The 56,911-nt window shown below is 72.9% G+C and carries 48 protein-coding genes, 3 pseudogenes and 4 riboswitches (2 of these 55 running past the window's edge); of the genes and pseudogenes, 18 read left to right on the plus strand and 33 right to left on the minus strand.

Annotated features, from left to right (window positions below; genetic code table 11):
* The 4 genes from ACFY04_RS12495 to recQ all read right to left on the minus strand — a co-directional run.
* Nucleotides 1-729, minus strand: partial view of an NHLP family bacteriocin export ABC transporter peptidase/permease/ATPase subunit gene (locus ACFY04_RS12495; protein ID WP_389116117.1) — the 5' end (the start) only. 1,548 nt of this gene lie to the left of the window's left edge; the window shows 729 of its 2,277 coding nt (coding positions 1-729); the start codon lies at nt 727-729; the stop codon falls past the left edge of the window.
* Entirely contained in the window at nt 726-1,532 is an 807-nt protein-coding gene (locus tag ACFY04_RS12500; RefSeq protein ID WP_389116120.1) for a hypothetical protein, read from the minus strand. The genes ACFY04_RS12495 and ACFY04_RS12500 overlap by 4 nt, the downstream gene beginning before the upstream one ends.
* A 114-nt stretch (nt 1,533-1,646) precedes the next feature.
* Nucleotides 1,647-1,886 carry a hypothetical protein gene (locus ACFY04_RS12505; protein ID WP_389116121.1) on the minus strand — a complete coding sequence of 80 codons (240 nt, stop codon included), beginning with the start codon at nt 1,884-1,886 and terminating at the stop codon, nt 1,647-1,649.
* A 471-nt stretch (nt 1,887-2,357) separates the two neighbouring features.
* Nucleotides 2,358-4,388: a DNA helicase RecQ gene (recQ, locus tag ACFY04_RS12510; protein ID WP_389116122.1), complete on the minus strand. Its 2,031-nt coding sequence runs from the start codon at nt 4,386-4,388 to the stop codon at nt 2,358-2,360.
* 109 nt (nt 4,389-4,497) lie between these two features.
* Between recQ and ACFY04_RS12515 the strand changes: the two genes are divergently transcribed.
* From ACFY04_RS12515 to ACFY04_RS12530, 4 genes are all read left to right on the plus strand, one after another.
* Nucleotides 4,498-5,712, plus strand: a complete 1,215-nt coding sequence (locus ACFY04_RS12515; RefSeq protein WP_389116123.1) for a hypothetical protein — start codon at nt 4,498-4,500, stop codon at nt 5,710-5,712.
* A 72-nt stretch (nt 5,713-5,784) separates the two neighbouring features.
* Nucleotides 5,785-7,848 (plus strand): UvrD-helicase domain-containing protein, encoded by a 2,064-nt coding sequence (locus tag ACFY04_RS12520; protein WP_389116125.1) that lies wholly within the window; start codon nt 5,785-5,787, stop codon nt 7,846-7,848.
* Between the two features lie 85 nt (nt 7,849-7,933).
* Nucleotides 7,934-8,338, plus strand: coding sequence for a hypothetical protein (locus ACFY04_RS12525; protein WP_389116127.1), 405 nt, complete (start codon nt 7,934-7,936; stop codon nt 8,336-8,338).
* Between the two features lie 301 nt (nt 8,339-8,639).
* Nucleotides 8,640-8,930, plus strand: coding sequence for a hypothetical protein (locus tag ACFY04_RS12530; RefSeq protein WP_389116128.1), 291 nt, complete (start codon nt 8,640-8,642; stop codon nt 8,928-8,930).
* Between the two features lie 27 nt (nt 8,931-8,957).
* Here ACFY04_RS12530 and ACFY04_RS12535 read toward each other — a convergent pair.
* Nucleotides 8,958-9,408: pseudogene (locus ACFY04_RS12535) on the minus strand (transposase); the annotation flags it as partial.
* A gap of 128 nt (nt 9,409-9,536) precedes the next feature.
* Between ACFY04_RS12535 and ACFY04_RS12540 the strand changes: the two are divergent.
* Nucleotides 9,537-10,271 (plus strand): SDR family oxidoreductase, encoded by a 735-nt coding sequence (locus ACFY04_RS12540; protein ID WP_389116131.1) that lies wholly within the window; start codon nt 9,537-9,539, stop codon nt 10,269-10,271.
* A gap of 235 nt (nt 10,272-10,506) precedes the next feature.
* Nucleotides 10,507-11,301, plus strand: a complete 795-nt coding sequence (locus ACFY04_RS12545) for a peptidoglycan recognition family protein (RefSeq protein ID WP_389116132.1) — start codon at nt 10,507-10,509, stop codon at nt 11,299-11,301.
* A 29-nt stretch (nt 11,302-11,330) separates the two neighbouring features.
* On the opposite strand, the gene ACFY04_RS12550 is transcribed toward ACFY04_RS12545, so the two are convergent.
* The 8 genes and pseudogenes from ACFY04_RS12550 to ACFY04_RS12585 form a co-directional block, all read right to left on the minus strand.
* Nucleotides 11,331-11,780, minus strand: coding sequence for a hypothetical protein (locus ACFY04_RS12550; protein ID WP_389116134.1), 450 nt, complete (start codon nt 11,778-11,780; stop codon nt 11,331-11,333).
* On the minus strand, nt 11,767-12,237 hold the full coding sequence (locus tag ACFY04_RS12555) for an Ohr family peroxiredoxin (protein WP_389116137.1): 471 nt from the start codon (nt 12,235-12,237) through the stop codon (nt 11,767-11,769). Before ACFY04_RS12555 ends, ACFY04_RS12550 begins: the two co-directional genes overlap by 14 nt.
* 75 nt (nt 12,238-12,312) lie before the next feature.
* Nucleotides 12,313-12,375: riboswitch (guanidine-III (ykkC-III) riboswitch) on the minus strand.
* A 151-nt stretch (nt 12,376-12,526) separates the two neighbouring features.
* Nucleotides 12,527-12,718, minus strand: a complete 192-nt coding sequence (locus ACFY04_RS12560) for a hypothetical protein (protein WP_314245093.1) — start codon at nt 12,716-12,718, stop codon at nt 12,527-12,529.
* Nucleotides 12,719-13,042: 324 nt separating this feature from the next.
* Nucleotides 13,043-14,227, minus strand: a complete 1,185-nt coding sequence (locus ACFY04_RS12565) for a VWA-like domain-containing protein (RefSeq protein WP_389116140.1) — start codon at nt 14,225-14,227, stop codon at nt 13,043-13,045.
* Between the two features lie 12 nt (nt 14,228-14,239).
* Nucleotides 14,240-15,439 (minus strand): AAA family ATPase, encoded by a 1,200-nt coding sequence (locus ACFY04_RS12570; protein ID WP_373037649.1) that lies wholly within the window; start codon nt 15,437-15,439, stop codon nt 14,240-14,242.
* Entirely contained in the window at nt 15,436-17,121 is a 1,686-nt protein-coding gene (locus tag ACFY04_RS12575; protein ID WP_389116143.1) for an ankyrin repeat domain-containing protein, read from the minus strand. Before ACFY04_RS12575 ends, ACFY04_RS12570 begins: the two co-directional genes overlap by 4 nt.
* A complete protein-coding gene (locus ACFY04_RS12580; RefSeq protein ID WP_389116144.1) occupies nt 17,118-18,254 on the minus strand; it encodes a gala protein in 1,137 nt (378 codons plus the stop codon). Before ACFY04_RS12580 ends, ACFY04_RS12575 begins: the two co-directional genes overlap by 4 nt.
* A 74-nt stretch (nt 18,255-18,328) precedes the next feature.
* A pseudogene (locus tag ACFY04_RS12585) lies at nt 18,329-18,401 on the minus strand.
* A gap of 387 nt (nt 18,402-18,788) precedes the next feature.
* Here ACFY04_RS12585 and ACFY04_RS12590 point away from each other — a divergent pair.
* Genes ACFY04_RS12590 through ACFY04_RS12615 form a run of 6 tightly spaced genes read left to right on the plus strand, consistent with a single transcriptional unit; the run spans nt 18,789 to nt 27,967 of the window.
* Nucleotides 18,789-19,847: a 3-oxoacyl-ACP synthase III family protein gene (locus ACFY04_RS12590; protein ID WP_389116147.1), complete on the plus strand. Its 1,059-nt coding sequence runs from the start codon at nt 18,789-18,791 to the stop codon at nt 19,845-19,847.
* Between the two features lie 9 nt (nt 19,848-19,856).
* Nucleotides 19,857-20,708, plus strand: a complete 852-nt coding sequence (locus ACFY04_RS12595; protein ID WP_389116148.1) for a hypothetical protein — start codon at nt 19,857-19,859, stop codon at nt 20,706-20,708.
* A gap of 5 nt (nt 20,709-20,713) precedes the next feature.
* Nucleotides 20,714-22,765, plus strand: a complete 2,052-nt coding sequence (locus ACFY04_RS12600) for a fatty acid CoA ligase family protein (RefSeq protein ID WP_389116149.1) — start codon at nt 20,714-20,716, stop codon at nt 22,763-22,765.
* On the plus strand, nt 22,750-23,895 hold the full coding sequence (locus ACFY04_RS12605; protein ID WP_389116150.1) for an NAD-dependent epimerase/dehydratase family protein: 1,146 nt from the start codon (nt 22,750-22,752) through the stop codon (nt 23,893-23,895). Before ACFY04_RS12600 ends, ACFY04_RS12605 begins: the two co-directional genes overlap by 16 nt.
* Nucleotides 23,892-27,251, plus strand: coding sequence for an amino acid adenylation domain-containing protein (locus ACFY04_RS12610; RefSeq protein ID WP_389116151.1), 3,360 nt, complete (start codon nt 23,892-23,894; stop codon nt 27,249-27,251). Before ACFY04_RS12605 ends, ACFY04_RS12610 begins: the two co-directional genes overlap by 4 nt.
* Nucleotides 27,248-27,967, plus strand: a complete 720-nt coding sequence (locus ACFY04_RS12615) for a formyltransferase family protein (RefSeq protein ID WP_389116153.1) — start codon at nt 27,248-27,250, stop codon at nt 27,965-27,967. Before ACFY04_RS12610 ends, ACFY04_RS12615 begins: the two co-directional genes overlap by 4 nt.
* Here ACFY04_RS12615 and ACFY04_RS12620 read toward each other — a convergent pair.
* From ACFY04_RS12620 to ACFY04_RS12630, 3 genes are all read right to left on the minus strand, one after another.
* On the minus strand, nt 27,936-28,127 hold the full coding sequence (locus ACFY04_RS12620; RefSeq protein ID WP_389116154.1) for a hypothetical protein: 192 nt from the start codon (nt 28,125-28,127) through the stop codon (nt 27,936-27,938). The two genes, ACFY04_RS12615 and ACFY04_RS12620, sit on opposite strands and share 32 nt — an antisense overlap.
* A 10-nt stretch (nt 28,128-28,137) precedes the next feature.
* Entirely contained in the window at nt 28,138-28,548 is a 411-nt protein-coding gene (locus tag ACFY04_RS12625; RefSeq protein WP_389116156.1) for a ferrous iron transport protein A, read from the minus strand.
* A 162-nt stretch (nt 28,549-28,710) separates the two neighbouring features.
* Entirely contained in the window at nt 28,711-29,490 is a 780-nt protein-coding gene (locus ACFY04_RS12630; RefSeq protein WP_389116158.1) for an NAD(P)H-dependent oxidoreductase, read from the minus strand.
* A 139-nt stretch (nt 29,491-29,629) separates the two neighbouring features.
* Here ACFY04_RS12630 and ACFY04_RS12635 point away from each other — a divergent pair, with 139 nt between their 5' ends.
* Complete coding sequence (locus tag ACFY04_RS12635; protein WP_389116160.1) at nt 29,630-30,514, plus strand: helix-turn-helix transcriptional regulator; 885 nt, start codon at nt 29,630-29,632, stop codon at nt 30,512-30,514.
* Nucleotides 30,515-30,550: 36 nt separating this feature from the next.
* On the opposite strand, the gene ACFY04_RS12640 is transcribed toward ACFY04_RS12635, so the two are convergent.
* The 3 genes from ACFY04_RS12640 to ACFY04_RS12650 all read right to left on the minus strand — a co-directional run bounded on the left by ACFY04_RS12640 (nt 30,551) and on the right by ACFY04_RS12650 (nt 33,907).
* Complete coding sequence (locus ACFY04_RS12640) at nt 30,551-31,303, minus strand: ferritin-like domain-containing protein (protein WP_389116161.1); 753 nt, start codon at nt 31,301-31,303, stop codon at nt 30,551-30,553.
* Nucleotides 31,304-31,430: 127 nt separating this feature from the next.
* The gene (locus ACFY04_RS12645) at nt 31,431-32,234 is read right to left on the minus strand and encodes a hypothetical protein (protein WP_389116163.1); all 804 of its coding nucleotides are present in this window, start codon (nt 32,232-32,234) and stop codon (nt 31,431-31,433) included.
* A 242-nt stretch (nt 32,235-32,476) separates the two neighbouring features.
* Nucleotides 32,477-33,907, minus strand: coding sequence for an amidase (locus ACFY04_RS12650; protein WP_389116165.1), 1,431 nt, complete (start codon nt 33,905-33,907; stop codon nt 32,477-32,479).
* A gap of 130 nt (nt 33,908-34,037) precedes the next feature.
* Between ACFY04_RS12650 and ACFY04_RS12655 the strand changes: the two genes are divergently transcribed.
* A complete protein-coding gene (locus ACFY04_RS12655; protein WP_389116166.1) occupies nt 34,038-34,631 on the plus strand; it encodes a TetR/AcrR family transcriptional regulator in 594 nt (197 codons plus the stop codon).
* 19 nt (nt 34,632-34,650) lie between these two features.
* Here ACFY04_RS12655 and ACFY04_RS12660 read toward each other — a convergent pair whose 3' ends face one another.
* On the minus strand, nt 34,651-35,595 hold the full coding sequence (locus ACFY04_RS12660; protein ID WP_389116167.1) for a 5'-nucleotidase: 945 nt from the start codon (nt 35,593-35,595) through the stop codon (nt 34,651-34,653).
* A 172-nt stretch (nt 35,596-35,767) separates the two neighbouring features.
* Here ACFY04_RS12660 and ACFY04_RS12665 point away from each other — a divergent pair, with 172 nt between their 5' ends.
* Nucleotides 35,768-36,460 carry a hypothetical protein gene (locus tag ACFY04_RS12665; RefSeq protein ID WP_389116169.1) on the plus strand — a complete coding sequence of 231 codons (693 nt, stop codon included), beginning with the start codon at nt 35,768-35,770 and terminating at the stop codon, nt 36,458-36,460.
* 115 nt (nt 36,461-36,575) lie between these two features.
* Here ACFY04_RS12665 and ACFY04_RS12670 read toward each other — a convergent pair whose 3' ends face one another.
* Entirely contained in the window at nt 36,576-37,913 is a 1,338-nt protein-coding gene (locus tag ACFY04_RS12670) for a YhgE/Pip domain-containing protein (protein ID WP_389116170.1), read from the minus strand.
* Between the two features lie 140 nt (nt 37,914-38,053).
* Here ACFY04_RS12670 and ACFY04_RS12675 point away from each other — a divergent pair, with 140 nt between their 5' ends.
* Nucleotides 38,054-38,752 carry a MerR family transcriptional regulator gene (locus ACFY04_RS12675; protein WP_389116171.1) on the plus strand — a complete coding sequence of 233 codons (699 nt, stop codon included), beginning with the start codon at nt 38,054-38,056 and terminating at the stop codon, nt 38,750-38,752.
* Between the two features lie 332 nt (nt 38,753-39,084).
* Here ACFY04_RS12675 and ACFY04_RS12680 read toward each other — a convergent pair whose 3' ends face one another.
* The 9 genes from ACFY04_RS12680 to ACFY04_RS12720 form a co-directional block, all read right to left on the minus strand.
* Entirely contained in the window at nt 39,085-39,918 is an 834-nt protein-coding gene (locus ACFY04_RS12680; protein WP_389116173.1) for an ABC transporter ATP-binding protein, read from the minus strand.
* Nucleotides 39,915-41,000 (minus strand): FecCD family ABC transporter permease, encoded by a 1,086-nt coding sequence (locus ACFY04_RS12685; RefSeq protein ID WP_389116174.1) that lies wholly within the window; start codon nt 40,998-41,000, stop codon nt 39,915-39,917. The genes ACFY04_RS12680 and ACFY04_RS12685 overlap by 4 nt, the downstream gene beginning before the upstream one ends.
* Nucleotides 41,001-41,005: 5 nt before the next feature.
* The gene (locus tag ACFY04_RS12690) at nt 41,006-41,992 is read right to left on the minus strand and encodes an ABC transporter substrate-binding protein (RefSeq protein ID WP_389116175.1); all 987 of its coding nucleotides are present in this window, start codon (nt 41,990-41,992) and stop codon (nt 41,006-41,008) included.
* Between the two features lie 118 nt (nt 41,993-42,110).
* A complete protein-coding gene (gene tsaD, locus ACFY04_RS12695) occupies nt 42,111-43,178 on the minus strand; it encodes a tRNA (adenosine(37)-N6)-threonylcarbamoyltransferase complex transferase subunit TsaD (protein ID WP_389116177.1) in 1,068 nt (355 codons plus the stop codon).
* 71 nt (nt 43,179-43,249) lie between these two features.
* Nucleotides 43,250-44,062 (minus strand): ECF transporter S component, encoded by an 813-nt coding sequence (locus tag ACFY04_RS12700; protein ID WP_389116179.1) that lies wholly within the window; start codon nt 44,060-44,062, stop codon nt 43,250-43,252.
* Nucleotides 44,062-45,714, minus strand: coding sequence for an ABC transporter ATP-binding protein (locus ACFY04_RS12705; protein WP_389116181.1), 1,653 nt, complete (start codon nt 45,712-45,714; stop codon nt 44,062-44,064). Before ACFY04_RS12705 ends, ACFY04_RS12700 begins: the two co-directional genes overlap by 1 nt.
* Nucleotides 45,711-46,928 carry an energy-coupling factor transporter transmembrane component T gene (locus ACFY04_RS12710; protein WP_389116182.1) on the minus strand — a complete coding sequence of 406 codons (1,218 nt, stop codon included), beginning with the start codon at nt 46,926-46,928 and terminating at the stop codon, nt 45,711-45,713. The genes ACFY04_RS12705 and ACFY04_RS12710 overlap by 4 nt, the downstream gene beginning before the upstream one ends.
* Nucleotides 46,929-46,932: 4 nt before the next feature.
* Nucleotides 46,933-47,871 carry a hypothetical protein gene (locus ACFY04_RS12715; protein ID WP_389116183.1) on the minus strand — a complete coding sequence of 313 codons (939 nt, stop codon included), beginning with the start codon at nt 47,869-47,871 and terminating at the stop codon, nt 46,933-46,935.
* A complete protein-coding gene (locus tag ACFY04_RS12720; RefSeq protein WP_389116184.1) occupies nt 47,868-50,642 on the minus strand; it encodes a prenyltransferase/squalene oxidase repeat-containing protein in 2,775 nt (924 codons plus the stop codon). Before ACFY04_RS12720 ends, ACFY04_RS12715 begins: the two co-directional genes overlap by 4 nt.
* 178 nt (nt 50,643-50,820) lie before the next feature.
* A riboswitch (cobalamin riboswitch) is annotated at nt 50,821-50,890 on the minus strand.
* A gap of 162 nt (nt 50,891-51,052) precedes the next feature.
* A riboswitch (cobalamin riboswitch) is annotated at nt 51,053-51,128 on the plus strand.
* Between the two features lie 130 nt (nt 51,129-51,258).
* On the opposite strand from ACFY04_RS12720, the gene ACFY04_RS12725 reads away from it, so the two are divergent.
* On the plus strand, nt 51,259-52,671 hold the full coding sequence (locus ACFY04_RS12725; protein WP_389116185.1) for a hypothetical protein: 1,413 nt from the start codon (nt 51,259-51,261) through the stop codon (nt 52,669-52,671).
* Nucleotides 52,672-52,734: 63 nt separating this feature from the next.
* Here ACFY04_RS12725 and ACFY04_RS12730 read toward each other — a convergent pair whose 3' ends face one another.
* Nucleotides 52,735-53,223 (minus strand): DUF4430 domain-containing protein, encoded by a 489-nt coding sequence (locus tag ACFY04_RS12730; protein WP_389116187.1) that lies wholly within the window; start codon nt 53,221-53,223, stop codon nt 52,735-52,737.
* A gap of 168 nt (nt 53,224-53,391) precedes the next feature.
* A riboswitch (cobalamin riboswitch) is annotated at nt 53,392-53,465 on the minus strand.
* Between the two features lie 182 nt (nt 53,466-53,647).
* On the opposite strand from ACFY04_RS12730, the pseudogene ACFY04_RS12735 reads away from it, so the two are divergent.
* Nucleotides 53,648-53,947, plus strand: a pseudogene (locus ACFY04_RS12735) (citrate/2-methylcitrate synthase); the annotation flags it as partial.
* A 29-nt stretch (nt 53,948-53,976) separates the two neighbouring features.
* Here ACFY04_RS12735 and ACFY04_RS12740 read toward each other — a convergent pair.
* Nucleotides 53,977-56,457, minus strand: coding sequence for a SpoIIE family protein phosphatase (locus tag ACFY04_RS12740; protein ID WP_389116189.1), 2,481 nt, complete (start codon nt 56,455-56,457; stop codon nt 53,977-53,979).
* Nucleotides 56,458-56,496: 39 nt separating this feature from the next.
* On the minus strand, nt 56,497-56,911 hold the end of the coding sequence (locus ACFY04_RS12745; protein ID WP_389116191.1) for a PP2C family protein-serine/threonine phosphatase. The gene runs 746 nt beyond the window's last position; only the last 415 of its 1,161 coding nucleotides appear in the window; the start codon falls outside the window, past its right edge — the gene reads right to left on this strand; it ends in the stop codon at nt 56,497-56,499.

Genomic DNA, 56,911 nt, shown 5'->3' on the forward strand with positions numbered 1-56,911 from the left:
GAGCAGGGACGTCTGCTCGCCGATGAGGAACATGTCGATGTACGTACGGCTCAAGGCCGGCACCGCCGCGCCGACGGCGACCAGGAGGAGGCTGGCGGCCACGGCGGCGGCCATGGTGCCCGAGGTGCCCCGCAGGCGGGCGGGCACGGCCCCCAGGACGCCCCGTCCGCGGCCACCGCGGCGGAACCCGTCGCCCGGCTCGAAGGTGAGGACGACCCCGGTGAAGCTGGTGTCGAACTCGTCCATGGGGACGAACCGGCGGCCCTTGGCGGGGTCGTTGACGTACACGCCCGTGCGTCCGAGCCGCCGGGCCGTGCCCTCGTAGACGACGTAGTGGTTGAACTCCCAGAAGAGGACGGCCGGGGCGCTCACTTCGGCGAGCGCGGCCAGGTCCATCTGCATGCCCTTGGCCGTCAGCCCGTACCCACGGGCGGCCTTGAGGAGGCTGCTGGCGCGGGAGCCGTCGCGGGAGACACCGCACGCGATGCGCAGTTCTTCGAGCGGGACGAAGCGGCCGTGGTGGCCGAGCACCATGGCCAGGGCGGCGGCGCCGCACTCCACCGCCTCCATCTGCAGGACGGTGGGGGTGCGTACGGGGCGGGGCGTCCTGCCCCTCGGTACGGACGCGGGTGCGGGTGCGGGTCGGCGCACGGGCCTGCGGCGGGAGCGGCCCTTCGGCTCGGGGCGGTGGCGCCGGCGCCCGGCGGGAGGAAGGTGCGGCGCGGTCACGGCAGCAGCCAGTCGACCGGGCGCTGCGCGGCGAGGTGGACGGCTCCGGTGACGGGCGTCCTCGAATCGACGGCGTACGGGGGCCCGTCCGCGGAGGACCACCCGTAGCCGGACGGGGTGGAGGAGGAGCGTTCGAGCCGGACGACGACGGCCACCGGGCTGCCGTGCCGGGAGAACTGTTCGGCGAGCCCGCTGTCGCCGAGGAAGCCGCCGATCTGCGCCCGCGTCTGGGGCGCGCGGCCGACCGCCGTGACGCGCCCGCGCAGCATGCCGAACCGCTGCTGCGGGACGGACTGGACGCTCAGGTCGACCGGGGCGCCCACGGCGATCGCCGAACCGCTGCCGCCCGGTACGTACAGCACGGCCACCAGCGGGTCCTCCGGATCCTTCGCACGTTCCAGGGTGGCCACGTCCGCACCCGTGGCGACGACCGAACCCACCTTGGCCACCAGTGTCGTCAACCGGCCGCCGGTCACCACGCGCACGGGCCGTTCCCCCTGCTCCGTACGGACGTTGAGCAGGGGCGCACCGGCGGCCAGCAACTGGCCCTCCTCGGCGAGGACTCCGGTCACCTGGCCCGCGACCGGCGTCTGCAGCACGTAACTGCCCTCGGCCCGGGTGAGGATGCCCGGTGCGCTCAGCTTGGACGACACGGTGCCGGTGAAGGCCCAGTAGGCCGCGACCGCCATGACGGCGACCGTGACGGCCAGGACGAGCCGCCCCTGCGGGCGGGCAAAGCGAACCGGCAGGTCCAATTCCTCGGGCGATTGCAGCTTGGAAAGTGCCTTTTGGCGAAACTGCACGGACTGTTCCTTCGACTGCATTCGTATCGTCGAGCGGACATACGGGCGGACATACGGGCGGCCGTGAACCCCGGAGCCGTGGGGGATGATCCGGGGTTCACGGGGTATTTCCGATCAGAGACCGGCGCGACCGGAGTTCACCGAAACACCGGTGATGTCCGTGACGAGACCGGGGACGTGGGACACGATGCCCGTCGCGGCCTGGACGGTGTGGAGGGAGCCCACGACGCCGACGACATTGCTGACATCGCTGGTCACGGCGCCGGCCAGGCCGCCGGACACGCTGATGATGCCGCCGGACACGGCGTCCAGCTCGGTGTCGTCGATCTCGCGGGTCTCCAGGTCGTTACGCATGGCGCGCACCTTTCATTGGGGGGAGGAATTCATCGCCGCGCGGTCGGCGGAAATACTCGGCCGCCGTTCCTGACTGCTGCGATGCGCACGATGAAAGCACGCGAACGCGCCCTCCACCCAATCCCGCTGACTTCCCGTCAAGAGCGAACGGCCGCCTCTGCCGACGGACGTGCAGCTTGATTCACCGAATGGTGGCGACTTCTTCACAGGATCGAGTAACAGATAGGGGAGGTGTGCTGCCGGCACGGAACCGAACGGGATGAATCGTCACTGAAGGGACGGGACATAGCCTGACAAATTGCCCTGCGGGGGAGGTCTGCTGTCGAGTTCGCGGACGCCCTGTGCAGGTTTCCTGAGGGTGCACGGGGTGACGGGCCCCTCACACCCGGTCGCCGGGCGCCCATGGGCCGGACTGCCCATGGGCGCAGGGTGCCGCGGCCCGGCCCCGCCCCCCCCGTGCGGCTGGAACGGCTACTGCCAGTCGTCCCAGGGCGGCGGAGCCATCTCGTCCAGGTCGAAGGGCGGCTCGTCGTCGTCCGGCGCCGACGCCGCGGGCCGTGCCGCGGGCGGTGCCGCCGGGTGAGCCGGAGCGGCGGACCCGGCCGGCGGTGCGGTGGCGGGAGCCGAGACCGAGGCCGTGGCCCCGCACTCCGCCAGGGTGTCGAGGACACCCTCGGCGTACTTGGCGAGCTTGGCCTCGCCGATGCCGCCGATGGTGCCCAGCTCCTCCGCCGACGCGGGCAGCCGCGTCGCGATCTCCCGCAGCGTCGCGTCGTGGAAGACGACGTACGCCGGTACGCCCTGCTCCTTGGCCGTCTCGGCCCGCCAGGCGCGCAGGGCCAGGAAGACCGGCTCGGCCGCGGCCGGCAGGTCGACCGGTACGCGGGCGCCCTTGCCCGAGCGCGATCCGGACTCCTTGCGGGCGGGGCCGGTGGGCGCCTTCTCCTTCCGCATCGGGACGCTGCGGCGTCCGCCCAGCACCTCGCCGCTGTCCTCGGTCAGCACCAGCGTCCCGTACTCGCCCTCCACCGCCAGCAGCCGCTGCGCCAGCAGCTGGCGTACGACCCCCCGCCACTCCGCGGTGCCCAGGTCCGCCCCGACGCCGAACACCGAGAGCGCGTCGTGGTCGAACTGGATGACCTTGGCCGTCTTCTTGCCCTGGAGGATGTCGATGATCTGGCCGGCGCCGAACTTCTGCCGCCGTTCGTTCGCCAGCCGCCACACGGTCGACAGCAGCTTCTGCGAGGCGACCGTCGCGTCCCAGGACTCGGCCGGCGCCAGACACGTGTCGCAGTTGCCGCACGGTGTGCCCGGCTGACCGAAGTACGCCAGCAGCCGCACCCGGCGGCAGTCGACCGTTTCGCACAGCGCCAGCATGGCGTCCAGGTGCATCCCCAGGGAGCGGCGGTGCGTCTCGTCGCCGTCGGACCCGTCGATGAGCTTGCGCTGCTGCACCACGTCCTGCAGGCCGTACGCCAGCCACGCCGTGGCCGGCTCGCCGTCGCGCCCCGCCCTGCCGGTCTCCTGGTAGTAGCCCTCGACCGACTTCGGGAGGTCGAGGTGGGCCACGAAGCGCACGTCCGGCTTGTCGATGCCCATGCCGAAGGCGATCGTGGCCACCACCACGACCCCGTCCTCCCGCAGGAAGCGCGCCTGGTTCGCCGCGCGCGTCCGGGCGTCCATGCCCGCGTGGTACGCCACGGCGTCGATGCCCTGCTCCACCAGGAAGGCCGCGGTCTTCTCCACGGAGGCCCGGGAGAGGCAGTAGACGACTCCGGCGTCACCGGTGTGCTCGCTGCGGATCAGCTCCAGCACCTGCTTGAGCGGGTTGTTCTTCGGGGCGATCCGGTACTGGATGTTCGGGCGGTCGAAGCTGGCGACGAAGTGCCGGGCCTCCTCCAGGCCGAGCCGCGCCACGATCTCGGCGTGGGTGGCCGCGGTGGCCGTCGCGGTCAGCGCGATCCGCGGCACCTTCGGCCAGCGCTCGTGCAGCATCGACAGCGCGAGGTAGTCGGGCCGGAAGTCGTGACCCCACTGGGCGACGCAGTGCGCCTCGTCGATCGCGAAGAGCGAGACCGTCCCCCGGTCGAGCAGCCGCTGGGTGCTCTCGGTGCGCAGGCGCTCGGGAGCCAGGTAGAGCAGGTCCAGCTCGCCGCCGAGGAACGCCTGCTCCACGGCCTGCCGCTCGTACGGGTCCTGCGTCGAGTTGAGGAATCCGGCCCGCACCCCGAGGGCGGTCAGCGCGTTCACCTGGTCCTGCATCAGCGCGATGAGCGGCGAGATGACGATGCCCGTGCCTTCTCTGACCAGCGCCGGGATCTGGTAGCAGAGCGACTTGCCGCCGCCGGTCGGCATCAGCACGAGGGCGTCGCCGCCGCCGACGACCTGCCCGATGATCTCCTGCTGCTCACCGCGGAAGGAGCTGTAGCCGAACACGCGGTGCAGTACCTGCAGAGCGTCGGAGGTCTCGGAGGTCTCGGGGGAAGCGTCGGGGAGTGCCATCCATGAAGCCTATCGACACTCACCGACACCGGATCCCGTCCGCCCGGACCCGGACCCGGACCCGGAAATAGGCAGGGCCCCGCCCGGCGACGCCGAGTAACATCCCGGGATGGCGAAGACGATCAAGATGCTGAGCCCGGAACCCGGGCGGACCGACACCGCGGGCCTGCGCGTGTTCGACGCGGACGCCCTCGCGAGGTGCACGGCCGACACGGCCCAGCCGTGGTGGCGCCGCCGGGCCTGCGCGGAGGCGTTGGCCGGACGGGTTCCGGAGCGGCGCGTGCCCGAGTTGATCGCCTGTGTCCAGGACACCGGTGACGTGAGCGAAGTGCGCATCGCGCTGCTGACCCTGCTCGCGGACCGCCCCGAGCTGCTGCCCTGGCTGCGGCACGAGGACCGGGACCAGGACAGTGCGTACGGCATGGCCGGGGCGGTCCTGGGGGCCCGCGGCGCGCTCGGCGACCTCACGGCGGCGGGCGCCCTGGCGACCCTCGCCTTCAGTCCGTGGCGCCACCACCGGGAGGCCGGTGAGGCGGGGCTGGACGCACTGGCCGCGCGGTACGGGTTCGAGGCGGTGCCGGCCGAACTCGGCGAGGCCCGGCCCGAGGACCGCTCCACCGCCATCCGCATGCGGGAGCGTGCCGGCGAGGACGTCACCGATGCGCTCGCGGACCCCGACCGGGCGGTCGCGTACCGCGCGCAGGCGCTCCTGACCGACCCCGGGCGGCTGCGCGGCTATCTCGCCGGGGCGCCGACCGAGGAGGCGAAGCTGTGGGCCGCGTACGCGCTGCACCGGCTGACCGATGACACCGCCGAGACCCGGCGGCTGTACGAGGAGCTGGGGCGGCCCCGCGTCGAGGTGGCCGGCCTGGACGAGGAACTGCGCACGGCGATCGTCCACGAGTACGGGCAGTGGGCCGAGGAGCGGAGCGATCCGCGGTGGCGGATCGAGGCCGTGTGCACGCAGCCGCCGCCCGCTTCCGACCCGGCCGAGCGGCTGCAGCGGGCCATGGCCGCCCTCACCGCCGCGGGCCTCGCGCCGAAGCCGCCGGTCTCCTGCGGAGAGGACAACCATCAGGGGGACGGTACGTACCACGTGATCGGCTACGGCGAGAGCGACGGCAGGGTGTCCATCAGCACGCTCGGCCGGTTCGCCACCGATGACGACGACGACCCGGACGTGCGCCGTGCCCTCGAATCCGCCGGCTTCCGCTGGATCGACCAGGCCGTCGGCTCCATCCAGGTCACCGACCTCGGGGTGTACTACTTCGGCAGCCGCGACCCGTTGAACGTCGGCACCCTGCTCTTCTACTGGCAGGACTAGCCCGTTACGCGCCCTGCCGTCGCGGTTGCGTTCCGCCCTATGATCGTCACTCCGCGTACGAGGGGGCTGGGTATGGGGGCAGGCGGGGCGGCATCGCAGCGGGCGCAGGACGCGCGGCGGCAGGAGCGGTTACTCCGGGAGCAGTGGCAGGCCGCCCGCCGGCAGGCCCTGCGGTGGGGCGCGGTCGGCGAGGGCGAACAGCGGGTACTCGCCCAGCTGTTGGTACTGACCGCGCGCGGGTGGCGGTTGCTCGTCGACCGGCAATGGTCCGGGACACGGACCGCCGACGCGGACATGCTGCTGGTGGGGCCCGGCGGAGTCTTCGTCCTCCAGGTCACGGCCGGCGGCGAGCCGGACGACGGACGCGCGGCCGGGCTGCTCGCCGCCACGAAGGCCGCCGAGAGCGCGGTGGCGTCCCTCGGCATGTCACCAGTGGCGGTCCAGCCGCTCATGGTGTTCGCCGGGCAGCGTGTCGACACGAGCCGCGGCCGGATACGGCTCCTGGGCGAACACGAGATCGGCCCCGTGCTGCTGTCGCAGCCGCACCGGCTGCGCGCGGAGTCGGTCCGGGCGATCGCCGATCATATGGAGCGGGTGTTCCCGGGCTACGCGGGGTCGGCGGTCGACCAGCAGACACCGCAGGCGCCCGAGCACCACCGACCCACCTCGGACGGGCTGTTCGACCTGGAAGGGCTGCGCGACGCGGCCTTGAAGGGAGCGATGCAGGCGCCGATCGAGCAGTGGATGACCTTCCTCCACCCCGATCAGGTGGCACTGGTGCGCCGCAACTGGGCGGGTCCGGCCCGCATCAGCGGACCGGCCGGTACCGGCAAGACGGTCGTCGCCCTGCACCGTGCGGCCTACCTGGCCCGGCGGACCACCGGCCGCATCCTGTACGTCACCTTCGCCAACAACCTGCCCCGGGTGCAGAGCACCTTCCTCAGGACCATGGCCCCGGCCGTCGCCGACCGGGTGGACTTCCGCAGCCTCCACTCCTGGGCCCAGGAGTTCCTGCAGGAGCGGGGCATACCGGTACGGCTGCACGGGGACAAGGCCGAGACCGCCTTCAGCCTCGCCTGGAAGAACGTCGGCCGCGAGAGCCGCCTGGCCGAGCTCGACCCGGCCCCCGCCTACTGGCACGAAGAGATCGACTACGTCATCAAGGGGCGAGGCCTCACCCGCTTCGAGGAGTACGTGACCCTCCCCAGGCGGCGGCGGAAGGCGCGCCTCCACCGTACGCACCGGCAGTCGGTGTGGGAGCTGTACGAGGCGTACGAATCCCTGCGCGGCGAGCGCGGCGTCCACGATTTCAACGACGTCCTCTCCCTGGCCCTGGCCGAAGCGGCACGCCGGCGCGAGCGGCCCCCGTACGCGGCCGTCATCGTGGACGAGGTCCAGGACCTCACGCTCGTCGGCGTGCGCCTCCTGCACGCGCTCGTCGGTGACGTGCCGAACGGTCTGCTGCTCGTCGGCGACGGCCAGCAGACCGTGTACCCGGGCGGCTTCCGCCTCACCGACGCGGGCATCGACATCCGCGGCGACCGCGGACAGGTGCTGCGCACCAACTACCGCAACAGCAAGCAGATCCTGGACGCGGCCCTCACCGTCGTGGCCGACGACGCCTTCGAGGACATCGACGGCGTGCGCACCCCGGGCCGCCGCGATGTCGACCTCACCTACCACGACGGGGACGTCGTACGCGTCACCAGGCCCACGGTCGACGCCCACGACAGGGAACTCCTGGACGCCCTGCGTTCCCTGTCCGATGGCGCGCGGGCCGACACCGCCCTGCTGTGCCCCTCCATGCGCGCCATCGGCCACTACCAGCGGTTGCTCAACCAGGCGGGCATCCCGGTGTGCCAGTTGGAGCACTACGACGGCCGCGCGGTCGACGCGGTGAAGCTGGGCACCTACCGCAGGGCCAAGGGCCTGGAGTTCAAGAACGTCTTCCTGCCCCGGCACGATGCGGTGTTCGCCAACGGGACGCCGGCCGGCACGGCGGGCGGTCCCGCGGGCGGTACGGAGACCTCGGAGACGGCCCGGGAGCGCGAGGAACTGCTCCGCAGCCAGCTCTTCGTGGCGATGACCCGGGCTCGTGACCTGCTGTGGCTCGGCAGCGTCACCGGGGTCGCCTGACGGGACGTGCCCTAGCCGAGCCGCTCCGGCAGTCCCGCCCTAAGTCGAGAGGACGAGGTCAACCGTTTCGGTTAGATTCACCCGTATGGACGTCACCCCTATGAACTCATCGGCCCAGGTGTACGACACGGAGTTCCGGGTGCGGGGGCTGCGCGAACGGGGCTGGGGCCGTGGCCTGATGGCCGTGGCCGTACTCATCTGGCTGTGGCTGGGGTACTTGCTCGTGTTCCCCTTCAGCGTCGACGGCCAGCGCGGTGCTGTCGAGTGCAAGTCCCGGGCCTTCCACGAGACCGGATACCTCCGCGAGTCCTACCTCGTGGACGAGGGCGACACCTGCGACGGCGCGCGTGACTGGGGCCCGATCACCGCCGGCCTGCTGCTCTCCCTCCCCTTCGCCATCGGAGGTGCCGGCCTGTTCGTGTCGGGTACCACGGCGCTCCGCACCGCCGCGTACGCCGCGGACATCGCCCGCCTGAACATCGACGAGTAGTCCTGGGCCCCGTCCGGCCAGGCCGGGGTGCCTGCCGAGGAGTTCAGGGGTCCGGTCACCGTTTCCTACCGGGCCTCACCGACCCGGTAGAGGCGGTCGCCCGTGCCGTCCGGGCGCGCGGCCGCTGCCTCTCCACTGGCAGGCGGGGAACATGAGTCGGGCAGGTAGCCGCCGCGCCAGCTCCGGCGCGAGCCGGCCGGCAACCCGGGTGGCGCCGGCCTGACGCCCGCGAGACGATGAGAGCGGGGTTCAACGTACTCGCCTGGGGGACTCGGGGCAGTCACCGCTGTGGAGCGTTGCCATGACCACCAAGCTGGCCTGCGGGCCGCAAAGCGACCCCGAGTTCTTCGACGCACTCAACAAGCTGTTCGACCAGTACCCCGAAGCAGCCGACAAGTACGCGATCAAGTGCATGAGGATGGAACTCGACGGCCTGAAGATCGACTTCGGGAAGCAAGTAGGCGTCTCCCGCATCGAAGACGGCCGCGTCATCACCGAATACGTCGACCGAGACCCCACCCGCGGCCACGACTGCTGCGGATGGTGGCACGGCGAATGCATCCTGGCCTGCGACCCCTGGCCCCAGATGTGAACCCGCCTAGGAGTTCTCGTCAAAGTGTCAGGCCCACATCAGGAGCGATGCGAGGGTGACGGCTGCTTGGTAGGACTGCGCGGTCTTGTCGTACCTGGTGGCGATGGCGCGGCGCCTGAGCCAGGTGCGGATGACCTTCGAGCTGTAGCCCTTGTCGCCGATGACGTGGTCGGGCCTGATACGAGGTCGGCCCGGCTCGATTCGGGGACCCGTATTGCGTCCATCAAGGCCGTGAACTGGGTGCAGTCGTTCGTGTTCCCGCCGGTCAGCACGAACGCGAGCGGGCGGCCGGCCCCGTCGCAGGCGAGGTGGATCTTGCTGGTCAGTCCGCCTCTGGACCGGCCCAGGGCCGGGCTTCGGCGCCCCCTTCTCGGGCACCGTCCGCGTGCTGGCGGGCGCGGGCGATGGTGGAGTCGACCGACACCAGCCACTCGATGTCTCCTGCAGCATCGGCCTTCGCCTGTGCGGCCTGGAGCATCGAAAAGACATCCCCTAAAGGATGGGGAGGCGTGCTGCCAGGGTGCGGTGCGTCCTGGTCGGTCGGCCGCGGCTTGTCCAGACTCGGTCGGGCGGAGTCATCCGCTTCGAGCGAGGAGTAGGGCAGGTATGAGGAACGAAGCCAAGGTCGTGGCCATTACGGGAGCCAGCAGCGGGATCGGGGAGGCGACGGCTCGGCGGCTCGCTGCCGATGGCCACCAGTTGCTTCTGGGCGCGCGCCGCAGCGATCGGCTCGATGCGCTCAGCCGGGAGATCAACGAGGCAGGTGGTACGGCGGCCTTCCGGCGGCTGGATGTCACCGACGCTGCCGATGTACAGGCCTTCGTGGCCGCCGCCCGGGAGCACTACGGCCGAATGGACGTCATGGTCAACAACGCCGGGGTGATGCCGCTCTCGCCGCTGGACGCGCTGAAGGTGGCCGAGTGGGACCGGATGATCGACGTGAACGTGCGGGGTGTGCTGCACGGGATCGCCGCCGCCCTGCCGGTGATGCGCGCCCAGGGCGGCGGGCACTTCGTGAACGTCGCCTCCGTCGGCGCTTACGAGGTGTCGCCCACCGCAGCTGTCTACTGCGCCACCAAGTTCGCCGTCCGTGCCCTGTCCGAAGGGCTGCGCCAGGAGTCGGACGGCTCCGTCCGGGTCACTCTGGTCTCCCCGGGCGTGACCGAGTCGGAGCTGGCCGAAGGGATTTCCGATCCCGCCGCGCGCGAGGCCATGAAGGCCTATCGCGCCGTGGCGCTGCCGGCGTCCGCCATCGCCGAAGCCATTGCCTACGCCGTTGCCCAGCCGGCCGAGGTCGACGTCAACGAGATCGTCGTACGCCCTGCTGCGAGTGCGCAGTGACCACACGGACCGAGTGGAAAGGCGAGGACCTGCCGCGTGCGGGGGGCCTGTGGTTCGTTGCCATGCGGTGCGGGACTCCGTAGGCGCCCGTACTGGCTCCGGGTGACCGCCGTCCTCGCCCGGGATCCGGCGCCGGCGAAGGCTCCCGGCAGGGTCACCGGCGGTGGTACGTCCGGGGGGTTGCGCGGTGTGTCTGCGCGACCGGTGGAGGTGGAGTCCCCTTCAATGGCGCCGCATGACCTTCTCCGCACTGCATCAGCCCCCCGCGCGCGCCGCGGCCCCGTACACCCGCCGGTCGGTCCTCACCGGAGCCTTCGCCCTGGCGGCCGCCACGGCACTGCCGCTCGCCGCGGCGGGGCGGGCGTACGCCGCCGCCACCCCGGACATCATCGGCTGTGCCGCCTGGGGTGCGCGGGCGGCGTCCGAAGACGTCGTCGTCCTGGACAACCGCCCGGAGCGGATCATCGTCCACCACACGGCGACGGCGAACGTGACGGACTACACGAAGCAGCGCGCCTTCGCCCTCGCCCGCGCGATCCAGACGTACCACATGGACGCGCAGGGCTGGATCGACACGGGTCAGCACTTCACCGTCAGCCGCGGGGCCTTCGTGCTGGAGGGACGCCACAAAAGCCTCGCGGAGCTGCGCACCGGCACCCGCCAGGTGCGGGCGGCACACTGCGTCGGCCAGAACACCGTGTCGATCGGCATCGAGAACGAGGGGACGTACACCTCGCAGGACCCGCCGGCGGCCCAGTTCGCGGCCCTGGCCGACCTGTGCGCCCACATCTGCGACCAGTACGGACTGCCCGCGTCGGAAATCTACGGCCACCGCGACTTCAACGCGACCGCCTGCCCCGGCGACCACCTCTACGCCCTGCTCCCGACCCTCCGCAAGGACGTCGCCGACCGCCTCGGCACGCCCGCGCCGGAGGAGGCGTCCGACCCCATCGAGGACCTGGTCCGCCAGGCCACCGGCCGGCCGGCCTCGGAGTACGCGGAATACCTCCCGGCGGGTCTCCTGCCCTGACGGCGCGCCGTCGCCCCGGGCTGCCCGGGCTACAGCCGCCAGTACGCACCGGCACGGGAATCGACATGCACCACGTGGCGGCCGACGCGCACCACGTGGTGGTCCGGGCCGGACCACGAGCCGCAGGCGCCGTCGGCGGCGGGCAGCGGCGTCCAGACCTCCAGGAAGGTGCTGCCGTCCGGATTGGTGCCCCGCTCGACGAGGTTCGCACCGTCCCACCGGAGGGTGCCGGCGTCTTCGCCGGGCTCGCCCGTGAGGTGGTGGAAGTGCACCTGGGAGCCGTCGAAGGACGTCGTACCGGCGAAGCCCCGGCTGTCGGCGTAGTACGAACCGGCCTGCAGCCACACCACTTCGCGGTCCTCGACGAGGGGTCCGCCGTTGCGGCTGATGCCGCGCCGCAGCCAGGCACCGCGCTCGGGCACCGGGACTCCGGGGCCGTCCGGGACGTGGCCGGCCGGCCCCGGCTCAGGCGCGGTCATCGGCGGCGGCCTCGGCGGCCTCGGCCGGCTCGTCCACGGCCAGGAGCGTCAGCGGTACGTTGCCGCGTACGGCCTGCGAGTACGGGCAGACCGCGTCCGCCCGGTGCAGCAGGGGCTGGAGGTCCGCCGCCCGCCACCCGGGCAGGCTGACGGTGAGCGCCACCGCGAGGCCGTAGCCGGCGGGCGTGTCCGTGGTGCCGAGCTGGACCTCGCAGGCCACGCGCGCGGTGGAGGCATCCGCCCCGAACCCGGCGGCGACCTCCGCGAGCGCGGAGGTGAAGCAGGCGGCGAAACCGGCCGCGAACAGCTGCTCGGGGTTGGTGGTGCCGGGCACCTTCTTGCGCGGCGGGGCGAGGCGGACGTCCAGGCGTCCGTCGTCCGTGCGGACGGATCCGGTACGTCCCCCCGCGGCGTGCGCGGTCGTCCGGTACAGGCTGCGGGTGAGTGGCACGGTCATGACGTACGGCCCATCTTGCTCGACGAGGACGCTGCCCGGGTGCGGACAGCGGACGGCGCCGCTCGTGCGGCACCTCGCGCGTCGTCGTGCGTAACCGGGTACGGCGCATCTCGTCCGGGGCCGTGGACCGGCCGCCGGACAATCTAGCAAACGCGCTCCGCGATCCGGGGGCACCACCCCGCGGTGAAGTACCTCACCCCCCACCGACCCGGCCGCCGGACGCCGGCCTGAGGACGGGGGTGTGCGGCCGCGGTCCGCGCCGGGCGGCCGGGGCGGGCACGGGCCCGGGTCAGGGCGCGTGGTGCTGGATGCCCCGCTGACCGGGTACCCGGGTCGACCGGGGCGCACCCGAGCGGCGGTGGTCGGCTCGCTGCCGGCGGCCCGGGAACGGGTTGCGCCGCACGGTGGCGCTGGGGGCCGCGATCAGAAGGCCGACAAGTGCGAGGACCGCGACGAGGATGAGCACGTTGACGAGGTTCATGGTCCTGCCTTTCGTCGAGTATTGACTGCCTGTCACTACATTTTGTTACCGATTAGCGGGCTGTTAAACACAGAGGGTGACAAGAGGTGTCGTCGAGGGCCGCGCCGGCCATGCCGATCCGGCAACATCAGGCGTGCGTACGGGCATTGGCGCGGCACGAGCGGCACCCGCCTGCCACCGACAGGGGACCGGGGCTTTCCCCGCCGGTGCCGCACCGGCAAAGCCCGCCGGAGACACGCCACTTGGTGGCGGCGAACTTTCCGCTGCCGTTCCCGATCGTCCGATCTGCCCTGGTGCGTGTGTTCCTGACGCGCGCGGCCGCGATCACGTGGTCAGGTCGACGCGTACCGTCTCCACCCAGGACGGGGGTGCGGGCGGGGTGTTGCCGATCAGTGCGGCGATCAGCCGGCAGGACGGTGTCTCGTCCGGCCACGGCGTGTACCCGTCGGTCAGCACGATCACGACGTTCGGCCGGTCGGGCAGGGCCAGGGCCGCGCCGATGCCGACCCGCATGTCCGTGCCCCCGCCACCGGCCAGGGTCACCTCGCCGGCACTGCGCACCCGGGTCACGGCATGCACGTCTGCGTCGCATGCGAGGACGGCGACCCGGTTCCCGCCGACGCCGACCTCCCGCAGGACGCCGGTGACTTCGGCTAGGGCGGCCGCGAGCTCGTCCGGGCCCATCGATCCCGAGGTGTCGATGACGACGGCCACCCGCGGCAGCGGCCTGCGCAGACTGGGCAGCACCACCCGGCCGCCGAGCGCGGGCGTCCGGCGCGAGGGGCGGCGGTACGTGTAGTCCACCGCGCCGGCCGCCCACGCGGCGGCCTCGCGGACCGCTCCCGCCAGAGCCTGGCGCCAGTCGACGGAGGGCTCCAGAAGCTCCTCGGCCCACCGGGCCCAGCCCTCGGGGACCCGGCCCCGGGTGCGCCGGTGGGCCCGTACGGCCTCGGCGGTCTGCCGGCGCAGGGCCTCGGCCTCCACCGGGCCGACCCGGGCGGGGCCGCCGTCCTCGCCCAGCTCCCAGGGCCCGGGCGTGCCGTGCGCGCCGGAACCGCAGTCCGGCCCGTGGGGCGTCGGGGGAATCGCCGGCAGGTAGGTCTCGAACAGGCCGCCCGCGGGCAGGCCGTAGAGCCTGGGCTCCATCCGGCCCTCGGGCAGCACCAGCCCGTCGGCCAGCAGGTCGTCGTTGATCTCGCAGTCCTGGGCGATGTTGACCCGGACCGGGTCGCCCTGGTCGGCGGCGGGCAGGCGCTCGGCCCGGCCGTGGTGGTCGCGCAGCAGGTGCGCCACCTCGTGGACCCACACGCCGGCCAGCTCGGCGACCGGGGTCGCCTCGACGAAGGCGGGTGAGACGTAGCAGCGCCAGTGCCGGTCGACGCCCATGGTGCGCACCCCGGCCGAGGGGACGACGGTCAGGGCGTACAGCGCGGAAGCGAGGTACGGACGGGTCTCGGCGGCCTTGTAACGGGCTGCCAGCAGCTTCGCGCGGTCCAGCTCCGGACGCACGGCGGACCGGGCTCAGTTGCCGCCCGGCAGCGAGCCGGACAGCTGGAGCAGTTCCACGAAGGCGTCGATGCCGGCGGGCACCGGCCAGTCGAGGTCGCGCATCGCGGCGAGGTCGGCGGCGGCGCGGGCGGCGACGTCGGGCACGCCCGCGTCCACAGCCTTGGCGAGGACCGCCCAGCCCGCCTCCCACCGGGGTCGGGTGAGCTCGCTCTGCACGGCCGCGACCACGGCGATGAGGAAGGCCAGCTGCCGGTCGCCGCGCTCCGGCAGGGCGAAGGCGTCAGGGTCGGCCAGCACCCGGTCCGGGTCGGGCAGGTCGAGGTGTTCGAGGTAGGAGAGCAGCTCGATCCCGGCGGCTTCGCCCACGGCGCCGGTGAGCGCGGTGGCCAGGGCCTCCCGGCCCGTCGAGGCCGCGTACCCCGTGGCCAGCAGCCGCAGGGCCATCTCCCAGGTCCGCGGGGAGGGCCAGCCGCGGCCCCGTCCGGCGGCCTCGGCCGGCATGTGGTGGACCAGGCCCGGCCGGGCGGTGAGGAAGCCGGAGACGGCGCCGCGGGCCCGGGCGACCGAACCGGAGGCCTTGGCGGGATCGACGGCCGGGATGGCCACCTCGGGCCAGGTGCCGGCCATGCCGCGGGCCACGGTGCGCGGGTTGTGCGTCCAGTCGAGGTGGACGAAGCGGTTCGCGAGCGGCGGGCTGAGGTGCCAGCCGTCCGCGGCGCTGGCGGGCGGATTGGCCGCGGCGACGATCCGTACCGCCGGCGGCAGTTCGAGGCTTCCGACCCGGCGTTCCAGGACCACGCGCAGCAGGGCCGCCTGCACGGCCGGCGGGGCGGAGGACAGCTCGTCGAAGAACAGCAGCCCGTGGCCGGTGCGGGCGAGGCGTACCGCCCAGTCCGGCGGGGCCATCGGGACACCCGTGGTGGCCGGGTCCTCGCCGACGATGGGCAGCCCCGCGAAGTCGGAGGGCTCGTGGACGCTGGCGATGACGGTCTCCAGCCGCACGCCGAGCGCGGTGGCGAGCTGCTCCATGCCGGCGGACTTGCCGATGCCCGGCTCGCCCCACAGGAGGACGGGCTGGTTGGCCGTCACGGCCAGTGCCAGTGCCTCCAGTTGGGGGTTGGTGGCGGGCTCGGTGCGGGTGGCGCTCAGCCGGGCACCCAGGGCGTCGGCGGCGGCCAGGGCTCGGGCGGGCCGGGGCTGGGTCGCACTCATGCGTCGTCGTCCTCTTCCTCGTCCTCGTCGTCCTGGTCTTCCTCGCGGTACTCCATGTGTTCGTCGAACCAGTCGGCGCCGTTCCCGGGGAACTCCTCGTCGACGCGGTCCCGCAGGAAGGTGAGGTCGGTGCGCCGGTAGCGGCGGATCTCCTGGGACAGCGACAGTTCCATCTCGTCGATGACGTCGACCCGGGAGCCCGCCGCCAGCAGGGCCCGGACCAGGTCCGCCGAACCGCCCCAGTGCACGGCGGACAGCAGCGGGGTGCGTTCCGTCTTGTCCCGTGCCTCCAGGTCGAGTCCGGCCGCCAGCAGCCGGGGCAGCAGCACGTCGTAGTCGAGCAGGTGGAGTGCGTGCAGCAGCCCGCGGCCGCGGGCGTCGCGGATCCGCGGGTCCACACCGGCGTCCAGCAGCGCCACCACGCCCGGGGTGTCCCCGTGCTGGACGCGCAGGAAGAGCTCGTGCCGCTGGGCCTGGAGGGCGCGCGGCAGCCGTCCCTCGCCCGTGGTCCAGGTCTGCTGCACGGCGAAGCACCCCGAGACCGCGCCGCCGAACGCCCGCATCGCACGCTCCCGTCGCTGCTCCTCGGGGGTGTGCGGCACGTCGAGTACGCCGCCTCGCGAGCGCACCTCGTGCCACCCGCCGCGGCAGCGCACCCGCACCGGCCTGCCCGTGTCGGGGCCGGGCGGACCCACGGCCGGTCCGGCGCCGGGGAACAGCGCGGCGGCCACCATGGGGTGCAGCTGGCGCGGGGAGACCAGGCCGGTCCGGACCAGTTCGAGATCGGGGAGCCGCTGCCAGGCGTACCGGGGCAGGGCAGGGACGGCGAGTGCCTCGGCCTGTTCGATGACGCGGGCCCGGAGCCCGTCGGATCCGGTGTGTTCGAGCAGGAGGGAGGAGCGCCAGTTGGCAGCGATCCGGTAGCGGCCTCCTGCTCCGGCCGCCACGAGCCGCGCCACTTCCGGCACGAGCCGCGTGAGGTCGACGGGCATCCCCGCGAGGAGGGCCTTCGGGTCCGCCGGGCGCTGGTACGGCTGCGGAGCGGGGACGGCCAGATCGCACGCGATGCCGGCCGCCTCATAGACCCCGACCACGTCCTCCCGGGCCCGCAGCGGGGCGATCCGCTCGGCGAGGCCGTCCGGGGCGGCGAAGCGCACGCCCAGCTCGGACGCGTACCGGGCGTCCCAGAACGGCCGGACCGCGGTCCAGTGCTCCGGCACGAAGCCGTGCCCCGTGTACGGGTTCCGCTTCTTGGCGACGACCGGTGCGCAGTGCAGGCGCAGCCGCTGCGAGCCCTCGGTCATGACGGGCGTGGTGACCGACAGGACCGGCCCACCGGGGCCACCGTAGGAGGCGAGCAGGATCCTCAGCGCGGGGGCGATGGTGGTGCGGCCGCCCAGGAGCCGCGGCAGGTGCCAGCGCAGCAGGTCCGGGGCGAGGTGCCGCAGGTCCTCCGCCACCGCCTCGGCCACGGCGGCGCCGTAGCGGGCCGCGAGCTCGGGCAGCTCGAAGCCGACGTCCACGGCGGCGGCCGCGCAGGCCGCCCGCCAGTCACCGGCCAGCCGGTGCGCGGTGGCCTGCTCGATCATCCAGCCGGGCACGGCGTGGCGGCGGATCCGCTGCCACGCCGAGTGGTCCTCCGGCCGCAGGCCGCCGCGCAGTTCGGCGTTCTCCACGCTCACCGGTACACACTGCCGATGGCGCGCAGGTCCGGGTGGGCCGCCCGGGCGGGACGGAGCCGTTCGGTGAACGAGCGCTTCACACGACGGGGCAGGCCGGGACCCAGGCCGACGTACTCCAGCGGGCTGTCGGCGGGCACCGCCGCGAGCAGGTTCTTCGCACCGCGCCCGGTGAGGCCTGTGTGGCGCAGCTCCAGCCGGCGCAGGGGGCTGCCGGGGAGGGCCGCGGCCAGGGCGTACGCCCCTTCGTCGCCGGGGTCGTTGCCGGGGGACCCGAGGCTGCGCTCCGACATGGTCCGCCCGAGGTCGAGCGCTTCGATGCCGCCGAGGGAGGCGGCCAGGCTACGCGCTCCGGCGGCGCCGATGCCGTTGCCGCCGAGCCCGAGACGGACCGGGTGGGCGGAGTCGGCCGCGGCGGAGGCGAGGGCCGCGGCGCCCTCGTCGCCGAGGTGGTTGGCGGGGACGTACAGCTCGCGCACCCCGGCCTCCCGTATCAGGGCGGCCAGCAGCGGGGCGGCGTCCGGGCCGAGGCCGTTGCCGCCGAGGAAGAGCCGTTCCAGGGGCTGCTCGCGCTCCAGCAGGGCGTAGAGCAGGAGGCGTACGCCGTCGGCGCCGATTCCGGTGTTGACCAGGTCGAGGGTGCGCAGGACGGTGTTGCGGCGCAGCAGCGCGGCCACGGTGCGGGCGCCGTCCCCGAAGAGCGGGTTGCGCTTGAGCCACAGGGCGCGGACGGTCGTGTCGTCGCCGAGGGCGCCGGCGAGGGAGTCCACCCCGTCGGGGCCGATCCGGTTGCAGCCGAGGTAGAGGGTGTGCAGCCCGTGGTCGCCCGTGAGGGCCTCGGCCAGGGTGCCGGCGCCCGCGTCGCCGATGGCATTGGTGCCGAGGAGCAGGTGCCTGGCGTGCGCGGAGGCGGTGGCGGCCGGCAGCAGGCGGGCCGCGCCGGCCGGGCCGAGCCCCTGCTTGCAGAGGTCGATGCGGCCGTCGGTGCGCAGGGTGCCGAGCGGGAAGGTCTCGTCGGTCTCGACGGGCCGGTCCGTGGCGAGCCGGGCGAGCAGCGGGTCGAGGCGGGCCGGGTCGGCCGGAGGCAGGTCGGGGTGCTCGATCGCGGGGCACCGTACGGGTGTCGGCTGTGTCATCACCACTCCACCGGTTTCATTCGCCGGTGCCCGGCGGCCATCACGACTTGAAGGGAGAACTGCGGAAGTAGACGCAAGACCGGTCGGATTCGAACCGACGTCCTCCAGCTCGATGCGTGGGCGCGACGACCTCTGCGCTACGGCCTTGCTGCCGGCGATCATACCCACTCTGCGGCCGGAAATCGATCACCAGTTTGGCTGGTTGGTCCGCACGTGCTCGTGGTGGCCGTCACACCCCGCGAGGTGGACCGAGCGGTTCCGGACAGGTTTTCGAGGGCGTGAGTGCCGCCGAGAGGGGCGGACGCTCGGATTCTGCTTGGTGTCGCGGCGGCGGCGAGCGGCGACAACTGGCAGCGAGTGGCCGATATTCGACCATATATTCCTGATTTGCGAAGCCCTGACACATCGTCGACATCTCCGTACGCTACGGTAACTTGACTGTCCGTTATTCCCCGGACGCCCTTTGAATCCCTCTGTCAACCACCGCCTTGGCACTCCCATGCCCTGGGCGGACCGCTACGGAGAGCCACACACATGAGCACCACCGCATACAGCCGAATAGAAGCCTTAGGCCTCTGCCTTCCGGCCACGGTCCAGACCACACCTCAACTCGCCGCCCTGGTCCCGGGGCTGGGGGAGGTGGACATCGAGAAGATCACCGGGATCACCGAGCGGCGCGTGTACGACCCCGAACCGGCGGCCGGCGAGGACTCGTTCGGGATGGCCCTGTCCGCCGCCCGGGACGCGCTGGAGTCCTCCCGCTACCGGGCGGCCGACCTCGACATCGTCATCTCCGCCTCGATCACCCGCTTCAAGGACGGCAGTCGCTTCACCTTCGAGCCGTCCTTCGCCGCGATGCTGGCCGGGGAGCTCGGCGCCCGCTCCGCCATCCACTTCGACGTCTCCAACGCCTGCGCCGGAATGATGACCGGCGTGTGGCTGCTCGACCGGATGATCCGCTCCGGTGCCGTGCGGCGCGGCCTGGTCGTCAGCGGCGAGCAGGCGACCCGCGTCGCGCAGACCGCCGCACGCGAGATGGCCGACTCCTACGACCCGCAGTTCGCCTCGCTCTCCGTCGGGGACTCGGCGGCCGCGGTCGTCCTGGACGTCTCCGCCGACTCCGCCGACCGCATCCACTACATCGAGCTGATGACCTGCTCCGAGTACTCCCACCTGTGCATGGGCATGCCCAGCGACCGCAACCCGGGCATCTCCCTCTACACGGACAACAAGAAGATGCACAACCGCGACCGGCTCAAGCTGTGGCCGCGCTTCCACGGGGACTTCCTGGCCAAGCAGGGGCGGGCGTTCGCCGGTGAGGAGTTCGACTACGTCATCCAGCACCAGGTCGGCACCCGCTTCATCGACTACGTCAACCAGACGGCCGAGGCCGAGTTCGCCGCCCCCATGCCCGACTCCCTCTCCGTGGTCGAGCGGTACGGAAACACCGCCACGACCTCGCACTTCCTGACGCTGTGCGAGCACCTCAGAGCGGGCAGCGCCCGCCCCGGGGCCAAGTACCTGCTGGTGCCGGCCGCCTCCGGCGTGGTCACCGGTGCCCTGTCCGCGACGCTGACGAACGTGGGGGTCTGAGCCATGGGCATGGTCATCACCGCAGCCGCAACCGCCCTGCCCGACACGGCGTCCGCCCCGGCCTCCGTCGTGGACCTCGCGGGCCGCGCCGCCCGCGGCGCCCTGGCGCAGGCACGGGTGCCGGCATCCTCGATCGGCGTCCTCATCAACGTCGGCGTCTACCGCGAACACAACACCTTCGAACCGGCCATGTCGGCCCTGGTCCAGAAGGAGGTCGGCATCAACCTCGACTACATCGCCGACCCCGAACCGGCCGCCGGCTTCTCCTTCGACCTGATGAACGGAGCCTGCGGCGTACTCAACGCCGTCCAGGCCGGCCAGGCCCTGCTGGAGACGGGAAGCACCGAGCGGCTCCTGATCACCGCTGCCGACGTGCACCCCGGCGGAGACGCGGACCGCGACCCCGGCTACCCGTACGCGGACCTGGCCGGCGCCCTCCTGCTGGAGCGCAGTGCCGACCCCCACGCCGGATTCGGGCCGGTACGCCACTACACCGCCGACCGGCCCACCGACGTCGAGGGCTACCTCGACACCGACACCATGGGCCGGCACGGGCGGACCACGATCACCGTCCGGCGCGAGCCGGACCACGCGCAGCGGCTGGGCGAGTTCGCGGCGAGTGCCGCCGCCGACTACGCGCAGGAGACCGGCATCGACCTCGACCGGACGCTGGTGATCGGCCCGTCCGCGACCGCCGACGGCACCGGGGTGAAGGGCGAGCCGCACACCGCGGCGCCGGTCCTCGGCTACCTCCGGGCGCTGGACGGCGTACGCCACGACGACCACGACCAGTTCCTGTTCGTGTCGGTCGGCGCCGGCCCCAGCGCGGCGTGTGCCCTCTACCGGCCCGAGGGGTGGTGAGTCCCGTGCCGCAGACGAAACCGACCGGCGGCGGCCCCGCAGTGGAGCAGCCGGCCACCGACACGGACAGCGTGGCCGGATGGCTGGAGCGGAACGCCCGCGCCTTTCCCGGCAAGCCCGCCGTCATCCACCCCGACGGCCGTGGCCCCGGCAGCTACGCCACCCTCACCTACGGCGAGTTGCAGGAGACCGTCGAGGAGCTGGCCCGCGGATTCCGGCGCGCCGGGATCACCCGGGGCACCAGGACGGTGCTGATGGCCCCACCCGGGCCGGAGCTGTTCGCCCTCTGCTTCGCGCTGTTCCGGGTCGGGGCCGTGCCCGTCGTCGTGGATCCCGGCATGGGCGTACGGCGCATGCTGCACTGCTACCGGGCCGTGGGCGCCGAGGCGTTCATCGGGCCGCCCCTCGCCCAGCTCGTGCGCGTCCTGGGCCGCCGTACCTTCGCCGGGGTACGCGTGCCCGTCACCCTGGGCCGGCGCCGGCTCGGCCGCGGCCACACGCTGAACGCGCTGCGCGCCACCCCCGCGACCGGGAAGTACGCGGACGCGGACACGGCCGCGCCGGCCGGCGGGGACGACCTGCTGATGATCGGCTTCACCACCGGAAGCACGGGCCCCGCCAAGGGAGTCGAGTACACCCACCGCATGGCGCTGTCCATCGCCCGCCAGATAGAAGCCGTCCACGGCCGCACCCGCGACGACGTCTCCCTGGTCACGCTGCCCTTCTACGGGGTGCTCGACCTGGTCTACGGATCCACCCTGGTCCTGGCGCCGCTCGCGCCCGCCCGGGTCGCCCAGGCGGACCCGGCGCTGCTCGTCGACGCGCTGGAACGATTCCGCGTCACCACGATGTTCGCCTCGCCCGCCCTGCTGCGGAACCTGGCCGGGCACCTCACCGGCGCCGCCCGCGGCCGCCACCCGCTGCCCGACCTGCACTGCGTCGTCTCCGGCGGGGCCCCAGTGCCCGACGCGGTCGTGGCCGCGCTGCGCTCCGTCCTCGACGAGAAGGCGCGGATCCATGTGACCTACGGGGCCACGGAGGTACTGCCGATCACCTCGATCGAGGCGGCCGAGATCCTCGGCGACGACGAGGCCGACACCGGTCGCGCAGGCGGCGGTACCGCGGCCGGTGCCGCCGCGGGCGAAGGGACCTGCGTCGGCCGGCCCGTCCCCGGCACCCGCGTGGCGATCGCCCCCGTCACCGACGGCCCGCTCGCCCGCTTCGACTCCGCAACCGGCCTGCCGGCCGGGCGCGTCGGCGAGATCCTGGTCCACGGCGACTCCGTCAGCCGGCGCTACCACCGGGCTCCCCGGTCCGACGCCGCGCACAAGGCGACCGAGGAACGCCCCGACGGCGAAGCGCCCCGCATCTGGCACCGGACCGGCGACCTCGGCCACCTCGACGCCGAAGGACGGCTGTGGTTCTGCGGGCGTTCCGCCCAGCGGGTCCGCACCAGCCACCGGGACCTGCACACCGTGCGCTGCGAGGGAGTCTTCAACGCCCATCCGCTGGTCCGGCGTACCGCCCTGGTCGGCATCGGGCCGGCCGGCGCGCAACGGCCCGTCGTCTGCGTGGAGACCGAGCCCGGGCCGGACGGGGCAGCGCTCGACGAAGGCGCGTGGACGAACCTGGTCGCCGAGCTGCGCACGATGGCCGAGGAGTACGCCCCGACCACCGGCCTCCAGGACTTCCTGCGCCACCCCGGCTTCCCGGTGGACATCCGGCACAACGCCAAGATCGGCCGCGAGGAGCTGGCCCGCTGGGCCGAGCGGCAGCAGGCCCGGCCCGCGTCGTCCGCGGGCCGGCGGGCGGCCCGGATCGTACCGCTCGCCGGATGGGCGTACCTCGTCGGCGGGGCGGTGTGGGCCGCGACCGGGGACGTCCCCGACCTCCCGGTGCTGCGGTGGCTGTGGTGGATCGACGCCTTCCTCAGCATCGGCGTGCACGCCGCGCAGATCCCGCTCGCGCTGCCGCGCGGCCGGGAGGCCGGACACGGGACCGCCTCGGTGGTCGGGCGCACCATGCTCTACGGCGCGACCTGGTGGCGGGCACTGTGAAGATCCTGGTCACCGGAGCATCCGGATTCCTGGGCGGGCACCTGGTCGACGGTGCCCTGCGCCAGGGCCATCAGGTCCGCGCCCTGGTGCGCCCCGGCAGGGACGCCGCACAACTGGGCTTCCTGCCCGGCGTCGAGGTCGTCACCGGCGACCTCACCGACGGCGATTCGCTCGGGCGGGCGGCAGAAGGCTGCGAGGCGGTCCTGCACAGCGCGGCACGGGTCGTCGACCACGGCAGCCGCGCGCAGTTCGAGGCCGCCAACGTCACCGGCACGCAGCGGCTGCTGGCGGCGGCGCGGTCGGCGGGGGCACGGCGGTTCGTGTTCGTCTCCAGCCCGAGCGCGCTGATGCGGGTACGGGAGGGCGACCGGCTCGGCATCGACGAGAGCACCCCGTACCCGGATCGGTGGTTCAACCTCTACTCCGAGACGAAGGCGATCGCCGAACAGTACGTACGAGCGGCCGACGGCCCGGAGTTCACCACCTGCGCCATACGGCCGCGCGGCATCTGGGGGCCGCGCGACCACGCCGGATTCCTGCCGCGCATGGTCGAGGCCATGCGCGCGGGGCGGCTGCCCGACCTGTCGGGCGGCAAACGGGTCCTGGTGTCGCTCTGCCACGTCGACAACGCCGTGGACGCCTGCCTGCGGGCCGCGCTCGCCCCCGCCGGGCGGGTCGGCGGCAAGGCCTACTTCGTCGTGGACCGCGAGGAGACGGACCTGTGGCCGTTCCTGGCCCGGGTCGGCGCCCTCTTCGACTGCCCGCCGCCCGCCCCGCGCATCCCGCTCGTCCTCGGCCGCGGGCTGGCCGCGGCGGTCGAGACGGGCTGGCACCTGCGCCACCGGTCCGCGGGCGGCGGAGGAGGAGGTACGGACGCGGCTCCGCCCCTGAGCCGCTACATGATGGCGCTGCTGACCCGCTCGGCGACGTACGACACCGCTGCCGCCCGCCACGACCTCGGCTACGCGGCTCCGCGCACCCAGGCCGACGGGCTGCGAGCACTGGGGGAGTGGGTGAACGAGGTGGGCGGCGTCGCCGCCTGGACCGCCGGCCCGGCCGCCTCCACCGGCACCGCCGCACCGGCCCGCCCCGCACCCGACCACACCGAACAAGGGAACACGAAGTCATGACCTCCCATCAGGTCGATGCCAGTGCCGACACCGGCACCGATTCCGGTGTCGGCGTCGGCACCGACGTCCGCTACCGGCGTCCGGTGTCGCCCACCGAACGCCTCTACCTGTCGGCAGGGGACGCCCGCGGGGCCATGGCCCTGCGCATCGTCGTCCAGGGCGACGGCGTACCCGCCCCCCAGGACTTCCAGGCAGCCCTGGCACGGGCCGCCGAGTCGTGCCCGGGGTCACGGCTCGTGCATGCCGGGGCGATGTGGAGCGCCGGGGGTCCGCCGCCGCAGGTGCGGTACGACGTACCGCGCGCCGGTGCGTACGCCGACTCGGCGCCGGGGACGTTCGCGTTGCCCGCCGGGCCGTCGCGGCGGACGGAACCGCCGGGCTGCGACGTACTGATCGTGCCCGGCGCCGACGCGACGGCGGCCACCACCGTCGTCTTCAGCGCCTCGCACGCCATGATGGACGGTCACGGCGCCCTGACCTGGGTACGGGAGGTCTTCCGAGCCCTGCGCGGCGAGCCCGCCCGGCCCGCGCTCGGCACGGACACCGACGCCGGGCTGCTGCGCCGGCTCGGCAGCACCAGGAGGCGGCCCACGCCGACGCCTCCCCGGCGCTCCCCGCTCGGCCCGGCCGACGCCGGCGGCCGCCCGCTCCGGACGCTGTGGCTGCGCCGCACCCTGCCCGGCCGCCATCCCGCGCTCACCGCCCGCCTCGCCCAGGCCCTGACCGACGCCGCAGGACTCGACACCCGCGTCATGGTCCCCGTCGACCTGCGCCGCCACCGCCCCGGGATCGCGGCCACGGGCAACCTGAGCCTGCCGCTGTTCCTGGACCTGCGCCCCGGAGAGGACTGGACGGCCGCGCACACCCGCCTGCTGACCGCCCTGGCCGGGGACCGCGAACTCGCCGCCGGATTCGAAACGGCCCTCGCGCCGCTGCCCCGGCCCGTGACCGCCGCACTGCTGCGCACCGCCCAGGCCGTGGCGTCACGTACCGACCGGCACCTCGCGTCGGCCGTCGTCTCGCACCTCGGCCGCCTGGACCTGGCGGAGTTCTCCGGGGGCGGCTTCACGGCGTCCACGGCCTACGCACTGCCGGTGCACGCCCCACTGGTCCCGCTCTCCCTCGTCGCCGCCGAGAGCGGCACGGCGACCGAGATCACGCTCGGCGTCCGCGGCGGGGGCCCTGACCTCGCCGCCCGCGCCGCGCGGTTGCTGGACACGGCACTGGCCGGCCTCGAAACCGAGGGCACGGCCGCGGAGGTCCGCCCCGGGGGCCGGGCGGGGGCGGGTCCGGCGACCGCATCTCCGGCGCACCTCCCCGTCGAGGCGGACGCGGCGGCCACGGGCCCCGCACCGCAGGCGGCGGACCCGGACCCGGCCGTCCCGGACCCGGCCGTCCCGGCTCCGGCCGTCCCGGCTCCGGCCGTCCCGGCTCCGGCCGTCCCGGCTCCGGCCGTCCCGGCTCCGGCCGTCCCGGCTCCGGCCGTCCCCGAACTCACCGTCGTGGACGCCTTCCGCGCCCAGGCCGCCCGCACCCCCGACGCGCCCGCGCTCGACGGGCCCGAGGGCGTGGTCACGTACGCCGAACTCGACCGACGCTCCGACACCGTCGCGGCCGGGCTCCGGCGCCGCGGCGTAGGACGCGAGGACCTGGTGGGACTGGTCGTCGACCGCACGTCCGCCGGCGTGAGCGCCCTGTGGGGCATCCTCAAGGCGGGCGCCGCCTACGTGCCGCTCGACCCCGGCCATCCCGGCGCACGGATCAAAGAGATCCTCCTGGGGGCCGGGGTCGGTCTCTGCCTGACCGGGCGACACCTGGCCGAGGGCCTCGCCCCCTTCGTACCCGGCACCCTGCTCGCCGTGGAGGACTTCCTCGAACAGGCTCCCGGCCCGGACACGGAGACGGAGGACGCCGCGGACGTACGGCCCGCGGACCTCGCGTACGTCATCCACACCTCCGGTTCCACCGGCCGTCCCAAGGGCGTGCAGATCGAGCACGGAAGCCTCATGGGATTCGTCCGCTGGATGACCGGCGTCTGCCAGGTCACCGGCCGCACGCGCTTCGGCTTCGCCTCCTCCTACGCCTTCGACATCTCGTGCTTCCCCCTCTTCCTGCCCCTGCTGGCCGGCGGAACGGCCGTCCTCGCCCCCGGCACGCCCTCACCCGCCGCCCTGCGCGAGCTCGTCGCCGAGCACCGTGCCGACACCCTCGCGCTCACCCCGTCCCACCTCGCCCTTCTCGGCGGCACGGGCAGCGGCGCCGCGGGCAGCGGCCCCGCGCACCGCCTGCGCACCCTGCTGCTGGGCGGCGAGCCTCTCACCCCCACCGCCGTACGGTCCGCGCACGCCGCCTTCGGGGCCGACTGCCGTGTGATCAACGCGTACGGGCCCACCGAGGCGACCGTCGCCGTACTCGCCCACACCGTGGACGGCGGCGAGAGCGGCGCCACGGTCCCGATCGGCCTCCCCGGCCCGTACGCCCGGGTCGACCTCGTCACCGAGGACGGCGAGACCATCGGCAGCGGACCGGGCGACACCGGCCGCACCGGCGAGATCGTCGTACGCGGGGTCCAGGTGGCCCGCGGCTACCTCGGTCCGTCCGACGGCCGTCCCTCACCCTTCACCGCCGGCCCCGACGGCGTCCGCGCCTACCGCACCGGTGACCTCGGACGCCGACTGGCCGACGGCGCGGTCGAGTTCGCAGGGCGCATCGACGAGCAGGTGAAGATCGCCGGGCACCGCGTCGACCCCGCCGAGGTCGTCGCCGCCCTCGAAGCCCACCCGGCCGTGCACCGCGCCGTCGTCGTGCCCCGGCGCCGCCCGCGCTCCACGGCGGCCGTGCTCTGCGCGTACGTACTGCCGCACGCCGGTGATCCCGCGGTGGGCGGGGACCTGGGCGGCACCCTGCGGACCGAGCTCACCCGGACACTCCCGGCGTACCTCGTCCCCGCCCATGTCCTCGTGATCGACACCCTGCCCAGCACGGTCAGCGGCAAGGCCGATCTCGACGCCTTCCCCGACCCGTTCGCCTCCTCCACGCCGGTCGCACCCGCACCCGCACCCGTACCCGTATCGGAATCCGCACCTGCCCCCGTCACCGTGGAGGCACGTGTCAGGCACCACTGGGCGGAGGTCCTCGGCGTCGACGGCGCGCTGCTGTCGGCGGACTCCGAGTTCCATGCCCTCGGCGGCGATTCCCTGGCCCTCGTCGAGATGCTCGCCGCCGTCTCCTCGGACCTGCTGACCCCCGGTCAGGCCCAGCGGTTCACCGGCCGTCTCGACTGCCTCGTACGCAACCTGACGCTGGAGCAGGTCTGCGAGCACCTGACCGCCGCCCGAGAGGAGGCGTCCGCATGATCTTCGTAGGAGAGGGAGCCCTGCTCCGCCGCGCCGTCACCCACGCGGCCACCCGCGGTCACCCGGTCGACCTGGTCTGCTCCACCGACCCACTGGACGCCGCGGCCGCCGATGCGCCCCACCTCGCGGGGGTGGACGTCAACGCCCACGCCGCTACGCTGGCCCGGGCCTGCACCGACGGCATCGTGTGGTCCCTCAACAACCGGCAGATCTTCCGGGAGCCCCTGCTCCGCGCCGACGGCCTGCGCATCCTCAACATCCACAACGGACTGCTGCCGCAGCATCGCGGACTGCCCTCGGTGGCCGTCCTGTTCGCCGTGCTGCACGGCGACACGGAGTACGGCGCCACCGTCCACGAGGTCGACGCCGGCATCGACACCGGTCCGGTCCTGGCCGAACACCGCTTCCCCATCGGGCCCGAGGACCGCTACCACCAGGTCATGCTCCGCGGTATCCGTGCCTGCCAGGCCCTGTTCGAGCAGATCCTCCCGGCGGTCGCCGCCGGAACCGCCCGCCCCGCACGCGCTGCGGCAGCGGCGGAACCGTCCGCGTACTACGGCCTGCGCGCCCTGGACCGGCTCGACACCTATCGGGACCACCCCGCCTACCCCCGCGCCACCGACCTCGGTCCCTTCGCCGCACATGCCCCCGAGGTCAGCCGGGCGCTGTCCCGCCCGCCCTCGCTCAGACCTCCTCAGCGGCGTTCAGACGGGTGATCTCGGCGGCGTATGCGGCGGTGCGGACCGCCGAAGTGCCGGAGACGTACAGTCCGGTGCCGACCGTGGCCAGCGGGAGGGAGAGGAGCAGTGCGGCAAGTACCGGACCCAGGTCGCGCACACGAAACTCTCTGCCGTACACCTGTGCCGATGAATTCATGGGGGTGAAGCTAGTGCTGTGACCGGCTGCCGGCTACCGGCTGCCGGCTTCGGGGACCGGTCGAGGCCGAACCGGGGAGATGGGGCTCGGGCCGCAGATACCGGTCCCAGATCAGGGCCTTGCGGTACGGGCCGTCCCCGTCGCTGTCGTACTGCGGCCCGTCGAAGACGACCCAGTAGGCCAACTCCCCGGCACGCGCAGGGGAGCTCCCCACGAGCTCGGGCGCTCCCATGTCGTCGATGGTGCCCAGGAACTCGTTCCGCCAGGGGCGGCCGCCCCCGTGCGGATCACGGACGACAGCGACCCGACTGCCCGCAGTCAGCGCGGCGGCGGGCCACTCCTGAGGCAGGGAGCGGCCCCTGATGTGTTCGACGGCCCGCCGGTCATCTGAGTTCGTCGAGGCGGAGGAAAATGCAACCATGTGCCCAGCCTGCCCGCGGAGGATCACCGAAGCCACGGGTTAAGGGACACGCTCAGGCAAGGAACAGCCCGAGCCGGCGTCTACCGGCTGCGTCCAGCTCCGAGCCCGCAACGGGTGGACCAGTTGCCTGCCGGCCGATGGCCCGGGGCTCGGCGGGCGATCTCAGCCGCGCAGGTGCAGCCCGAAACCCGTGCGGCCCGCAGGCTCCAGTCCCTCCTTCAGGTGCAGGGAGGGGATCTCGTAGTCACCGAAGTTCTGCGGCCGGAACGCGATCGGCTCGGTCGACTCCAGGGTGAGCAGGCGCTGCTGCCAGGCCTTGGCGACGTCCGGGTAGGCCTCGGCGGTCATCCGGTCGGTGCCGTGCAGCACGAACGGCGGCAGCACCTCGATGCCCGGGTGATAGAGGATGCCGTGCTGGAACGGGAACAGCAGGTCCTCGACGGGGCCGTTGATCCCGCGAGCGGAGTAGTGCGACTCAGGGCCGCCGATGGTCACCGACAGCAGGGCCTTCCTGCCCGCGAGGGTGCCTTCGCCGAAGCGCTCGCCGTACTTGGTGTCGCTGTGCTCGCCGACGCCGTACGCGAACCGGCAGGTGAACACCCGGTCCACCCAGCCCTTGAGGATCGCGGGCATCGTGTACCACCACAGCGGGAACTGGAAGATGACCGTGTCGGCCCAGAGCAGCTTCTCCTGTTCGGCGAGGACGTCCGGGGTGAGCGTCCCGGCGTCGAAGGCCCGTCCCGAGTCCCGGGCGACCCTCAGCGGACTCGAGGCGTGGGGGCCGTAGTCCGCGGCGTCCACGACCGCCTTCCAGTTCATCGCGTACAGATCGCTCACCAGGACCTCGTGCCCGGCGGCCTCCAAGGTGGACACCGCGAGGTCCTTCAGCGAGCTGTTGAGCGACTGCGGCTCCGGGTGGGCGTGGACGATCAGCGTCTTCATGGGAACTCCTTCGGATCGGATGCCTCGATCCTGGACGCAGCGGCGCCCGGCGTTCAGGGGCGCCTCTTCCGTCGGACGGGACTTCCTGGTATCGGCAGGGCCACCCTCACGGGGCATCACCGAGGCCATACTGGGAGGCATGGACGATCTTGCGGGCTTCCTGCGGACCCGGCGCTCCCGGGTCGACCCGGCGGCCGCCGGCATCCCCACCGACAGCCGCCGCCGGGTGGAAGGGCTGCGCCGCGAGGAGGTCGCGCACCTGTCCGGTGTGAGCGTCGACTACTACGTGCGCCTGGAGCAGGGCCGCGCGACCCAGCCCTCCGAGCAGGTCCTCGACGCGCTCGCCGGCGTCCTCGGCCTCGACGAGACCGAACGCGAACACCTCTGCCGGCTCGCCGGGCAGCGCCGCCGCCGGACGAAGGCGCCGGGCGGGAAGGTCCGGCCGGAGGTGCTGCGCGTCCTCGACCTGGTCGCCGGCGCACCCGCGCTGATCATGAACCACCGCCTGGACGTGCTCGCCGGGAACCGCCTCGCCGGACTCCTCTACGGCCGGCCGCTGCCGGGCCTGAACACCGCCCGCCACATCTTCCTCGACGAGGCCGAGCGCGGCCTCTACGCGGACTGGGACCACTGCACCCTCGACGTGGTCGGACACCTGCGCCTGGCCGCCGGCACCTACCCGGACGACCCCCGCCTGGCCTCGCTCATCGGCGAGCTGGCGATGGCCAGCGAGCGCTTCCGCCGCCTCTGGGCCCGCGCCGACGTGCGCGCCCGCACCCATGGACGCAAGGCGTACCGGCACCCGCTGGTCGGACTGCTGGAACTGCACCAGGAGAACTTCGCGCTACCGGGTGAATCGGGCATGGAGCTACTGGTGTTGTCCGCGCCCCCGGGCAGCTCCGCCGAGGACGGTCTGCGCCTGCTCGCGGGCCTGGGTGCGGACGGCGGTGCCGAGCGGTTGTCACTGCACCCAGTGGCCACGCCGTCCACACCGTCCCCGGCCGCCCCGCGCACCTCGATGTGAGACCCGCCCGGACGGATCGGGCGGACAACCACGAGGTCACACGCCCGTGCCCGCGTCCGCGTCCGCCCGCGCCGGTGCGGGAACCGGGCCGCCCGACATCGCGCGGGCCATCCACGCGGAGGAGCGCATGGTCTGCGCGACGAAGGCGCCGCGGCCCACTCCGAGGGTCCGCAAGGCCGGACCGTGGTCCACCGCGACCAGGGTGGCGGCGCCGGCCAGCAGTCCGCGCCACACGGCCGTCACCGCCCGGCGGGCGGGCCGGGGCAGCCCAGCGAGCCCCTCCCGCAGGCGCAGGCAGTGGAAGGGGACGTGCCGCTCCTCGTCCGCCAGGATCCGGCCCGCGACCTCGGTGGTCAGCGGGTCGGCGGCGCCGTCGCGCAGAGCCTGGTAGTACCCAAGCGCGACCACCTCGGCGATCATCAACACCAGCAGCTCGACCCGCAGTCCGAGGAGCCGCCGGACCCGGACGAAGGCCGCGTCGCTCCAGTGCCCGTCGAGGGTGTCGGCCCCGCCGGCCGCCAGCAGCAGCTTCAGCATCCGCGCGTGGTTCTGTTCCTCGGCGATGAAGAGCCGGACCGCCGCGGAGTAGACCGGGTCACCCGCGAGATCGGCCTTGCCGGAGAGTGCGGAGCCGTCGCCGTCCTCGCCGACCTGGAACTTCTGGATGCTGCGGACGATCTCGGCCGGCACCTGCGCGCCCTTTCCCCAGTCGGGGTCGCCCACGGCCGCCCGGCGCTCCCGCTCGGCCTCGAACTCGCTCACCCATGCCCCGTACTCGATTTTGATCATGTTCAATAATCTAGCGACTGTTGATCGCGTTCAAAAGTGTCGGAATGTCATGGCCGCGTAACAGAACGGCGCGGAACCGCCGGCCGCCCGGAAGGAGTTCGCCGCGTCGAGCGACGGCCGGCCGGGTTCAGTCGGCGCGCTTTCCCGTCACCTCCAGAAGCTGCGCCTCAAGGCAGTTGCAGGACGCCACCTGCGCCGGGCCCGGGGTGCCGGCGGGCGGTAGCTCGATCAGAGCCGTCAGGCTCAGTTCCGCGTCCGAGCTGCGCCACTTCTTGCCCTTGGCATCCAGCAGCGCGCTGGAGTCGGTTCCCTCGGCGAAGGTGAACGTGACCATCGCATCCTTGCCCCTCACCTTCTCCGTGCGCAGGAGGGGGCAGGCGACCAGCGAGGTCCCGTTGTCCAGCTTCAGCACGGGCAGCTGCGGACCGGTCACCTCGTGCGCGAACGCGTACGTGACCAACCCCTTGAGCTTCGGCGCCTTCGCCCTCTCGCCCAGTTCCCTGACCATCTCGTCGGTCAGAGGGCCGGGCGCGAACTGTTCGCTCTCCGGCTCGTCCGGGGTCGTGAAGCTCATGGAGTCCGCGAAACGGCCGCACACGGCCCGGTCCGCGTCCGCTGTGGGCGACAGTGCGGCCGCCCCCGCCGCGTCCCGGCCGACCGCACCCACCGCCGTCTTCCGCAGCTGTACCGACAGGCCGGCGAACTTCCCGACGTTCTCCGTGTCCAGCGGCACTGCAGCCGCTGTGGCCACCCACGTCTCCACGGCCGCCTTCCACTCCCCGCCGGGCGCCTCCTGCACGAAGTAGTGCACAGCCGTGGCCTGCCCGCTCTCCCGCCCGCTCGCCTTGCTGAACACGACGAACGATCTCGGGTACGACGGCTGGTCCCGCTCCGCGGGAATCGCGAACACCGGCTCCATCAGCGCGGACACGGAACCGATGGTGTCCTTCTTTGCCGCGCGCAGGACCGCTGCCGCCTTCAGCCCGTCAGCAGTGGATCGGTCGCCACCAGCAGCACGGCCGCCCCGACAGCCGCCCCTCTGACCCAACCCATCGGATGTCCCTCCCCTGAACACCGCAGCAGGAAGGTTCGCCCCCCCTGGCGTACCAGGACCCTACGATGCGAGGGCCTGCCCCAGGACGCCGGGTCGCGTGCCCTCCACGGTTCAGGGTCTCAACCGGACAGGCCTCCCGCGCGGGGGTCGACCGGGGTGAGAACTCCGAGCCGGTCCTCGATCGCCTGGGCCGCGTCCAGGCACAGGTCCTCCCGGAACGCCCGCCCGACGATCTGGACTCCGCAGGGGAGTCCGTCGGCCAATCCGGTCGGTACGGCCACGCCGGGTACGCCGACGAAGCTGGTCGCGGTGCACAGGCGCATCCCCGACCCGACCCGGTCCCTGCCCGGCCTGTCACGCGACTCCAGCCCCGGCTCGACCGGCGGCTCGGTGAAGACCGGGCCGAGCAACAGCGGGTACTCGTCGAGGAATTCGGCCCAGGAGCGGCGGATGTTCAGCCAGGTACCCATCAGCTTCATCAGTGCGTCCGCGCTCGCGGGCGGGGTCCGCTCCATCATCATCTCGACATAGCGGTCCCCACCCTTGCCGAGCAGCGTGCGCACCACCGGCCAGCTCGGGGCGAACTCGGTCACCGTGATCCGGCCGTAGGCGTCGAGGGCCTCGTCCAACCGCGGCACGTCCTCCACCTCGCGCACGTCGTATCCGGCGTCGCGGAGCGCGTCGGCCGCCGTCGCGACGGCTCCGCGAACCGTCGGGTGGACGCCGTGCCCGCCGGGGTCCGCCACGACCGCGACCTTCACGCGTCCGGGGAGCGGCTCGCCGTAGACGGGCACCGGGACGGCGCGTGGGTCTCGCGGATCGGTTCCGGCCAGCACCTCGTACGCAAGCCTCAGGTCGCCCACGCTCCGGGCCAGCGGGCCATCGGTGACGAGCATCTGGGACGCCGGGCCGGGGTCGTCCGGGCCGAGAACGCGATGGTCGGCGGGGAAGCGGCCCGTGGACGGCTTCAGTCCGGCCACACCGCAGAACTGCGCCGGGATGCGCACCGATCCTCCGGAGTCGTTGCCGAGTCCGAGCGCGGCCATGCCCGTGGCGACGGCCACCGCGTCGCCCCCGCTGGAGCCGCCCGGTGTCCGGCTGCTGTCCCACGGGTTGACCGTGTCGCCGAACAGCTCGCTGCGCGTGTGCATCCCCGCCAGGATCAGGGTGGGGATGTTGCTGTGCCCGATGGGGATGGCCCCGGCCGCGCGCAGCCGGGCCACCGGCGGGGCGTCGGCGGGCGCCACCAGATCGCGGAAGCGCTCCGTGCCGAACGTGGTCGGCACGCCTTCGACGGCGGTGCTCTCCTTCACCGTGAAGGGCACACCCGCGAGCGGCCCCAGCGCTTCACCGGCGGCCCGCCGGCGGTCCAGCCGTGCCGCGGCCTCACGGGCGCGCTCCGCCAGGAGCTGCGTGACCGCGTTCACCTGCGGGTTGATCTCGGCGATGCGATCGAGGTGACTGTCGATCAGTTCGACGGCCGAAACCTTCGCGGTGCGCACGGCCTCCGCCTGCTCCGCTGCCGGCATTTTCCACAGGGCGTCCTGCATGGCCCCACCTTCCTCGTCCACGTACCGATGCGCTTGCATCGGAATCGCAGCGTACCCCTGGATTCGATACGACCGCATCGAATAAACTGCGCTGCGAAGCGGAGCACTGTGGAACAGGGAGGCGGCCGGCATGCCCAGGCAGGTCGATCACGAGAGCCGACGCCGTCTCATCGCCGAGGCGGTCTGTCATCTCGCCGACGAGCGCGGGCTGGAGGGCGTGACCCTGCGCGACGTCGCCGCCCGCGCGCAGGTGTCGATGGGAGCCGTTCAGCGGTGCTTCCATACCAAGGAAGAAATGCTCGTGTTCGCTCTCGGGCACATCGGCGAGCGGATCGGCGAGCGCGTACGGGCCCGCCTCGTCCGGAGCCCGGCCCAGTCGGCCGGCACCGCCCTGGGTCACGCGGTCACCGAGATCTCACTGCTGCGGGAAGAGCATCGCGCCGAGGCCAGGGTCTGGCTCGCCTTCGTCGCGCAGGCGGCTGTCAGCGAGGCGCTCGCAAGGACGCTGAAGGCGAACTACGCTTCCCTGCAAGAGGCGTTCACCCGCCTCATCGCGGAAGCCCGCGAGGACGCCGGCCGCGCGGCGCCCCTCGATGCGCAACGCGAGGCCCGCACGCTCCTCGCCCTGGCGGACGGCCTCACCACGCACGTCCTCGTCGGCCACCTCACCCCCCAAGAGGCACACGACGTCCTCCACGCGCACCTGGCCGGCCTCTGGGAGTGACCGGTCCGGCCCCCGCCGCTCAGTCCGCCGGGGCAGGGGGGGAATTGATCAGGCCGAAGGGTATGTGGACGCTCGGGGTGGCTTGGGCGGTGCCGTCGAGATGGGCGACCTGGTCGTCGAAGAAGAGGTGCGGGTCGAGGGCCTTCATGACCGCGGCCTTGTCGATACCGCCGAGGAAGAAGGCGTCGTTGACCCGCAGCCCCCACTTCTTGAGGCTCAGCAGGGCGCGTTCATGAGCGGGGGCATCCCGAGCGGTGACCAGCGCCACACGGAGGCGGGGCCGGTAGGCGGAGTCCTTGCGGCGCCGCTCCTCCTCTAGGCGTTGGATCCGGTTGATGCCGGCCAGGAAGTCCCGTAGCGGTCCCGGATCGTGCGGGATGGCGGCATGGCCGACCTCGTACGCGCGGAACGCGTCGATACCCCCGCTCTGGTAGACCTGCTCGGCCGTGTCGCCCGCCACCACTCCGTCGAAGTCGAATGCGATGCGGAGTTCGGGGTCGGTCTCGTCGTCGATCCGCCCTGTTCTGAGGACGTGTCCCGCAGGGAGCCCGGCTGCGACCGCGGCCCGAACGTCAGGTCCGTCGGCCGACAGGAACAGCGACATGTTGAGCGCCGGCATGAACGGGTGCGAGGGACGGCCCTGCCGGAAGACCGCCCGGCTGATCGGCAGGCCGTGCGCTTTGATCGAACGCATGACGCGCATCCCGGTGTCGGGGTCGTTACGGGAGAGGATGATGACCTCGACCAGGGGGTCGGCCTGATCCGCGAGGTCGTTCAACGACAGCAGGCGTCTGACGAAGGGGAACGCCACTCCTTTGGCCAGTAGTTCGTCGACATGCGTCTCCTGGTAGGTCCGGTAGGCATCCTCGCCCAGCTCCCGGAACACCGCGTCGCAGTCGGTCAGGTCGAACAGGGCGCTGGAGGCGATCCCCACCACCAGGCGATCGGACAGGTCGTACCTCATGGCGCCCCCTGCCGGCACATGTGCAACGTCGGGATGCTTATCACCCTTTGGTACGGGCAGGAAACGTCTTCCGGTCCACCGTGCCGGGCGGTTACGTACACTCGCCGGCCGGGCCGCTGACCGGGCCGCCGCGCGTCAGTGGATTCGAACGGCCGCCGATAGTGTGGTGGGCATGAAGATTCATCGTCCGGGGCGGCCGGAGGACCTTCCGGAAGCGAGTGTGCTGTGGGCGCGCTGGGCCGCGCTCGCGGCGGCGACCTGGAATGCCGAGGAGGAGAAGGAGCGCTTCCGGTACGGGTACTGGCTCGGCGACGGCGGCAACGACCTGCGTTACGACGACGGCGCTTGCAGCCGGTGGGTGTTGACCCGGGCCGACGGCGGCCGCGCCGTTCTCTTCGGGCAGGACGATTCCGGCAAGGCCGGGCAGTACCGGCCGCCGATCGATCTCCTCGCCGGGGCGCCCGGGTGGGTGCGCGACGAACGCTTGCACGGCCTTCTGGAGCGAGGAAGGGCCGAGTGCGTCTACTGGTTCGAGGATGGTTCCTGGCACCGTGCGCCGTACCCCGACGATCTCCATGACGACGGGCTCGACTGCGGCATCGGCCATCTGACCTCGCGTGACCTCGCCGTCGACGCGATCTGTGCGCTGTTCGAGTTCGACGAGGACTGCGAAGGCGCCGTGGAGGCCTGTGAGCAGTTCCTCCAGCACGCGGAGCGGGGCACGGTCACCGGTACGGTCGTGCGTTCCTTCGCCGATGAGGTCTTCCGGATCCAGACCGCGTACGAACTGCTCTGGCCCAAGGTTCCGGTCGCCCGCTCGGAGGCGGACCTTGCCGCGATGACCGCGCTCGTGCGCCGGCGGTGACGCCCGCGGTGCGCGGGCAGCCCGCGTACGGCTCCCGGCGCCCACGGCATGCTCTCCCTGCACGGGACCCCGCCGCGCGGACCCGGCGGGACTTCGGCGACAGCGGGAGGCCGTCTCAGGCCGTGGCCGGGGCGGGGGCCTCAGGGGTCTCTGCGGAGACCGCGGCGCCGGGTTCGGCGTCGGGGCGGGGGATGCGGTGCAGCCCCTTGCGGTCGTAGAGGCGGGTGACGGCGAAGCCGAAGATCAGCGCGGCGACGAGGGCGACACCCATCGAGGCCCAGGCCCGGGTCAGGCCCGCGTCGGCCTGGGCCCCGTAGTAGAGGAGGGAGCGCAGGCCCTCGGTGATCTGGCGCAGCGGCTCGAACTCGGCGAGGGCGCGGAAGAACCCGGGCAGTGCCTGGACGGGCACGGTGGCGCCGGAGGACGGTACGGCCATCGCGACGAAGACGATGGTGGCCAGGAGCATGCCGGGCGTGCCGAAGGCGGCGAACAGGGCCAGGCTTCCGATGCCGACCACCGCGATGGTGGCGACCGAGTACAGCCACAGCAGGCCGAGGTGGGAGGCGTCCATGTCGAGGATGCCGACCGTGGCGACCTCGACCAGGGTGCCCATCACCACTGACAGGCCGAGCATGAGTGCGATGCCGATGGCGAGGGTGCGGACGCGGCTGGTGTGCTGAACGGGTTCGCGCTTGCGGACCGGGCCGAAATCGGTGTGCAGGTAGCCGAGCGCGGTGTCGACCTGGGAGTTGACCACGTTGGCGCCGAGCATGCCGCAGACGACCAGGACCAGCGCGTAGTAGAAGGCGCTCAGGCCCATGGCGCTGCGGGGGCCGACCGGATGGCCGTCGGCGACGTTCACGGTCACCGGGTCGGCCAGCTTGAGCTGGGCAGCCGTCGGGAGCGGGGTCTTCTGGGCGCCGGCCTGCTTGAGGAGTTCCTGGCCGAGCTGGGCGGAGGCGGCGTGGGCGGCCTTCTGGGCGGCCTGGGAGGACATCGAGGAGCCGATGCTGCCGGCCGCCTGGTTCGTCAGCACGGTCAGGGTCGGCGGGGCGGCTTTGCCCTGGGGCGCGGGCTGCGGGGCGGTGAGCCCAGCCACCGTGGCGGAGTAGTCGGCGGGTATGACGAGGGCGCCGAAGACCTTGCCCCGGCCCAGCCGCTTGTCGGCCTCCTCACGGCTCACGACCTGCCAGTCGATGCTCTTTTCGCCCTTGGCGGCCTTCTGGACGCCGGAGACGACCTGCTCGCCCAGGTTGACGTGGCGGCCGTTGATCTCCGCTCCGCTGTCGCTGTTGACCAGGGCCACGGGCAGGTCGCGCAGGTTGCCCTTGGGGTTGACGTTGCCGCCGACGTAGAGCAGGGCGAACAGCATCGAGACCACTGCGGCGATGAGTCCCGTTCCGATCCACAGCTGGGGTCGGCGGAGCACGGAGGGGGGCGTGGGATGAGGCATCGATTCTCCGGTGCGGCTGCGTTCCTGGGGCTGGATACTTATGGTATCCAGCTACTGGATAGTGGCAGTATCTTGCTGTGGTGTCCAATCGCCGACACCGGATGCCGGATGCCGGACCGCATGACCAGCAGGGAAGCCGTATGAAGATCTCGGAGCTCAGCCGGCGGACCGGCGTGCCGGTCGCCAGCATCAAGTACTTCCTGCGGCAGGGACTGCTGCCCGCGGGGCGGGCGACGGCCGCGACCCTGGCCGAGTACGGGGAGGAGCACGCGCAGCGGCTACGGCTGATCAAGGCGCTGACCACGCTCGGCGGCCTGTCCATCGCCGCCACCCGTGAGGTGCTCGGGGCCGTCGACCAGGCCCACAGCTCCGAGAGCGCCCTCGGGGCGGTCAGCTACGCGCTCCCCGTGCCGGTGGCGGCCCAGGGCGCCGCGGGCCAGGGCGCCGCGGGCCAGGAGGAGGAAGCCGGGGCCGACGCGACCGCCGGTGCCGAGGTGGCCGACCTCCTCACGGAGCTGGACTGGCAGGCACCCGGCACCTCACCGCACGTGAAGGGGCTGACGGCGGCGCTGGAGGAGCTGCGCCGGCTGGACGCCCAGTACGCCCCGGGAGAGCTCGCCGCCTACGCGAGGCTGGCCGAGTCCGTGGCCCGGCTGGACCTGGAGCGCGCGGCCGGCCTGGACGACCCGGTGGCCCTGGCCGAGCGGGCCGTCATCGTCTTCGCGATCTGCGCCCCGGTCTTCGAACTCCTGCGGCGTCTCGCACAGGAGGACCAGGTCCGGCGCCGGGTCGCGGGCACCGGCCGGGGCGGTGGCAGCGAGGACGCGGCGCCGCGGTAGCGCGCGTACGCGGGGCGGCCGGGGCGCCCTGCGCACGCGGTCGCCGAGAACGATCCCGACCCCGCCGCCGAGTCTCCTCGGCACGGTCGCGGTTCAGCCGGGCGCATGAAGTCCGGCCGCCGGAGGCCTGCCCGGGTTGCTGCGCGCATGGGCCGGCTCCGAGCACCCGCTTGCGTATCACCACGACATGGAACGCGGCGGTGCTTTGCGCTGCGCGTTCAGCCGGCCGGCCGGCGCCGGACTGGAGTCGTACCGCCGTTCAGACGTCCACCCCCGCGGCGGACACGTCCGCCCGGGTGGCGGCCATCCGGGTGGCGACGGGCGGACGGCGCTCAAGAGGCGTGACCGCGCTCCACGGGCCGGCCGTCACGGCGGGCTTCGGGGACCACGGTGACCTGCGGGATCCCGGTGCCGGGATGCCGGGACACCTCCGCCTCGACTCGGTAGACCTCGGCCAGCAGGTCCCGGGTGAGGACCTCCTCCGGTGTTCCGGTCGCGACCACGCGGCCGCCGTCCAGCACACAGATCCGGTCACAGAAGGACGCGGCGAGGTTGAGGTCGTGCAGGGCGATCACGGCGGTGACCCCGACCCTCCGGACGAGCCGGAGCGCGTCGAGCTGATGGCGCAGGTCCAGGTGGTTCGTCGGCTCGTCCAGCACCATCGTCCCGGTGCCCTGGGCCAGCGCGCGGGCGATCAGTACCCGCTGCTTCTCCCCGCCCGACAGACGGTCGAACGGCGCGTGCGCCAGGGCGGCGACATCGAGCTCCTCCAAGGAGCCCATGATGATCTCGCGGTCGTGGGCGTCGTCGCCCGCGAAGGCACGCTTGTGCGGGGTGCGCCCCATCGCCACCACTTCGTAGACGGTGAGTTCGAAGTCGCCCGCGGTCTCCTGCAGTACCGCCGAGAGGCGCTGGGCGAGCCGCTTGCCGGGCATCCGCCACACGTCCTCGCCGTCCAGCAGGACGTGTCCTGACGTGGGGCGCAGCACCCGGTAGAACGTGCGCAACAGCGTCGACTTGCCCGCGCCGTTGGGACCTGCGAGCGCCAGCACCTCCCCGGGTGCCACGTGCAGGGAGACGCGGTCGACCAGGGTCCGGCCGTTCACCACGACCGTGACGTCCTCGGCGTCGAGGGCGCCGGGCCCGGATATGGCTCCGCCGGTCATCGTGCCGCCTTCCGTCGCATCAGCCAGAGGAAGAAGGGGCCGCCGACGAGGGAGGTCAGGATGCCGACGGGTATCTCCTCCGGGCTCATGAGCGTCCGCGCGCCCAGGTCGGCGGCGATCAGGAAGCTCGCGCCGAGGAGGGCGGCGGCGGGCAGTGCGCGGCGGTGGTCGGCGCCCACCAGCAGGCGCACGACGTGCGGCATGATGAGCCCGACGAAGCCGATCTGGCCGCTGACCGCGACGATGGTGCCGATCATCAGGGCGACCAGGGTGAACAGGGCGCCGCGGAAGCGGTGGACGTCCAGCCCCAGCGCCGCGGCGGCTTCCTCCCCGGCCAGCAGCAGGTTGAGCGACCGGCACACCCCGAGCAGGACCGCCGTGCCGAGGAGCACGGCACCGACGGGGATCCATACCGTTGTCCAAGTGGTGCCGGCCAGCCCCCCGAGCATCCAGCGCAGGGCCGACTGCGTCTTCTGCGGGTCGTTGGAGGTGACGATCAGGAAGCTGGCCACCGCGGAGAGGACCTCGGCCATGGCCACACCCGCCAGCACCAGGCGTACGGTGGTCATCCGCCCGCCGGAGCGCGCCAGGAAGTACACCGCGACCAGGGCGGCCAGGGCTCCGCAGAACGCCGCCACGGGCAGGGAGAACATCCCGAACAGGGTCACGTGGAACACGAGGACCAGCACCGCGCCGACCGACGCGCCGGACGAGACCCCCAGCAGCATCGGATCGGCCAGCGGATTGCGGACCAGGGCCTGCAGCGCCATCCCGGACACCGACAGACCGGCGCCCACCACGCCGGCCAGCAGCACCCGGGGCAGCCGCACATCGACGACGATCGTCTCGCGGACCGGCGTCCAGGCCGGTTCGGCGAGGACCGGGTGGATCCGGTGCAGCAGGATCCCCCAGACCTGGTCGGCCGGGACGCTGATCGAACCGATCGCGACAGCGGCCGTCGCGGTCGCCACCAGCAGGACTCCCAGGGCGACGAGCAGCAGGGCGTAGGGAACGGCCCGGCGGCGGGCCGCAGCCGCCGGGGTCCTCGCCGGAGCGACGACCGCCTCACCCGCCTGCGTCACCCCGGTCACCGGAACCGGTCCGGGTGGATCTGGCGGGCCAGTGACTCCACGGCCGCCGGGACGCGGACACCGAGCACGGTCGACGACAGCGGCAGCACCGCGAACCGCTGGTTCTTGATCGCGGGGACGTCCTTCAGCGCCGGGTTGGCGAGGAGGAACTTCTTCTTGTCCTCGACGGGCTGGTCGCCGTAGTCGTAGATGACGATGACCTCGGGAGCGCGCTCGGCCACCTGCTCGAACGACACGTCGCCGAAGGCCTTGTCCACGTCGGCGAAGAGGTTGACCCCGCCGGCCCGCCTGATCAGCTCGTTGCCGATGCCCTTGCCGCCCGCGGTGAAGGCGGTCTTGTCGCCGCTGTCGTAGACGAAGAGCCTGGCCGGTGCGACGCCGGCCAGTCTGCCGTCGACCCGGTCGAGGGTGCCGTGCAGCTTGTCCACCTGCTGCCCGGCCCGTTCCGGTACACCGAAGATCTTGGCGACGGTGCGGATCTCCTCGTCGACGGTGGCCATGGTCACCGGCCCGGCGGGGCACTCCTCGATGTTGAGATGGGTGTTGACCCCGGCCTTGGTGAAGGCCGGACGGCCGCGGCCCTCCTTCTCGGCGAAGGTGGAGCCGAACCCGCCGTAGACGAAGTCCGGTTCGGCGGCCAGCAGGGTCTCGAAGGACGGGTACTGCTTCGACAGCACCTTCACCGAGTCGAAGGCGGCCTGGTACTCCGGCAGGATCTTGTCGTCGAGGTAGCCCGTGCCCACCATCGACTTCTCCAGCCCGAGCGCCAGCATGACCTCCGTGGCGTGCTGGTTCAGGGACACCGCGCGTTGCGGCGGTCGCTGATAGGTGGTCTCCACCCCGCAGTTGGACACCGTGACGGGGAACCCTTCCGCCCCGGGTCCCGATGCGGCGGTGCGGTCCTGGGCCTTGCCGCCGCAGGCCGGGACGAGCAGTACGGCGGCCACGGCCAGGAGCGAAGACAGCGGGCGTGTGCCCCTCATGTGGTGGTTCCTCTCAGTGGGTCTGTCGGGTGGTTGCGCGCCGAACGCGCCGAACGCGCCCGGGTGTCGGCGGCGGGGCCCGTCGGGGCGAGGGGTGGCGGGGTCGTCCGTCAGGGGACTACGACCGGCGGGGCGGGGCGGGGAGCGGGGCCAGGGAGGCGTACTCCAGCGGTGCGGACGGGTCGATGGAGACGTTCAGCGGGGCCGGCTCCGCCCCGGAGCGGACCAGCAGGTCACCGACGGCCGCGATCATGGCGCCGTTGTCCGTGCACAAGGTCATGGGCGGAACGCGCAGTTCGATGCCGGCCGAGGCGCATCGGCGCTCCGCGAGGGCCCTGACCCGCGAGTTCGCGGCGACGCCGCCGACCACGATCAGCGTCTTCACGTCGTACGCGCGGCAGGCCGCGAGAGCCTTGCGGGTCAGTACGTCCGCGACCGCCTCCTGCAGCGCGGCGGCCCCGTCGGCCACCGGCGGCTCCTCACCGCGCTGCCGGTGCTTCTCGGCCCAGCGGGCCGCGGCCGTCTTCAGTCCGGAGAAGGAGAAGGCGTACGGGTCGTCCCCGGGCCGGGTCAGCGGGCGCGGGAAGGCCACGGCCTTCGGGTCGCCGTCGCGGGCGGCCCGGTCGATGGCGGGACCGCCCGGATACGGCAGGCCCAGGATCCGGGCGACCTTGTCGAAGCACTCGCCCGCCGCGTCGTCGAGGGTGTCCCCGAGGTGCAGGATCGGCTCGCGGACCAGGTCCCGGACCAGGAGGAGCGAGGTGTGGCCGCCGGAGACGATCAGCACCACGCACGGGTCGGGCAGCGGCCCGTGCTCCAGGGTGTCGGCGGCGACGTGTCCGGCCAGGTGATGGACGCCGTACAGCGGCACCCCGGCCGCGTACGCCAGCGTCTTCGCCCCGGCCAGGCCCACCTGCAGCGCGCCCGACAGGCCGGGCCCGGTGGTGACGGCGACCGCGTCGATCTGGCTCAGCCGCAGTCCGGCCTCGTCGAGGGCCTGCCGGACGACCGGGTTGAAGGCGTGCAGGTGCGCGCGGGCGGCGATCTCGGGCACGACGCCGCCGAAGCGGGCGTGCTCGTCCATGCTCGACGCCACCACGTGCGCGAGCAGTTCGCCGTCCCGCACGATTCCCGCGCCGGTCTCGTCGCACGACGACTCGATCCCCAGCACCACTGGTCCGCTCACTGCTCTCCACCTTTTCTGCACATCTTCCGCAACTGCAAACTATAGGCAATAAAGCGGATGGGTGGATCCGGTCAGGGGCGGGCTCCGGGCCGGAAGCGGACCGGGGCCTGGAAGCGGGCCTTGCGGGCGGCGCGGCGGAAGGTCGTCAGGACGGCCGGTCCCGCGAGGGTGATGCAGAGGAAGTTGGTGACGGCGCGGCCGGTGTCCCAGCCCAGGGACGTGGCGAGGTCGAAGGCGAGGTAGCGCTGGAACTGCTCGGTGAAGGGGAGGCCGGGCAGGTACGCGACGGAGCTGTTGGGGTCGAGGGAGAAGGGCCAGAAGGAGAGGTTGAGGAGGAAGCCGAAGAGATAGCCGGAGACGGAGCCGTAGAGGGCGAGCATGACGATCTCGCGGCGGCCCGAAGCCCTCGGGAGGAAGCCGGCGAGCATGCCGACGAAGGCGCAGCCGAACATCTGGTACGGCATCCAGGGCCCGACCCCGCCCGTGATGAGGGCGGAGGCGAACAGCGAGGTGCAGCCCAGGGTGAAACCGAAGCCCGGGCCGTAGACCCGGCCGGCCAGGACGAGGATGAAGAACACCGTCTCGATGCCGGCCGTGCCCGCGCCCAGCGGGCGGATCGCCGCGTTGACGGCGGACAGGACCCCCAGCATGGCCAGGGCCTTGGAGTTGATGCCGCCCTCCGCGATCTCGGAGATCACCACGCACAGCACGATCACGAGCAGTACGCCGAAGATCAGCGGCGGCGCGTAGTGGGAACCGAACTTCCCGGGCGCGACGAGGAACGGCCAGAAGAACGCGACGACCCCGAGGAACGCGGCCATGGCGATGACGACACCCGCCCGCGCGTTGATACGGATGGCAGCCGTGCGTGCGGCGGTGGTCATCAGGCCCGGTCCGTCTCGTCGTCGGGGAGGGCGGCGGCCGCCTGGGCGACCGTGAGGTAGGGGAGCGGGGCGAGGATCTTCGCGGTCTGGGGCGCGAAGACGGGGGAGGCGACGATGATTTCGCCGGTCGGGCCGTCCGCGACGATGTCGCCCTCGGCCATGACCACGACACGGTCGGCGGCGCGGGCGACGAACTCGACGTCGTGGGTGGAGATGACGACGGCGCGGCCCTCGGCGGCCAGGCCGTCGACGATGCGGATCAGTTCCGCCTTGGCGCGGTAGTCGAGGCCGCGGGTGGGTTCGTCGAGGAGCAGGACCTTGGGTGCGGCGGACAGCTGGATGGCGAGGACGAGGGCGAGTTTCTGCCCCTCGGACAGGTCGCGGGGATGTGTGGCGTCGTCGATCCCGGGTGCGAGGCGGTCGAGGATCCCGCGGGCCGTGGGGGCGTCCGTACCGACGTCGGATTCGGAGTCCGCCTGGTCGAGTTCCTGCTTCACGCTCTCCAGATAGAGGAGGTCGGTGGGCGTCTGCGGGACCAGACCGACAAGGCGGCGGGCCCCGGCGGCGGACAGCTTCTGCGGGTCGGCGTCCTTGCCTCCCCCGGCGGTCGGGATGTGCACGGTGCCGGCCTTGCGGGGACCGGAGCCCTGGAGGGCCCACAACAGGGAGGACTTGCCGGAGCCGTTGCGGCCCATGAGCGCGGTGATCTCGCCGCCGCGCAGGTCCAGGTCGACCTCGCGGACGGCCGGGACACCCTGATAGGTCACGGTCACCCCGCGGGCTTTCAGCAGCTCGGCCGCGTCCGCGGCGGGAACCGGCCGTACCGGCGCCGGAGTCGTACCGGCGAGCCGGGTGCGCACGGGCGCGGCCGCGCGGCGGGCGTCGCGGATCGAGAGGGGGAGCGGGTCCCAGCCGGCGGCGCGGCCGAGTTCCACGATGGGCGGCGCGATGGACGACGTACGGAAGATCTCCGCGGGCGCGCCGGAGACGACACGCCCGTCGCCGGGGAGGTGGATGACGCGGTCGGCGTACTGGACCACGCGCTCCAGCCGGTGCTCGGCGAGCAGGACGGTGACGCCGAGGTCGTGTACCAGGCGGGTGACGGCCGCCAGTACCTCCTCCGCGGCCGTCGGATCCAGCGCGGAGGTCGGCTCGTCGAGGACCAGGATCCGGGGGTGGGCGGTGAGCACCGAGCCGATGGCGACGCGCTGCTGCTGGCCGCCCGAGAGCTCGTGCAGGGCGCGGTGGCGGAGGTCGGCGAGGCCGAGGAGGTCCAGGGTCTCCTCGACGCGCTTGCGCATGGTGGCCGGTGGAATGGCCAACTGCTCCATGGCATAGGCGAGTTCCTCCTCGACGGTGTCGGTGACGAAGCCGTCGAGCGGGTCCTGTCCCACGACGCCCACGACATCGGCCAGTTCGCGGGGCGGGTGCTCGGCGGTGTCCCGGCCGTCGACGAGGACGCGGCCGTGCAGGGTGCCGCCGGTGAAGTGCGGGACGAGTCCGTTGACCGCGCCGAGGAGGGTGGACTTGCCGACGCCGGTGTGGCCGACGACGAGGCAGAGTTCGCCTTCCTCGACGGTGAGGTCGACGTCGCGCAGGACCGGTTCGGCCGTGTCCTCGTACCGGACGGTGACCTGGTCGAAGTGGATCACTTGGGTTCCTCGGTGCGCGATGCGGGTACCGCCGGGCGGGCCGGAGCGGTCGGGGGCGGAGCCAGGAAGCCGGCCGTGCCGGCGAGCAGGATCGCCGCGGCCGGGACGAGCGGCAGGGTCGGCCAGCTGAGGGGGTAGATCGAGGGGTTCAACTCGGCCGCGTTGAAACCGGCGTTGGTGAAGAGCAGGACGGCGGACAGCACCCCGCAGCCCGCCACGGCCCATTCCGCGGCCCGCCAGGGGTCGGGCCGGTAGGTGGTCCGGGTGATCCGGCGCCCGCCGAGCCGTAGTCCCGCGAAGCACAGCGACGCCCCCACGGCCATGGCCGGCAGGCCCAGCAGTTTCGGCGCGGTGGCGTCCATGAGTCCGTAGGCCCCGGCGCACAGGCCGCACATGCCGAGCAGCATCAGGGCGCCGGTCAGCCGGCGGGAGCGGCGGGTGGCGGTTCCGGCGCGCCCGTAGCCGCGGGAGTCCATGGCGGCGGCGAGCCGCAGCGACCGCTCCAGGGCGTCTTCGAGGACGGGGACGATGATGCCGCGCAGGGCGCGCAGCCCCTTCGTACGGCCGGCCCGCAGACGCCTCGCCCGGTGGACGCGCTGGACGCTCGCCACCAGTTGGGGCGCGACGCTGATGGACACCGTGACCGCGACCCCGAGTTCGTAGAGGGCGCCGGGCAGGACCCGCAGGGCCCGTTTGGGATTGGCGAGGGTGTTGGCCGCGCCGATGCAGCACAGCATGCAGGCGAGCCGCAGCCCGTCGGTGGCGGCCGACAGCAGGGCTTCCAGGGAGACGGGTCCGCCGAGCTGGATGCCCGCGTACCAGTCGGGGGTCGGGATGTGGGGCAGGGAGAAGAGGAAGTGGTCCCGCGGGGTGATGCCGGTGGCGAAGACGGCCCGGAACAGCACACGGATCGTCACGACCGTGAGCGCCAGGTAGAGGTAGTACTTGAAGCCGCGCGCCCAGGGGGCCTCGGTACGGCGCATGGTGATCACGTAGCCGAGGACCGCGAGGACGAGGAAGAGCAGCAGCGGGTTGTTGGTGCGGCTCACCGCGGTGGCCAGGGCGAGCGCCCAGATCCACCAGGCGACCGGGTGCAGGGTACGGGGCAGCCGACGGCCGCCCGCGTCCGGCGCGGGGCCGGCCGCGGGCCCGGACGCCGGGCCGGACGCGGGCGGGTTCGCCGCCTTCGCCGTGGTGGTGGTGGTGCGTGGCACGCGGCTACTCCGTACGACGGCGGCGCCTGGCCGCGAACACGGCGCCGGCGCCGATCAGCAGCACCAGCGCTCCGGTGGCGACGGCGGGCAGGAAGGAACCCGCGTCGTGCTTCGCGTCGGCCGCGGGCGCGGCCTCGACCACCTGGGGGCCGGGAGACGACGCGGCGAGCACCGGCTCGCCGGGCGACGGCGACGCGGACGGCGTCGGCGCGGCGCTCGCGGTGGGGCTTTCCGAGGCCGACGCCGAGGCCGAGGCCCACGGGCCGGGCGGTGGTGTCGTGGCGGCAGGCGCCGCGCCCGGCGGCGGGTTCTCGGGCCGGGGCCCGGTGTTGACGTTCGGCGGCAGCGGGGCCGCCGCGCGGGTGTCCTCGGGCGCGGGTCCGCCGGTGGGCCGGGTGTTCTCGGCGCGCAGCTGGTCGGGGGTGACCGTGGGCTTCCCCTCGGTGCCCTCGATGTCCGTCCCGCCGAAGATCCACAGGTCGACGCTGCCGGGCTTCGGCTTGTAGAGCATGGCGCCGAGCTGGCTGTACTCCCAGGTGTTCTGACCGGGGTTCGCGTGCCAGTACGACCAGTAGGCGGAGGCGGGCGGGGTCAGGACGCAGTCGTCCTGCTGCGGGGTCGGGAACTGCTTGCCGCCCCGGTGGCCGCTGTAGCCGATCCGGCAGATGAAGGCGGGCCCGTCGTGGCCGGTGCCGGTCGTGGCCCAGCCGCCCTGGTTGAGCAGCTCGTAACCGGTGGTGGGGGTCGTACCGCAGGAGCGGTAGACGGGTCCGCCCCAGCGGCTGAAGTCCACCGCGAGGACGACCCCGGACGAGGTGGTGCACTGCCCCATGGGCTGCGGGGCGGCCACCGCAGGGGCCGCGGTGGCGGCGAAGGCCGCCACCGTCAGCCCCAGCGCGGCCGCCGTACGGGCCAGGGCCCGCAGGGTGCGGTTGCGTATCACGCCCGGCCTCCGGTCGTCTCGCGGTGGCGTCGGCGGCGGGCGACGCGGGTCGTACCCCAGCCGCCGAGCACCAGGACCACGGCCGCGGCGGCGAGGCCGGCGACCTGGGTACCGGTGGAGGCGAGGTTGCCGCCCGAACCGGAGTCGCCGCCGGTGCCGGCCGTCTCCCCGCCCGGGGTCACGATGACGGGAGCGCCGGTCGTGCCGGTGGGGACGGGCTGCGGGGTGGTGCCGTCCAGGCTGCGGGTGAGGGTGGCGAAGGAGATGCCGGTGGCGCCGCCGACGGCCTGGGTGGAGGCGCGGACGTCGGAACCGGGCTGGCCGCCCTTGGCGACGTTGAAGCCGCCGTCGGTGTTCTGCTGGGTCGCCAGGAACGTACGGGCCTTGGCGATCTGCGTACGGTACTTGGCCCCGTCCAGGGTCATGCCCTGGACGGCGAGGGCGGCGGAGTTGACGGAGTTGCCGGAGGCGCCGGGGAATCCGCCGTCGTCCTTCTGCTGCGCGGCCAGCCAGACCAGCGCCTTGTCCACGGCCGCCTGCGCCTTGGCGTCCGGAAGCAGGTCGAGGGCCATGGCCGCCATGGCGGTGGAGTCGACCTCGGCGCCGCTGGGCGTCCCGATCAGGCTGGGCCAGGCGCCCGAGGGCTCCTGGAGGCTCTCCAGGTACGCGATCGGATCGGCCGCCGCGGCGCTCTCACCGGCGCGGACCTGGGCGATGACGGCGAGGGACTGGGAGAACACGGACGGGGCGTTCGTGTACGCGCCCTTGGCGGCGCAGCTGCGGTCGGGCGCGGTGCTCGGGGCCGGGCAGACGGCCTTGGCGAGGGCGGCGATCAGGTCCTGGCCGCCGAAGTTGCGCGGATCGCGGCCCACCGCCTCGGCGAGCAGGGAGGTCTTGCCGAGGGAACCGCCGCCGGCGTGCTTGGTGCCGATCAGGGTCCAGTCGTGGACGCCGCGGCCCTTGCCGTCCTTGCCGCCCTTGTCGAGGAAATCGACGATGTTGCGCAGGGCGGTGTTGTTCTCGCCGGTGGCGGCCAGGGCGTAGGCCCCGTCGATGGTCAGACCGTAGTCGGCGAAGCCACTGCCGGGGGTGTTCTCGTAGTAGCGGCCCTGGATCAGACGGGTGGTGCCGGTGAGGTACGCGCTGCCCTTCTTCAGGTCCGGCCCGTCGCCCGGGGGAGTGGTGGGAGGCGAAGGGGTGGTCGGAGGTGAAGGAGTGGTCGGAGGGGTGGGCGGGTCCACCTTCTTGGTGGTCAGCTTCACCAGGTCGCTCCTGGCGGCCGCGACGACAGCCGGGGCGGTGGGGTACAACTGCGGGTCGGTCAGGCCTTCTTCGAAGCCGAAGGCCCCGCCGGGAAGCTGCTGCTTGGAGAGCCAGAACAGGCCCGCGTCGGCGTACGGGGTGTCGCCGAGGGCGCGCATGGCCTGGGCCGCCCAGCCGGTGGCTGCCGCGCTGCCGGTGGTCATGTAGGCGGCGGCGGGCCAGGCACCGGTGGGCAGCTGGGACTTCCGCAGGTGGACGCGGGCCTTCTCGACGACGGCGTCGTGGCCGCCGGCCCGCTTGAGGGCCAGGGCGATCAGTGCGGTGGAGTTCGCGTCGCTGTCGCACCATCCGCCGGAGCGGATGAGGATGCCGGTGAACCCGCCGTCCTCGCACTGGAGGGCGGTCAGCCGCTTCACGGCGTCGGCGGGGGGCGTCACTCCGCCGTTCAGCAGGGCGATGACCGCCATGGCCTGGGCATCGGACTGGCCGGTGGTGCGGAAGTCGCCCTTGGTGAGGCAGCCGTCGATCGTCTCGCCGTCGCCGATGTCCCTCGGGCAGACGTACGTGATCAGGTCCCCGAGCAGGTCGTGCCCGCCGAAGGCGCGGGGATCCTTCCCGGTGGCCTCGGCGACCAGGGCGAGACGCGCGGCGGCGGTGGCGTCGGGGATCCCGGCCTTGCCGGCCGGATAGGCGTACGCGTCCGTGTGCGCGGTCGTGGCCAGGAAGTCGGCGGCCTTGCGGGCCGCCGGGCTCTTGGGGTCGGCGCCGGCCAGGGCGTACACGGCCTCCGTGGTGAGCAGGTAGTCCGGGGTGGTGGCGCCCTCGTCGACGACGCGCTCGCCGTCGATCAGCTTCCCGGTGAGCCAGCGGGTGGCGGCGGGGACGTCGACGGTGCCCGGCGGCACGGGGGGCGGGCCCGTCGGGTCCGGGTCGGTGCCGCCCCCCGCGGCGCGCACGTCGTCGGGGGAGAAGGCGGGCTTGCCCGAGGTGCCGCCGATGTCCGTCCCGCCGAACACCCAGGCGTCCACGTCCCCGGCCTTCGGGGTCCGGGCCATCGCGCCGAGCGAGCTGTAGGTCCAGGTCTTCTGGCCGGGGGACGCGATCCAGTACGACCAGTACGCGGTCGCCTGCGGGGTCAGGACGCAGTTCTCCTTGTCCGCAGTGGGATACTGGGTACCGGAGTTGAAGGATCCGGTGCCGATGCGGCAGATGAAGGCGGGACCGTCGTGCCGGGTGCCTTCCGTGGTGAAACCGCCGGTGCGGAGCAACTCGTAGCCCGTGGTGGGGGTGGTGTCGCAGCCCCGCTCGACCTTCCCGCCGAACGGGCCGAAGTCGACGGCGACGATGGCGCCGGTGGTGGCCGTGCACCCCTCGATCGGATCGGCCGCCGCGGACGGCGTACCGGTGGCGAAGGCCACGCTCGTGCCGAAGGTCAGCAGCGCCGCCGACAGCAGCGACACCAGCCTCTGCTTCCCCGTGCGTCGCTCTGCTAGCTCTGCGGTCCCCACCACGGCCCCTCGTGTCGGCCGGGCGGACCAGTGCGTGGCAAAGGGCTTCCCGTACACGCAGAGCGCTGGGCGCCGGGCGCAGGGCGCTGCGCGCGACGCAGAACGCAGGGCGCGGAAGAAGCCTTCGAACCACGCCGTAGTCCGCGACGGCGTTTCTCGCTGCAAAAACCTGGCTCCAGGCATTCCGGCTCGCCCGGTGGTGCCGGGCCTACGGTTGCGGGTCAGCGCCGGATTCAGACCGGCTTCCCCTGGAGCTGAGTGCTTATCAGTCGGAGTGGAACACGCCGATAAAGACAGCGTCAAGGTGGCCTGCGTCTCATGGGGAGACGCTTCGGACGGGTCCCGCCGGACCGCTCCCACCCGGCTGGCGGACCCTTGATCACTCAGGTAGCGTCCAGGGCTGCCAGATGGGGGAATCCGGTGAGAAGCCGGAGCTGACGCGCAGCGGTGTGGGACGGCGGGGGCCGTCTCCGAGCCCGAATGCCCATACGGCGATGCAGCACAGGAAGCCGTACCACGCGTTCCGGACGGCGGCCCTCCGGCATGCCCGGCCGTGCTCCCGCACGGTGGCGGGGGCGCGGGAGCGGTCGGCGTCCGCCGATTCCAGGAGCAGGCCATGTCCCGTCCCCGCACCTCCCGCCGGCTCGCGCTCGCGGTGCCCGCCGCGCTCGGCGCCTTCGCCCTCACCGCGCTGCCCGCGTTCGCGACCTCGTCGCCCGCGCAGATCGCCACCTCGAAGGCCAATGGCGTCGCCTACCTCAAGTCCCTCCAGGCGGCGGATGGTTCGTACGCCGACTCCGGCCTCTCCAACGAGTGGGCGTTCAGCACCTTCGCCGCGACCGGCACGGCCGTCGTGGACGTCTACCCCGGTGGCGACACGACGAAGAACGCCCGCACCGTCTACCGCAACCTGCTCTCGACGGCGGGCTGGCCGTCCGCGTCCCCGGCGGTCACCGACTACGAGCGCGGCACCCTGAACGCGTACGCCGCCGGCATCGACCCGGCCCGCGTCTCCGCCTCCCGCAACCTCGTGGCGAACATCTACTCCTACTGGCAGACGGCGGAGACCGGCTACTTCGGCTCCACCGGAAACTTCAACGGCACGGTCTTCGCGGCCCTTTCGCTGGGCGGCGCCAGGACGCAGGCGGGCGGTGCCCGCATCCCGCAGGCGCTGACCGACACGATCGTCACCCGGATCCGCGCCAACCAGCACGTGGACGGCGGCTGGACGTACCAGAAGGCCGAGGGCAACCCGACCGTCCTCAACTCCGCGAGCGACGTCGACATGACCGGCGCGGCCATGGCGGCCCTGTGCGTCTCCGGCGTCCCCAACACGGACACGGACGTCGTCCAGGCGAAGAACTTCCTCAAGAGCACGCTGGTGCCCTCCACCGGCGCCTTCAACTCCCTCTACGGGGTCAACACCAGCTCCAACGGCTGGGGCGTCGCGGGCCTGAACGCCTGCGGCTTCAACCCGCAGACCGGCGACTTCCTCACGGCCACCGGGAAGACCCCGGTCGACTTCCTGATAGCCAACCAGTACAACCCGGCGGGCGGCTTCAAGTACAAGCCCTCCGACACCGTCCCCTCCGCCTACTCGTCCATCGACGCGCTGCGCGCCGTCGCGGGCGGTGGCTTCACCACCGCCCCGCCCGTCCCGGTCACCCCCGGCGCCCCGCGGTGGGTCGCCCAGTCCACCTTCACCGCCGGTACGGCCACCAAGCTGGCGCTGACCGTCGACGACGGCGCCGGCAACCTCAAGGTCTGCTCGGTGGCCTTCACCCCGACCGGTACGACCACCACCCTCGGCGACGTCCTGAACGCGGCCACCACCGGGGCGACCCCGTCCGGGTGCGTCACGGGCGTGACCCCCTCGTCGGGCACGGGCACCGTCACGGCCGTCAACGGCAAGGCCAACAGCGGCTCCAACGCCTGGAAGGTCAGCGTCGACGGCTCCGCCTTCGCCGGCGCGGTCCGCAGCAAGGCCATCAACGTGGGCGACACCATCGCCCTGCGCTGGGGCGTCTGATCACCGAATGCCGGTGGGGCTGCGGACCTTCGGGCCCGCAGCCCCCTTCCGGGCCGCGGCCGGCTAGAAGGACGTCCAGGTGAAGGACACCTGGTCGCCGGCGCTGAGCTTGAACTGGCAGCCGCCGACCGGGGTCGGGGTGCCGTTGACGGCGATGCTCCAGTACGCGGAGCCGCCGCCGCTGACGTTCTTTATGGTGTCGACGGAGAAGTCCTCGAAGGACGCGTACCAGGTGCCGTCCCAGGTGAAGCCCTTCTTGTGGGCGGCGTCGTCGAGGGCGGCGGTCGGGGTGGGGACCCTGGACGGGTTGGCGCCGCCGTTGGTGCCGTCGCACTTGTGGGTGCCACCGGTCGCGGTGGTGACGTCGTGGCCCTTGGTCTTGACCTTGCCCTTGAACAGCAGCCCGTCGGGTCCCTGGACGGTGAGGTTCACCTTGACGGCCGCGTTCGTGTTCGGCTTCGGCTTGGCCTCGGCCACGGCCGGAGCGGTGGCGAGGGCGAGGCCGAGGGCGAGCGTGGTGACCACGGAGCGGCGGACGAGGGTCTGGCGCATGGAGTGCCTTCCTGAGCGGATCTTCGGGTCTGCTCACGCGAACCCTTCGACCCGCACCCGCGCACACCCCGTGCCGGCGCCCCTCAGGAGGGCGCACGGGGGTGCCGGGCCAGGCTGGGGCTTCGTACTGCAGACCATGACAGGGGGAAGCGGTGCACATCGCACCCCGGGTTCTCCGACTCACGGCATATCGGACGCCGTTCACGGTTGCAGGTCAGCGCCGGATTCCCACCGGCTTCCCCCAGTTGTGCATGCATTCGGTTGTGGCTCAGGCCGCGGTGGGCCGGAGCAGAACGCATCGTACGGCCTGGGGAGAGGCGCTCGGAAGCGAACGCGGAATCCGGGCTCAGCGGTGTCCTGCCGTTCGGGCCCGCCGTCAGCCGCGGCCGAGTCGGCGGGCCTCCGCCGGGCCCACCGGGGCACCCGCCCCGCCGCCCGCGTCGCCGACCCCGACGCTACCCGGCTCGCCACCCTGCACGCCGCGCTCCGGCACGCCATGATCAGCTGCACGGGAATCCACCCGAACCCCGACTACCCCGCCGGGCCGGCGTGCCACCTGATGGGGTTCGACATCCCGGCCTTCACCCCGCTCTTCGTTCACCGGCTGGACGGCCCACGGCCCACGGCCCACATCACCGAACAGCTGGAGCACAACGCCCTGATCCGCCCCCTCGGCTCCTACACCGGCCCCTCCGGGCCCCGTGGCCAGGCCGTGCCGTCAGCCCTGCCCCCGGGAGCCGCCTGCGCAGCGCGTCAGGAACCGCGGCGCCAGGGGATCTCGGCCCACACCTGCTTGCCGCCGCTGAGCGGCACCGAGCCCCAGGCCGCCGTCGTCGCCTCGACGATGAGCAGTCCGCGACCACCGGTCGACTCCCAGCTCACCCAGACCGGTTTGACGGGGCTGCGCGGCGACGCGTCGTTCACGGCGATCCGCAACCGGTCCGCCGACAGGGTCAGATCCATCCCCACCTCGCCCTGCGTGTGCGCGATGGCGTTGGTGACCAGCTCGGACACGACCAGCAGCGCTTCGTCGAGTTCCTCCACCACCCCCCAGGACCGCAGGGTGCGCGCGGTGAAGCGGCGCGCGTGCAGCACCGCGTCGGGCAGCCGCCACACCGTCCAGTGGCTCCGCATCGGCCGGTCCCCCTGGCCGTCGTAGCGCAGCAGCAGCAACGCCACGTCGTCGTCGCGACGGCCCACGCCGACGACCAACTCGTCGGCGACCCCTCCGACGTCGACCGGATCGACCGCCGCGAGCACGTCGCACACCCGCCGCATGCCCTCATCCAGAGGCAGCCTGGCGGACTCGACCAGGCCGTCCGTCAGCAGCACGAGCAGGGTGCCGGGGACCAGCCCCGCCTCGGTCATGGGGAACACCGCTTCCGCGAGCACTCCCAGCGGAGGCCCGCCCTCGACCACCATCTCCTCGGCGACGCCGTCGGGATGACGCAGGATCGGCGGCAGATGGCCGGCCCGGACGACCCTGGCGATGCCCTCCTCCATGTCCAGGTCCACATACGCGCAGGTGGCGAACAGGTCGGTCTCCATGCCGACGAGCAGCCGGTTGGCCCGCGCGACCACCACATCGGGCGGGTGGCCCTCCACTGCGTAGGCCCTGACCGCCGTACGCATCTGGCCCATGATGGTGGCGGCCCCCGCGCTGTGCCCCTGTACGTCCCCGATGACGAAGGCCACATGGCCGTCGCGGAGCGGAATGACGTCGTACCAGTCGCCGCCGACCTCGAGTCCGGCCGTCGCGGGCAGGTAGCGGGCGACGGCGACCCCGCCCGGCAGCTCCGGGAGCTTACGGGGCAGCAGGCTGCGCTGGAGCATGGTGGCGAGTTCGTGGCGCGCGTCCAGCGCGTGGGCGCGCATCAGAGCCTGCCCCACCAGCCCCGCGGTCGCGGTCAGCAGCGACCGCTCCTCCGGTCCGAACCGGTGCTCCGCGTCCCACCCCACCAGACACACCCCGACGATCCGGCCTTCGGCCGGCAGCGGCAGCACCGCGAGACCGCCGGGCCCGACGCCCAGAAGACCGGGTTCGAGGGCAGCACCCGGCGGCCACAGGCTCAGATGCCCCCCACGCAGCGCGCTCTGCAGGGTGGGCAGGTCGCTGAGCGGCGCGTCGGGCCACTCGGACCGCCATTCCGAGCGCCAGACCTCGGGCCAGGCGTCGGGCTCGGGAGGGTCGAGGGCGGTGACGATGAGCCGGTCTGGCTCCAGTTCGCCGACCGCGACCCGGGAGGCGCCGAGCGGCTCGCGCAGGGCGGCGACCGCCAGGCGGCTGACCTCGCGGACGGTGGCAGCTCCCGCCAGCGTGGCCGACAGCCGCTGTACGAGGGAGACCTCGTCGGCGCTGGGGCGCAGATAGGTGGCATCGGCCACCACACCCAGGACGCGCTGCGGCGTGCCCTCCGCGTCCACCTCCACCCGGCAGCGCAGCCCCAGCCAGCGCAGCTCGCCGTTCGGGCGGCGGATACGGAACGCCAGCTGCTGTCCGGTGGCGGCCAGCCGGCCCGGCTCCACGATCGCCATCAGTGCGGGCATGTCGTCGGGGACGGCGCAGGCGAGCACGGTCTCCGCCTGCCCGTCGAACTGCTCGGGAGGCAGACCGAGCAGTTCCAGCACATGCGCGTGGGCCTCCATGCGGCCGCTGCTCAGTTCCAGGATGAACGCGCCGCCCTGGTCGGGCACCAGGGACTGCCCCAGATGGGCCTGCGGGGACTTGCGTCCGGCGAAGCGAGCGGCGGCCGATACGAGTCCGGCGGCCACCTGGTCGGCGTAGAGCTCCAGAAGGCTGCGGTCGTCGGCGCTGAAGCCGTCCCCGGCCTGCCCGGCGACGACCAGGCACCCGAGCTCCTGGTCACCGTGTCCCAGTGGCAGCGCGCCCAGCGAGATCCTGGCCGGCGAGTTGGGCGCGCCGTCCCGCACCCGGGTGGGGAAGTGGTGGGGGTCGTCCTCGATGAACGTGGCGAGTTCCTTGGGAGCCAGCCACAGCGGGCGGCCGGAGCGGAAGGCATTGGCGGCGGGTGAATGGCCGTCCACGGCAAGGACCGCGGGCAGTCCGTAGAGGACGCCACGGTTTCCGGTCAGCTCGGCCAGATGGAGCTCCCTGCCCTGGTCGGCGACCACATAGACGGCGGCGAGCTCAGCCCCGCAGAACGAGAAGCGATGACTGGTCACTGTCCGTATCACCTCCTTCCGAGGGCATCTCGCCGACCGCCCTCTCTCCATGCTGTCGTGTCCCGGACTGTCCGGGCGAGTCCACGGGTACTACGCCGGACCGCCGGCCGATCCGTGCCCCTCGTCCTCGTACCGGTCGACGACGACGATCGCCGCGTCATCCGCCAGGCGGTTCTCGGTGTGGCGGAGCAAGGCCTGGTGCAGGTCCTCCAGGAATGCCTCCCGGCTGTGGTCGCGCATGGTCACCACGGCCCGGGCCAGGTCGAAGAAGGTGTTGTCCCGGTCGCGGGCCTCGATGACACCGTCGGTGTACAGGAGCAGCCGGTCCCCCGGTGCGAACCGATAGGTGTCCGCCCGTCCGGGGGGACCGCTGACGAATTCCTCCAGACCGAGCGGCGGCAGGGGAGTGGTGGGCATCAGGGGCCGGACCGCGCCGTCGCACAGCAGCAGTGGCGGCGGATGGCCCCGGTTGATCACGTCGATATGAGGACCGTCCGGGATCTGG

Origin of the sequence: Streptomyces sp. NPDC001549 (assembly GCF_042894025.1) — a bacterium.
GTDB lineage: Bacteria > Actinomycetota > Actinomycetes > Streptomycetales > Streptomycetaceae > Streptomyces > Streptomyces kutzneri.

Coding starts and splice junctions, on each gene's coding strand:
- ACFY04_RS12505 (WP_389116121.1), bottom strand. CDS start 1,886: ATGCGTAACGACCTGGAGACCCGCGAGATCGACGACACCGAGCTGGAC.
- recQ (WP_389116122.1), bottom strand. CDS start 4,388: ATGGCACTCCCCGACGCTTCCCCCGAGACCTCCGAGACCTCCGACGCT.
- ACFY04_RS12515 (WP_389116123.1), top strand. CDS start 4,498: ATGGCGAAGACGATCAAGATGCTGAGCCCGGAACCCGGGCGGACCGAC.
- ACFY04_RS12520 (WP_389116125.1), top strand. CDS start 5,785: ATGGGGGCAGGCGGGGCGGCATCGCAGCGGGCGCAGGACGCGCGGCGG.
- ACFY04_RS12525 (WP_389116127.1), top strand. CDS start 7,934: ATGGACGTCACCCCTATGAACTCATCGGCCCAGGTGTACGACACGGAG.
- ACFY04_RS12530 (WP_389116128.1), top strand. CDS start 8,640: ATGACCACCAAGCTGGCCTGCGGGCCGCAAAGCGACCCCGAGTTCTTC.
- ACFY04_RS12540 (WP_389116131.1), top strand. CDS start 9,537: ATGAGGAACGAAGCCAAGGTCGTGGCCATTACGGGAGCCAGCAGCGGG.
- ACFY04_RS12545 (WP_389116132.1), top strand. CDS start 10,507: ATGACCTTCTCCGCACTGCATCAGCCCCCCGCGCGCGCCGCGGCCCCG.
- ACFY04_RS12550 (WP_389116134.1), bottom strand. CDS start 11,780: ATGACCGCGCCTGAGCCGGGGCCGGCCGGCCACGTCCCGGACGGCCCC.
- ACFY04_RS12555 (WP_389116137.1), bottom strand. CDS start 12,237: ATGACCGTGCCACTCACCCGCAGCCTGTACCGGACGACCGCGCACGCC.
- ACFY04_RS12560 (WP_314245093.1), bottom strand. CDS start 12,718: ATGAACCTCGTCAACGTGCTCATCCTCGTCGCGGTCCTCGCACTTGTC.
- ACFY04_RS12570 (WP_373037649.1), bottom strand. CDS start 15,439: ATGAGTGCGACCCAGCCCCGGCCCGCCCGAGCCCTGGCCGCCGCCGAC.
- ACFY04_RS12580 (WP_389116144.1), bottom strand. CDS start 18,254: ATGACACAGCCGACACCCGTACGGTGCCCCGCGATCGAGCACCCCGAC.
- ACFY04_RS12590 (WP_389116147.1), top strand. CDS start 18,789: ATGAGCACCACCGCATACAGCCGAATAGAAGCCTTAGGCCTCTGCCTT.
- ACFY04_RS12595 (WP_389116148.1), top strand. CDS start 19,857: ATGGTCATCACCGCAGCCGCAACCGCCCTGCCCGACACGGCGTCCGCC.
- ACFY04_RS12610 (WP_389116151.1), top strand. CDS start 23,892: ATGACCTCCCATCAGGTCGATGCCAGTGCCGACACCGGCACCGATTCC.
- ACFY04_RS12615 (WP_389116153.1), top strand. CDS start 27,248: ATGATCTTCGTAGGAGAGGGAGCCCTGCTCCGCCGCGCCGTCACCCAC.
- ACFY04_RS12620 (WP_389116154.1), bottom strand. CDS start 28,127: ATGAATTCATCGGCACAGGTGTACGGCAGAGAGTTTCGTGTGCGCGAC.
- ACFY04_RS12625 (WP_389116156.1), bottom strand. CDS start 28,548: ATGGTTGCATTTTCCTCCGCCTCGACGAACTCAGATGACCGGCGGGCC.
- ACFY04_RS12630 (WP_389116158.1), bottom strand. CDS start 29,490: ATGAAGACGCTGATCGTCCACGCCCACCCGGAGCCGCAGTCGCTCAAC.
- ACFY04_RS12635 (WP_389116160.1), top strand. CDS start 29,630: ATGGACGATCTTGCGGGCTTCCTGCGGACCCGGCGCTCCCGGGTCGAC.
- ACFY04_RS12640 (WP_389116161.1), bottom strand. CDS start 31,303: ATGATCAAAATCGAGTACGGGGCATGGGTGAGCGAGTTCGAGGCCGAG.
- ACFY04_RS12650 (WP_389116165.1), bottom strand. CDS start 33,907: ATGCAGGACGCCCTGTGGAAAATGCCGGCAGCGGAGCAGGCGGAGGCC.
- ACFY04_RS12655 (WP_389116166.1), top strand. CDS start 34,038: ATGCCCAGGCAGGTCGATCACGAGAGCCGACGCCGTCTCATCGCCGAG.
- ACFY04_RS12660 (WP_389116167.1), bottom strand. CDS start 35,595: ATGAGGTACGACCTGTCCGATCGCCTGGTGGTGGGGATCGCCTCCAGC.
- ACFY04_RS12665 (WP_389116169.1), top strand. CDS start 35,768: ATGAAGATTCATCGTCCGGGGCGGCCGGAGGACCTTCCGGAAGCGAGT.
- ACFY04_RS12670 (WP_389116170.1), bottom strand. CDS start 37,913: ATGCCTCATCCCACGCCCCCCTCCGTGCTCCGCCGACCCCAGCTGTGG.
- ACFY04_RS12675 (WP_389116171.1), top strand. CDS start 38,054: ATGAAGATCTCGGAGCTCAGCCGGCGGACCGGCGTGCCGGTCGCCAGC.
- ACFY04_RS12680 (WP_389116173.1), bottom strand. CDS start 39,918: ATGACCGGCGGAGCCATATCCGGGCCCGGCGCCCTCGACGCCGAGGAC.
- ACFY04_RS12690 (WP_389116175.1), bottom strand. CDS start 41,992: ATGAGGGGCACACGCCCGCTGTCTTCGCTCCTGGCCGTGGCCGCCGTA.
- ACFY04_RS12700 (WP_389116179.1), bottom strand. CDS start 44,062: ATGACCACCGCCGCACGCACGGCTGCCATCCGTATCAACGCGCGGGCG.
- ACFY04_RS12725 (WP_389116185.1), top strand. CDS start 51,259: ATGTCCCGTCCCCGCACCTCCCGCCGGCTCGCGCTCGCGGTGCCCGCC.
- ACFY04_RS12730 (WP_389116187.1), bottom strand. CDS start 53,223: ATGCGCCAGACCCTCGTCCGCCGCTCCGTGGTCACCACGCTCGCCCTC.
- ACFY04_RS12740 (WP_389116189.1), bottom strand. CDS start 56,457: ATGGAGAGAGGGCGGTCGGCGAGATGCCCTCGGAAGGAGGTGATACGG.